The organism is Rhizobium sp. P2_G9, assembly GCF_056403475.1.
On record NZ_JBFUFK010000037.1, the window covers coordinates 110,944 to 154,920 of the forward strand.

The window sequence follows — 43,977 nt, forward strand, 5'->3', positions numbered from 1 at the left end:
CTCAGGCACGGCGATGCCGTGCAGCCGAATCGGGAACTCGGCGCGCTCGGCGCTGCCAACCTGGCGAGTGCGCTCGTCCAGGGCATGCCGGTCGGTGCGGGCTTTTCCGGAGGTGCGGCGAGCGAAGCGGCGGGGACCGAGAGCCGCTGGGCTGCGGTCGTGGCGGCCGTGGCACTGGCGCTTCTCGTGCTGTCGGCTGGCGGGCTGGTGGCGCGGCTGCCGGAACCGGTATTGGCTGCCGTCGTGATCGCGGCGCTGATGCACGCGCTCAATCCCGCACCGCTCTACCGGCTCTGGCGGCTCGGCCAGGACCAGTATGTCGCACTTGCCGCCACGGCGAGCGTTCTCCTCCTCGGAATCCTCGATGGACTGCTGATCGCCGTGCTTTTGTCTTTCGCGATCTTCATTCGCCGGCTTGCGGTAGCGCATGTTGCCCGGCTCGGGCAGCTCGCCTCGAGCCACGCCTTCGTTGACATCGAGCGGCATGACGATGCGCACGAAATTGCCGGCATCGCGATCTGGCGGCCCTCGCAGCCGCTTTTCTTCGGCAATGCCGAGGCAATGCTAGGCCGGATCGCTTCGATGGCACGCGCAGAGCCTGTCAATCATGCGATCGTGATCAGCCTGGAAGAGACGTTCGAGATCGATACGACGGCGCTCGATGCGATCGTCGAATTCGACACTGCGATCACGCGGACCGGCGTTCAGGTGGTCTACGCTCGCATGCACGACAGGGTTCGGGACCTGCTGTCGGCAGCCAAGGCCGATGCGATCGTCGCGCGCAGCCGCTACAGCGTCGACGATGCGGTTGCATCCATCTCAGGTGTGACGGCAAAGCCGGATATAGCTGCAAGCCAGCGATGATGGCCGGCGAAGCGCTTCGTCAAGGCGGTCGCGCAGCGATTTGTCCGGCGCAGCTCTGGCTGCAAATTGGCAGATCACACCGTCACATGCGCACCGAGTTCGACAACGCGATTGGCCGGCAGGCGGAAATAGTCCGAAGGATCGGTTGCTGCCGTCGCAAGCGCGATGAACAGGCGATCCTGCCAACCCGGCATGCCGGAATTGGCGTCCGGTATAAGCTTGCGCCGGCCGAGATAGAACGACGTCGACATGATGTCGAACTTCAGGCCGGTCTTCCTGAGATGGGCCAGCGCCTGCGACACGTTCTGCGTCTCCTGGAAGCCGAAATTCAGCTCCAGCAGTTGGAAATGCTCCGACAGGCGCTCGATCCGGCCACGGTCCTCGATCGGCACGCGCGGCCGGTTCTGCGTCCTGATCGTCAGGATGATGTTCTGGCTGTGGATGACATGGTTGTGCTTGAGGTTATGCAGCAGCGCCGCCGGCGTCGAACTAGGATCCGAGGTCAGGAAGATCGCGGTGCCCGGCACTTCGATCGGTCCATGCTCGCTCTTCTTCTCCAGTGACTTGATGAAGCTGGAGAGCGGGATATGCGTCCGCCGGCTCTTGTCGAACAGGATGCGCGTGCCGCGCCGCCAGGTCCACATGATGACGATAAAGCAGGAGGCGATCAGCACCGGCACGTAGCCGCCATGATGCAGCTTGCTGAGATTCGAACCAAGGAAAACCGACTCGATTGAGAACAGCGGCGCGATCACCAGCAGTGCCTGAGGCCGGCTCCATTTCCAGAAGATGCGGACGAAATTGTAAAGCAGGATGGTCGAGACCACCATGTCGCCGGTGACCGCAATGCCGTAGGCGACAGCCAGCGATTCAGACGAGCGGAACATCAGCACCAGCGCCATGACGCCGAACAGCAGGACCGTGTTGACCGCCGGCAGGTAGATCTGGCCGGTATTGGATTCGGAGGTATGATAGATTTCCATGCGCGGCAGGAAGCCGAGATGGATCGCCTGTCGCGTCAGCGAGAAGGCGCCGGTGATCACCGCCTGGCTGGCGATGACGGTGGCGACCGTTGCCAGGATCACCGCGGCCACCCGTGTCCACCCTGGGAACATCAGGAAGAACGGATCCGACAGCCCTTCCGGATGCTGCAGCACATAGGCGCCCTGCCCCAGATAGTTCAGGATCAGCGACGGAAAGATCAGACAGAACCAGGCAAGCCGGATCGGCGCGCGGCCGAAATGGCCAAGGTCGGCATAGAGCGCTTCGGCACCGGTGACGGCCAGGAACACCGAGCCCAGAACGATGAAGCCGAGCAAGCCGCTCTTGCCCAGGAACCAGACGGCGAAATAGGGATTGAACGCCTCCAGAATGCTCAGATCGTCGGAAATGTGATAGATGCCGACCGCGGCCATGCTGAGGAACCAAACCGCCATGATCGGTCCGAAGAAGATCGACACGGCGCCCGTCCCGCGCGATTGCACGGCAAACAGGATCACCAGGATAACGACCGAGATCGGCACGACATATTGCTGCAGGCCGGGTGCGACGATTTTCAAACCTTCCACCGCCGAGAGCACCGACAGCGCCGGCGTGATCATCGAATCACCGAGGAACAGCGAGGCGCCGAAAATGCCGATCACCAGCAGGATGCCAGCGCGTCGCTCGCTGACCGCCTTGATGACGAGGGACAAGAGCGCCAGGGTGCCGCCTTCGCCATCGTTGTCCGCTTTCAGCAGAAAAATGACATATTTGAGCGTGACGATGATGGTCAGCGCCCAGAAGAACAGTGAAATCAGCCCGATAATCTCGAAACGGTCGACGCCGTCAAAGGAGACCGGCCGGAGCGATTCACGAAAAGCATAGAGCGGGCTGGTGCCGATGTCGCCATAGACGACACCGACCGAACCGAGGGTCAGGGCGATCAGTTTTCGCGCCGACATGGGGCCGCTGTGGCTACCAGAGTGCAGTGCCTGTTCGGACATGGTGTCTTTCTGACTCAAAGCCAGCCTTTCCAACGAAAGAAAAAGAACGGAATGACGGCCGACACAATCATCAACAGAATTGATGACGGATAGCCGAACATCCATTCAAGTTCGGGCATGAACTTGAAGTTCATGCCATAGATGGAGGCCACGAGCGTGGGCGGCAGGAATACCACGGAAGCGATTGAGAATATCTTGATGATGGCGTTCTGCTCGACATTGATCAGCCCGAGCGATGCGTCCAGCAGGAATGTGATGTTGCCGGAGATGAAGGCCGCATGCTCCGACAGCGACTGAATGTCGCGGGAGGTCGAGCGACAGAGTTCCTTGGCTTCGGGGTCGGCCTGGATGACCGGCACGGTGTAGAGATAGGTGAGCACGCGCGACAGCGATGCCAGGCTGTCGCGGGCCTTGGAGATCAGCCGATGGTGCATGGCGATCTCGGTCAGCAGGTCTTCGAGGAATTTTGGCGGACGGCGCTTCTTTTCAGCCTCGTCAGTCGGAAAGATCTGTTTGAGCAGCTTGTCACCCTTGACCTCGGCATGTTCGAGCACTTCAGCGGTGCGGTCGGTGATCGTCTCGAGCAGCTTGGTGAGCACAGCATGTGCCGTGGACACACCACCGGGAACGCGGCACATCGCGGCGGAGAAAAGCTTGAATGCCTTGGGATCCTCGTAACGGACGGTGACAAGCACCGCATCCGTCAGAACGAAGGCGATGTCGCTTAGGACAGGTATGCCGGTGTCGGCGTGGGCAATAACGGAACCTGTGAGATAGGTCGCCTTGCCTTCCGTATAGAGGCGGCTCGACGGCTCGATATCCTTAAGATCCTGCCGCGTGGGCACCTCGATGCCGGTCAGTGCCTCGGCGTAATGATCCTCGTCGCGCGTCGGGCAGTTGAGATCGAGCCAAACGATATCCGGAGGCAGTGCCGCAAGCCGATGATCGAGCGAAAGCGGGACCGCTTCACCGTTGGAACGGTAAGCGATGATCATCAGGCCAATGCTCCACAGGAGATCATAATCAGCCTCTGCTGAGCCCGCGAGACAGCGATGGTGTGTCACGACGGGCATGTTTCGAATTGTCAGGCATGGCGGGTCATATCGCGCAAAACGCGTTAATAATCAAGAAAAGATTATGGCAGTGCAAAAAGCGCTCTGGTCTGCATGCCGCCGCAAAAGCCCCTGTCCATTATTCGAACACGATCGAGGGCGCGACACGCGGCGCCTTGCCGCTATCGAACAACTGTGTGGCAATCCCTGCGGCGATATCCTTGTAGACTTTGGCATGCGGCCCATCAGGCGCAGAGACGACGACCGGGGTGCCCGCATCGGATGTCTCGCGGATGGTCATGGCGAGCGGCACTTCGCCCAAAAATGGCACACCGATCTTTTCCGCCTCGTGCCGTGCACCGCCATGGCCGAAGATATCATGGCTGGTGCCGCAAACCGGACAGACGAAATGGCTCATATTCTCGACCAGGCCAAGAAGTGGGATTTCCACCTTCTTGAACATGGTGATCGCCTTGCGGGCATCAATCAGTGCCAGATCCTGTGGCGTCGATACGATCACGGCGCCCGAGAGCGGCACTTGCTGTGCCATGGTGAGCTGCGCATCGCCGGTGCCGGGGGGCATATCGACCACCAGCACGTCGAGATCGCCCCAGGCAACCTCGCGCAGCATCTGCAGCAGTGCGGACTGGATCATCGGCCCGCGCCAGATCATCGCCACGTCCTCGTCGACGAGGAAACCCATCGACATGGCCTTCAGGCCATAATTCTCCATCGGCTTGATCAGCTTGCCGTCGATCTGCTGCGGCCGGCCGGAAAGATGCATCAGTCGCGGTATCGACGGACCATAAATGTCGGCGTCGAGAATAGCGGCCTTGTGGCCGAGCGCGTTGAGCCCCAGCGCGATATTGATCGCCGTCGTCGACTTGCCGACGCCACCCTTGCCGGAGGCCACGGCAATGATGTGCTTGACGCCGGGAATGCCGGGCTTCGGCGGCTGTGCATTGCCGGGACCGCGGGCGGGATGGGGATGCGCATGCTGGGGACGCCCCTGCGGCGGCGCCGGCTGCGGCCGAGCCACCGGCTGGCCGGCAGTGCCCGCCTTTTTGTCAGCTGTCAGGGCCGCGAAGGCGCCACTCATGCCGGGCATTTCCTTGACCACCCGCTCTGCGGCGAGCCGCAGCGGCTCGAGTTCCTTGGCCCGATCGGCCGGCACGGTGATGGAGAAATAGGCCTTGCCGTCGGAGATGAACACGTCGGAGACGAGGCCCATATCGACAATGTTGCCTTCCATGTCCGGGCCGCGAATCGTCCGCAGCCGTTCCAGGACGTCGTTGCCGGTGATTTCTGCCATTTTTTCGACCTCATGCTTATCCGGACTAGATAAGCGATCATCGACCGGCAGCCAACGCCTGGAGCGAAAGAATCCGTCGCAAACAAAAGCCGCCGTCCACGCCACCCCTCGCTAGCGCGGGTAGACGACGTGAAAGGCGGCTTTGCCTTCGTACACCTTCTCATGAGGTGCTTTTCGATCCCCTCCGGATCTGAGAGGAGAAAAGCAGGAAGCATGCCATGTGCCATTGGGAAAAATATCTTTTGACTTCAATATCTTGCAAAGATGGGGCTCCGCCCCCTCATCTGGGCTCCAATCGGCTGCCAATTTTTTCATGACGCCGCTGCTTTTTTGGGCATGCAGGCGATCTTCTGTGTTGTCGAAAGCAGTCCTGGAGGAACGGAGCGGACAAACGACTGCGCTTGCCGACTTGCCCTCCCAGTCGACTTTCCTTAATCTGAACCCATGATGCTTGAGCAATCCGATTTCCGGAAGAGACGCGTGCGCCATAGGGGCGCACCGACCTCGTTCGGAGATCGAAATGCATTACAAGCGGAAAAGGCCGCGGATTGCAGTATGCGGGCTGTGCAAACCCCATAAGACGAATGGGATGTGTCCCAAGCATAAAAATATGCAGTTCGGCAATCGTCGCCGTTTCGAAACCGGTACAGACCAATTGCGCTGTGAAGGTTTGAAGGCCCCGCCCCAAGGCGGCAAGACTTGGAGCTGATCCAATTGCGAATGAAGACATGGCTGATCGCACTTGGCGTATTGATCGCAGCGCTCGCGGTCGGCCTTCTCGTCATGGGCCTGACCGGCTTTGCTGACGTGCCGTGCCAGGACGGCGTCTGGGACGCGAGCAAGCACACCTGCATACCGACACATGGTATGTAGCGTGCTGGCGAATTGTCAGAAGCGCCCAAGGAATCGGAAGGCCCGGAAAAGTGAACCCGCCCGGCAGGGCTGCGGGCGGGTTTTACCAGCAAGCGTCTTCGTCCGCAAAAGCGGAGGAAGTGGGGTCCGCCGTGCTAGAGTTTCAAGGACACTCTGACCGGTTATTTATCGAATAATCAGAACGCGGAAAAATGATATCCCCCAATTGGGGTATGCCGCTGAAAAATCGCGAAATTCGGATCACAAATGATGAACCGATTTGTTGAAGTGTTCCCATCAATCCCACAAAAAAACAAATGCCTTCCGAAATCAATCGGAAGACGCATTCTTGTCGCGGCGTGCTTAAGGCTTCTTATTTAGTCTATCAGAAAACAAAATTGCTGTCCGAAAGCCGCCCGCTGGATACGTGATCGAGTGTCAACTGGTCCCCAGCACCACCAAGGTCAATGATAGTACCACCAGCGCCGTCACTGCTGAAATGCGTTTTAAGATCGTTGAAATTAGAGATACCAGTGACGCCGCTCAGATCGATCTTCTCTGTAGTGAAATCGAAGTCGGTGATCTCGTCCTTGCCGTCACCCGTGTTGAATATGAAGGTGTCGACGCCGTTGCCGCCGGTCAACTTGTCAGCACCCTTACCGCCACCGAGGAAGTCGGCGCCATTGCTGCCGCCGAGTGTATCGCTGAAGTCGCTGCCGATCAGCTTTTCGAAGTTCCAGAACCGAATCTTGCCCGACGATGTCGCCTGTGCGCTGTCATCGCCTAGCGAAATGTTCACGCCGCCGGCTGCGACGTTCTTGAAGTTAATCGTGTCAATGCCGCTGCCGCCGTTGAAGGTCGAGTCGTTCTTCAAGTCCGTCATGTCGCCGAAAAAGATCGTGTCATTGCCGGTGCCCATAGAAGCATGGCCGATGCTGGCAGCGCCGGTATAGATGGCGTCGTTTCCGGTGCCCATCTGTGCCGTGCCGATTTCGCCTTTCCTCGCGTCGATGACATCATCATCATCGCCGGTCACAGCCTGGTTCAGGTTGCAGCCGTTTTGCAGAGTGATCGTGTCCGTGCCATCGGTGATCTGCAGGGCGTCGACATACTGGCCCCCGAAGACCAGGGTGTTGGTGCCGCCGCCGATGTCGATGGTGCCCACAGCGTCGTGGAAGATCAACGACTTGTTGCCGGGGCCGGCCATCAACTGCCCGACATGACCGTCAGCCTCGACAGTGCTGCTGCCGTCGGAGAGGCGAATGACGCCCGCGCCGCCGGCGCCGACATGGATCGTCTGGTCGCCAAGATAGGTGACGATGGCCGAAACGGTACCCTTGCCGGTGGTGATGACGTTGTCACCCTTCGCGAGGTTGATCACGGCAACCGAACCATCGCCGGTGGTGACATGATCGTCGCCGGTGTCGCCCATGATCGTGCCGACATTGCCCTTGCCGGTGATATTGACCACGTTGTCGCCATCGCCCAGATTCATCATCGAGACGCCGCCGTCGCCAACGGTGACCGTATCGTCACCCTTGCCGGTCAGGATCGACTGAATCACGCCCTTGCCCGTCGTGATCGTGTTTTTCCCGTCTCCGAGGTCGATCGAATCGACGGTGCCGCTGCCCGTCGTGACTTTGTCATTGCCATCGTAAGCAAGAATCGAATGGACCTTGCCCGACCCGATCTTGACGCTATTGTTGCCGCCAACAACGTTGAGCATGTCGACGCCGCCGTCGCCGATCGTGACGCGGTCAGCGGCATTGCTGCCCTCGTACATATCGACATGGGTGTTGGTGAGTGTGACATTGTTGCCGAGACCGCCCGAAAGCGTCATCGACCCGATCGTTGCTCCTGCGGATCCGGTTTTGTCGTTGATGACGGTCATCAGGTTCGGGCTGTTAATGCCCTCGATATGCCTGACCATCCAGCCGCTGTTGGCCAGGTTCAGCGTGACCGTAACATCCTGCTTGACCTCGCCGGAGTGGAAAGAGACATAATCGAGCTTGCTGCTCTTCCACGTATAATCGTCATCCAGGGTGAATTTCGATGAGCCATCGAGCGTGACCGACGTATTCTTCGTTACCACTACCGTTCTCCCGAGATTGAATATGTAGCGAATGGGCAGACACCGAACCACAGTAAGATGCCCACTGCAAAAGATGCTTACCAAACGCTACTCGCCCACCAAACGCTGCACCGTTTTGTAGTTTATGGTTTAGCGGGTGTGAATGTCAGCTGAATAAAATCTGCGTGACCCGCCAGCGTCCCGACGGCGGATTTCCCGATCACGGCGCGATGCGCCTCAGTTGATGATGCCCATCCTGAGCGCCTTCGCCACGGCCTGAGTCCGGTTGACCGTGTCGAGCTTCTTGGTCGCGCGGTTAAGATAGTGGTTCACCGTATGCTCGGACAGACTCAATATATCGGAAATTTCGACGCTGGTCTTACCCGCAGCCGTCCAGTTGAGGCAATCGATCTCGCGCTGGGTAAGATCGTCGCCCGTTTTCTGATCGCGGCCGCTGATCTGGTAGATCCGTTCGAACACATAGGTGCTGATCATATTGAGTTGCAGCACTTCATAACTCGAATAGGGCTCCCGGTCGCCGGAAAAACCGACAGCGCCGCGGTCGCCGCCAGGATCGCAAACCGGGAAGAAAATGCCGCGTGGCATATGATAACGTTCGAAGGCCTCGAACACCCTGGCGCGCTGCGTCTCCGGCAGCTTGTGCGTCAATTGCGAAACATCGGCCAGGAAAGGCAAGGACGACGTTCGGATGTGATGGATCGTCAGGCTGTGCTGCAGGAGACCTTCGGCGTCATATTTCGCCAATAGGTCAGACGGCCAATTGGTGATCACGGAGGCAGCCTGGAGCGCCTGAGTCGTCGCGCCCGGAATGCGCATCACGATGAAAGCGCGGGCCCGGAACAGTTCCGTCGTCTTCTTTAGAAATCGCAGCACGTCGAATTGCGTCGCTGCCGCCGAGATTTCCTTCAGCAACGCGTCATGATCCACGCCGTCGGCGTTGTCTTTTTCAGACATTTCGTTCCGTTTGCCGGCTCTCGTCGAAGCAGCAAATCCCGTTTCCGTTGAAAACAGCGTTCAGGCCCATTCAAATACAACTTTCATGCGGTGCTTTGGTTCAAGCTTGTGTGATGCGAACGCCTAGCGGGAAAACCGGCGAATAGATGCCGGGAAAACCATAGGTAACACAATGTCCGATGGATTGGCTCCGGGAAAACCATTTAAGAATAGCCTTATATTGACTTGATGCCAGAGCGGCCTTTGATTCGCCAGTATCGTGTACCTGTTTCTTCGGCAGACTTATCAATTCCCACATTTTCGTTAATGCCCGATTCAATTGTATGATTTTAGCCGACGGGGGTTTCCTGCCATTGGCTTCCGTCCTATAGAGATCGCCTCTGCAGTCGCATTTTCGCACGAAGGCGACGCTTTCAATCCTCGGAGGGAGACCGATCCGGCATGGGCATGCCATCCGCGACATTTGCTGATTTGAGCGGCGTCGGCGTGCTGGTCACCGGCGGTGCATCCGGCATAGGGGCGGCACTCGTCCGGGGTTTTGCGGCACAGGGATCGAAGGTTGCGATCGTTGACCGCGATCGAGAGGCGGCGCTCAGGACGGTGGATGACGTCTCGGTCGCGACCGGCTACCGCCCGCATTTCGAACATGCCGATCTCCGCGACGTCGCGGCCGCGCAGCGCGCTGTGCGAAATGCCGCCGAGGCGCTCGGCGGGTTGAAGGTGGTGGTCAACAATGCCGCCTGGGACGACCGTCACGACTTCGATACTGTCACCGAGGCCTATTGGAACGACAATATCGCCGTCAATCTCCGGCCGGCCTTCTTCGTCAGCCAGGCGGCAGCACCGTATCTACGCACTGGCGGCGGCGGCGCGATCATCAATTTCTCGTCGATCGCCTTCCTGCTCAACATGCCGGAAATTCCGGTCTATGAGACTGCCAAGGCCGGCATCATCGGCATGACCAAGGCGCTGGCCGGCAAGTTGGGCGACGGCAATATCCGGGTCAATGCCATCCTGCCGGGCATGGTGATCACCGAACGGCAGAAGGCGCTCTGGGTCAGCGATGCCTCCGCCGAGGCGCATCGCCTGCAGCAGGCGCTCAAATTCACCCTCATGCCCGAAGATCTGATCGGCCCGTGCCTGTTTTTGGCCTCCGATTGCTCCGCGGCGATAACCGCTCAATCCTTGATCGTTGATGGAGGCTATCTCTGATGCCAGAACCGCAATTCATAGCGGTGGACTGGGGCACGTCCAGCTTTCGCCTGTGGCTGATCGGCGAAGATGACGAGGTGCTTGCCGAAAGCCGCTCCGGCGAGGGGATGACCACTGCTCGCGAAACCGGTTTTGAGGCTGTGCTCGACAATCACCTCAAGACAGTGCAGGCGCCGGACGGGCTGCCTGTGATCGTCTGCGGCATGGCCGGCGCCAAGCAGGGCTGGAAGGAAGCGGGCTATATCGATGTGCCGGCAAAACTCTCCGACATCCCGGATCAGGCGGTCCGAATCGAGGGCCAGGCGCGCGACATCCGCATACTGCCCGGCTTGGCGCAGCGCGACCCGCACTCCGCCGACGTCATCCGCGGCGAGGAGACGCAATTGCTCGGCTCCTCACACCGGATGAGAAGCAGCGACTGCCTCGTCGCCATGCCCGGCACGCATTCGAAATGGGTGCGCGTCGTGCGCGACGAAGTGCTGGGCTTTGCCACCTTCATGACCGGTGAACTGTTCTCGGCGATTTCGAAACACACGATCCTGTCGATGGCGATGCAGGATTCGACCGGCTTCGACGGCGCCAACCCGGCTTTCACCGACGCGGTGTTCTCAGCCTACAAGGAACCGGAATTCACCTCCAGCCGGCTGTTCTCGTCCGTGCGCGCCCGCGGCCTGCTGTTCTCCGTGACGCCGGTCGAGGCCGAAGCCACTCTATCAGGCACGATGATCGGCCTCGAACTTGCCGGCGCGCTGAAATCGGCGCCGAAGGATACGCCCGTCGTGCTCGTCGTCTCCGGCAAGCTGCGGGGCCTCTACGAAGCGGCCTTCCATCGCGTCGGCCTGACATTTTCGACCATCGATGCCGACGACGCGGTCCGTCAGGGCCTGTCGCATGCGGCGCGTAGCATCTGGTCATTGTAAAGGACTGTTCATGGACCGCATCCCCTTCCCCGACATGCCCTATCCGCTGGTCGCGATCCTGCGCGGCCTGACGCCGGCCGAGACACCGGCGGCGCTCGACGCGCTGCTCGGCGCCGGCTTCCGGGCGATCGAAATCCCGCTCAATTCGCCGGAGCCGTTCAAGTCGATCGAGATCGCCGCGAAAATGGCGCCGGCCGATGCGCTGATCGGCGCCGGCACCGTGCTGACCGTCGCCGATGTCGACCGGCTGGAAAGTSCCGGCGGAAGACTGTTCGTCAGCCCGAATGTCGACCTGCCGGTACTGTCGCATGCCGTCGCCAGGAAAATGGTGACGCTGCCCGGCGTTTTCACGCCCAGCGAGGCACTTGCCGCTGCCGCCGCTGGTGCCACGGGCCTCAAATTCTTCCCCGCCAGCGCGCTCGGCCCGTCTGGCATCACCGCTATTCGCGCCGTGCTGCCACCGGATCTGCTGATTGCTGCCGTCGGCGGCGTCTCGGACGAGAATTTCGCCGACTATGCCAAAGCGGGCGTCAAGGCTTTCGGCCTCGGCTCCAGCATCTTCAAGCCGGGCATGGACGCGGCCGACATTTCCCGACGCGCCATCGCCACGATCAGCGCCTATCGCCACGTCTTCGGAGCCTGAAATGATCACCGCACAGCCCTTTGCCGGCACCGCCCTGAGCAATGTCCATGATCACCTTGGCGAAGGCCCGACCTATGATCCGGCGACCGATACCGCCTGGTGGCTCAACATTCTCGACAGTGAACTGGTCGAGCTTCACCTCGAAAGCGGCAAGCGCTCGGTGCACAAACTGCCTTGCATGGGCAGCGTCGTCGCGCGCGTCGACGGCGGCCGGCAAGTGCTTGCGACGGAAAATGGTCTCTACCTGCGCGACATGGCAACCGGCCAGTTCACGCTTGTCACGCCGATCGAAGACGATCGGCCGGACATGCGCTCCAATGACGGCCGGGTGCATCCTTCAGGCGCGCTGTGGTACGGCACGATGAAGAAAGGTCAGGAAGGCCGCAAGGGCGCGGGCTCGATCTACCATGTCGTCGGCGGCGTGGTGACAAAGCTCTTTCCCGAGATTTCGATTCCGAACGGCATCTGCTTTTCGCCCGACGGCACGGTCGGCTATTTCGTCGATACGATGGAAAACCGCTATATGCGCGTGCCGGTCGATCCATTGACCGGGCTGCCGACGGGCGAACCGCAGATCTTCGTCGACGAAGCCAGCGAGGACGGGGGCATTGACGGTTCGGTCTGCGATGCCGAAGGCTATGTCTGGAATGCGCATTGGAGCGTCGGCGAAGTGCATCGCTATTCGCCGAACGGCGAATTGACCGCCATCTATTCGGTGCCGTCAAAGCTCACCACCTGCCCGGCCTTCATCGGCAAGAAGGCCGACCGACTGCTGGTGACCTCCGCCCGCGAAGGTCTCGATGCCGACGCGATGAAAGCGGACCCACAGGCCGGCTTCACCTATGATCTCGGCATCAGCGTAAAGGGCATCGTCGAGCCGGCCTATCGGCTGTAGAACCTTTCAGAGTTGCATCAAAGCCGGCTCAGCAGGTCGGCTTTCTTCGCCTGGAATTCGTCGTCGGTCAGAATACCCTTGGCGTATAGTTCCGCCAGCCGTTCGATCTTGCCAAAAATGTCGTCATCGGTTGACGCACCGGCAGACGGAGGAGCCGTTGGTGATATCGCTGTCTGCTGAACGGTATTCTGTACAGGAGGCGGGGCCATCTCCGGCGCGCCTGGTGTCTCCGGCGCGGTAAATTCCGGCCGCGGCGGGGCGGAAGCGGCAACGTCGCGGACGCCGGCCGGCGGCACGATGTCCAGTGACGACAGATTGACCAAGCCATATTGCGAGGTGAACGTCAGCGACTGGTCGCCGCTCTGCTGCTGCGAAAAGCCGCCGATCTGGTGATCCCTGGTGTCATAGACGGTGACCCGGCCGCCGACATTGATCGCAAGACGATGCGTCGCCGGAAAGAACGCATAGCGCAGGTCGTTCTGGGCGCCCGTCGAAGCGGCGTAACCCAAATCCTCCGGCCACCAATTGCCGGAGGTGAATGCTCCCGGGACGAACAGGCTGACGCCGGCGCCGGCGCCCTGGGATTGCGATTGGGACTGCAGCGGTGCCGCTGGCCGGAAGATGTTGGCACTGCGCGCCAGTCCGGCAAGTTCGTTGCAAAGCCCGTCGACCCTGGCCTTGAGCCCGTTGTTGAACATGTCGCCGACCATGATCATGCCGCCCTGGGACCATTGTCCCATGCCGCCGAGATCCGGATGGTTGAACTGGGCCTGCGTCGTCTGGCCGGCAATGACGGCCATCAGCAGATGTTGCACCGCGTCGAAACTGACACCATAGCGCCCTGCGATCTCGCTGAGAATCCGGCGTCCCTCTTCGGTGAATTCTGCCACTGCGCCACTCCTGTTGCGGAGATCGCAGCCCGATGCGGCGAACTCGACCAACGGCTATCATTTATCCTCGATCGTTGACAGCAATTATGCCGTCCGCCACCGCGACTGCTTTCGCGGCTCAGTTTTTCAGCTGATCGAGCCCCCTGTAGAGCTCCAGCGCCTCCGGATTGGCGAGCGCCTCCTTGTTCTTCACCGGGCGGCCATGCACCACCTCACGGACTGCCAGTTCGACGATCTTGCCGGATTTGGTGCGCGGGATATCGGCGACCTGGATGATCTTGGCCGGCACGTGCCGCGGCGAGGCGCCGGTGCGGATCTTGGTCTTGATCTTCTTGTCGAGCTCGGCGTCGAGCGCCAAACCCGGTGCCAGCCGAACAAACAGGATGACGCGGACGTCATCTTCCCAATCCTGGCCGATGCAGATGGCTTCTGCCACTTCAGAGAGCTGTTCGACCTGATTGTAGATCTCGGCGGTGCCGATACGCACACCGCCGGGATTGAGCGTCGCATCCGAGCGGCCGTGGATGATCATGCCGCCGTGCTCGGTCCATTCGGCGAAATCGCCGTGGCACCAGATATTGTCGAAACGTTCGAAATAGGCGGCCCGATATTTTGCGCCATCCTTGTCATTCCAGAAGCCGACCGGCATGGAGGGGAAGGCCTTGGCGCAGACCAGTTCGCCCTTCTCGCCGACCACATGCTGACCCTCATCGTTCCAGACGTCGACAGCAAGGCCGAGGCCGGCCCCCTGGATCTCGCCGCGCCAGACCGGCAGGATCGGATTGCCAAGCACGAAGCAGGAGACGATGTCGGTGCCGCCCGAGATCGAGGCAAGCTGGATGTCGTGCTTGATGCCTTCGTAGACGAAGGAGAAGCCTTCAGGCGACAGCGGCGAACCGGTCGAGGTGATCAGGCGCAATTCCGAGAGGTCATGCGTCTTGATCGGCTCGATGCCGCCCTTGCGGACCGCATCGATATATTTGGCCGACGTGCCGAAAATGGCAAATTTCTCGTCGGCGGCATAGTTCCAGAGCACATTGCCATCCGGTGCGAAGGGCGAGCCGTCGAACAGGCAGAGCGTGGCGCCGGAGGCCAGCCCCGACACCAGCCAGTTCCACATCATCCAGCCGCAGGTGGTGAAATAGAAGAGCCGGTCCCCCGCTTTCAGATCGCAATGGAAGCGCTGTTCCTTGAGATGCTGCAGCAGCGTGCCGCCGGCGGAATGGACGATGCATTTCGGCACGCCGGTCGTGCCGGAGGAAAACAGGATATAAAGCGGATGCGAAAACGGCAGCGGCTCGAACTCGACCGGCTTTGCCTCATAGGGCGAGACGAAGGCATCGAGCGTGCGGCCATCGGCAAGCGAGCCGGCAAGCGCCTCGGCATCGCCGGCATAGTGCACAACCAGAACTGGCGTCTGCAGGCGCGGCTCGACGGCGCGCACCTTGTCGGAAACATCCTGCAGTTTGCCGTTATACCAATAGCCATCGCAGCAGATGAACAGTTTCGGTTCGATCTGGCCGAAACGGTCGAGCACGCCCTGCTCACCGAAGTCTGGCGAGCATGACGACCAGATGGCGCCGATCGAGCTTGTAGCGAGCATGCAGGCGATGGTTTCGGGCATATTCGGCATCATGGCCGAGACGCGGTCACCCTTGCCGATGCCCATGGCCCGGAAGGCCTGCTGCAGGCGCGAGACCATGGCATGCAGGCGGTCCCAGCTCCAGCGGCCCTCGACCCTGTCCTCACCACGGAAGATCATTGCGTCATCCGAGCCGGTCTTCGGCAGCAGGTTCTCGGCGAAGTTCAGCGACGCATCGGGGAAGAACCGGGCGTCGAGCATCACGTCGCCATGGATCAGGTCGCGGGCACCTTTTTCACCCTTCACTGCGCAAAAGTCCCAGACCGCTGACCAGAAGGCGCCGCGATCCTCGATCGACCATTGATGGAAGGCGGGGTGATCCGGGAGCGAAATCGCATTCCGAACCGCACAGAAATCGCGGAACTTCGTCATCGCGCTTTCGGCAATCCGCGCCGCGCTCGGCGACCAAAGCGGTGTATTCTCTCCCATCGAACCCTCCAAGATGTATTCAAATTCGAATATCAAGCCGTTCGCTGCAATGCAACAGAACCGTGGCCGCACCATAGGGCAAGCGGTGCGGCCGGGCTTGTCTTGAAAGTGACGTCGATGTCGTATTTTGCGGGCGCGCCGGCGAGCTATGCTTGTGCCATTGCCGCCCTCTCATCGCGCTGGCGCTGGATTTCCGCTCGCTTCGTCGTGATCGAGCCGATGATCACGCCGATGGTGACGATGGCAATCAGGATCGAGCAGGCGGCGTTGATTTCCGGCGTCACGCCGAGCCGCACCTGGCTGTAGATCTTGATCGGCAGCGTCGCTTGACCGGCGGGCAGCCGAGATCGAGTGCCGCCTCCTCCAGGCTACGGTCGAAGGTGATCAACCGCGACTGGATGACGACCGCTGCATAACACATGGTGAAGGTGGTGTGCGCGAAGACGATGGTCCAGAAGCCGCGGTCGACGTTGACGGCGACGAACAGCAGGAGCAGCGAGAGGCCGGTTATGACATCCGGCATGACCAGCGGCGCATAGATCATGCCGGAGAACAAGATGCGCCCGGGAAACCGGACGAAGCGCACCAGCGACAGCGCTGCCAGCGTACCCAGGATAGTACCCATCGAGGCGCTAAGGACGGCGACGCGGATCGTCACCCAAGCGGCATCCATCAGGCTCTGATTCGACCACATCTGCGAATACCAGCGTGTCGAGAAGCCGCCCCAGACGGTCACCAGCTTGGAGTCGTTGAACGAATAGATCACCAGGATCAGGATCGGGATATAGAGGAAAGCAAACCCGATGGTGAGGATGACGGGATCGATCTTTGCGGATTTCATGGTCGCCCCCCCTCAAACTTTCTGCTGCTGGTTCTGGTAGATCGCAATCGGAACCACCAGCAAGAGCAGAAGGATGACGGCGACGGCGGAGGCCAGCGGCCAATCACGATTGCCGAAGAATTCCGTCCACAGCGTCTTGCCGATCATCAGCGTGTCGGGACCGCCTAAGAGGTCGGGGATGACGAATTCACCGGTGATCGGGATGAAGCAGATCATCGCGCCGGCGACGACGCCCGGCAATGACAAGGGGAAAGTGATCCGCCAGAACGATTTCATCGGCGGGCAACCGAGGTCGCTCGCGGCTTCCAGCAAGGTGCCATCCATCTTTTCCAGCGCCGAATAGAGCGGCAGGATCATGAACGGCAGGTAGGAGTAGACAATGCCGATATACACGGCCGTTTGAGTATGGAAGATCTGCACCTGCTGGTCAGGGCCGAGGATGTGCAGCGTCTGCAGCAGCAACGTCAGCAGACCTTCCGGCTTTAGAATACCGATCCAGGCGTAAACGCGGATCAGGAACGAGGTCCAGAAGGGCAGGATCACCAGCATGAGCAGCGTCGGGCGGATCGTCGCAGGGGCGCGTGCCATGGCAAGCGCGATCGGATAGCCGACGAGCAAGAGCAGGATGGTCGAGACGGAGGCGATCAGCAACGAATTCAGGTAGGACATATAGTAGAGCTGATCCTCGGTCAGCGCCGTATAGTTCTCGAAATCGAGCTGCGAGAAGAAGTCGCCAAGCTTCGAAAAGCCTTGGAATACCGGCGTATAGGGCGGCATCGAAATGGCTGTCTCTGACATCGAGATCTTCAGGATGATGAAGAACGGGACGAAGAAGAACAGCAGCAGCCAGACATAGGGGACGATCACCACCAGCCAACGGGCGGGGCTCTGGTGTTGCGCGGCGGGGACATCTGCCATCGGCTCGTCTCCTATCGTGTCAGCACGAGACCGGCATCTGCCGGCCAGGTGAGCCAAACCGTGTCCTCGAAAGTGATCGGGCGGTCGACAAGGCGGGCGACATTGGCCTGCGCGGCACGCATGATGCGGCCATCGTCGAGTTTAACGATGAATACCGAGAAGTCGCCGAGATAGCCAATATCCAGCACCTCGCCATGGGCGACGTTCATTGATGTATCGGCCGGCTGGTCGAGCGAAATCCTGACCTTCTCCGGACGGACAGCGAAGGCAACATCATTGCCGGCGACTGCCGTGCATTCCTGTGCAACAGTGACCGAAAGCCCGGCGCAATTGATGCGGACCTGGCCGGCCTCGTTGGACACGACCTTGCCATCGAAAATGTTGATGTCGCCGATAAAGTCGGCAACGTAGCGCGAATTGGGAGCTTCGTAGATTTCCGCCGCCGTCGCGACCTGCACGATGACACCTTTGTCCATGACAGCGATGCGATCCGAAACGGTCATTGCCTCTTCCTGGTCATGGGTGACGATTAGGAAGGTGAGGCCTAGCGTGTGCTGGATGTCCATCAGTTCGAACTGGGTTTCCTCACGCAGCTTGCGGTCAAGCGCGCCGAGCGGTTCGTCGAGCAGCAGCACTTTCGGACGCTTGGCGAGCGAGCGGGCAAGGGCGACGCGCTGACGCTGGCCGCCGGAAAGCTGGCTCGGCTTGCGCGCGGCGAATTCCTTGAGCTTGACCAGCGCCAGCATCTCGTCGACGCGGGCATCGATCTCGTTCTTCGGCAGCTTGTCCTGTTCCAGGCCGAAGGCGATATTCTTCTTCACCGTCATATGCGGAAAGAGTGCATAGGACTGGAACATCATATTGGTGGGTCGCTTATAGGGCGGCACGCCGGAAATGTCCTTGCCTTGCAGAAGGATGCGGCCCTCGGTCGGTTCCTCGAAGCCAGCCAGCATGCGCATCAGCGTGGTCTTGCCGCAGCCCGACGGGCCGAGCAGCGAGAAGAATTCCTTCTCGTAGATATCGAGCGTGAGGTTCTTGACGGCAACGAAATCGCCAAAACGTTTGGTGACATTTTCGAAACGGATAAAGGGCTTCGCAGCCGGATCATCCCACGGGGTGAATTTGCGCTTTACCGGTCCGAGAGATTTCGCCATTCCCCTGTGCCACCTTTTTGATGATCATTGATATCTAAGATCGGCGCGCCCCTGTGCGCCTGAGAAAGAATGGGGCGGTCTAGCCGCCCCATCCGAAAGTCCGGTTATTTGCCAGTCTTGACCTGCGTCCAGAGCCGGTTGAGCACCCGCTGTTCCTTCGGCCCATAGGGCGAGATGGTGAACAGCTTCTTCATCATCTCGGCGTTCGGATAGACGTTGGGGTTGTTGAGGATGGCCGCATCGACGAATTTCTGCGAAGCGAGGTTGCCGTTGGCATATTGGACATAGTTCGACGACTTGGCGATGACATCCGGCCGCATCAGGTAATTGATGAAGGCGTGCGCCGCGTCGACATGCTTGGCGTCTGCCGGGATCGCCAGGTTGTCGAACCACATATAGGTGCCTTCCTTGGGGATCACATACTCGATCTTCACCCCGTTCTTGGCTTCCGTGGCGCGGTTCTTGGCCTGCAGCACGTCGCCCGACCAGCCGATGGTGATGCAGATGTCGCCATTCGCCAGGTCGTCAATATAGGCCGACGAGTTGAAGGTACGGGCATATTGGCGAATGTTCTGGTAGACCTGACCACCGGCCTCGAGGTCTTCCTTCTTCTTGCTGTCACCGCTCTTGCCGACATAGTTCATGGCAATGGCGATGGTTTCGTCGGACGCATCGAGAATGTTGATGCCGCATTTCTGTAGCTTGGCGGCATTTTCAGGCTTGAACAGCACGTCCCAGCTGTCGATCTTGACGTCGCCGAGTGCTGCCTTGACCTTGTCGACATTGTAGCCGATGCCGGTCGTGCCCCACATATAATTGACGGCATACTGATTGTCCGGGTCGTACTTGGCAAGGCGGCCCATGACATCCGGCCACATGTTCTTCAGGTTCGGCAGCTTGGACTTGTCGAGCTTCTGGAAGACGCCGGCCTGGATCTGGCGGGCGAGGAAGGGTGCGGTCGGCACCACGACGTCATAGCCCGAGCCGCCGGCCAGGAGTTTCGTTTCAAGAAGGTCGTTGGAATCGAAAACGTCGTAGACGACTTTGATGCCGGTTTCCTTGGTGAAATCGGTGAGAATGGAATTGTCGATGTAATCGGACCAGTTGTAGACGTTGACAACTTTGTCCTCAGCGCTGGCAGGGCTTGCCAGCAACAGCGCAGCCGTCATCGTGACAGCCAAGCCAAATAGCTGTTTCTTCATCATAATCTCCTGTTTGAACCAGCCCGCCATTCTACCGACGGGTCCGGCGTTCCACTCTCCAGGACAGCAGATTAGAAAGGATTTTTTCGGCCGACAACTAAAAAATTTGTATTTTGCTCGGAAGTGTTTCTATTGGAAATCGAAGACGCTGAGGCCGGCGACCATTTCGTCCAGGCCCAACGGACGGGTGACCGGCGGCTCGGCGCGCGCCAGGCAGCCGGGACGCTCGCAAAGTCGGCAGCCGGTACCAATCGCCAGGAGTGGGGATGTGGCGGCCAGTTGGCCGTAAACAGTGTGCCCCATATGGGCGGCTTCGCAGCCGATCAGCAAGGCAGTCCGCCGCACACGCTCGCCGAAGCCGGCGATCGGCCCCTCCAGCGTCCGAGCGATCAGCAGATAGCGCGCGCCGTCCATCAGCTCGACAGTTTCGGCAAGAATCTGCCCAGGTGCGGCGAAGGCGGCGTGGATGTTGAGTTTCGGACAGTGACCACCGAAGCGCGCCTGCGGAAAACCGTGGCTGCCGGCCGCACGGATACGATTTCCGGCGATATCAACCTCCATGACGAAGAACGGCACTCCCGCCGCACCCGATCGCTGCAGACTGGTGAGACGGCTTGCCGCCTGTTCGAAGGAGACGCGGAAACGAGCACAGAGCAGGCCGATATCGTATTGCGCCTTTTGCGCTGCCGACAGGAAGACGCCATAAGGCATCATCAGCGCCAGCGCCGCGTAACGCGCAAGCTCGAAGCGGGCGATGCGCCTCGCCTCGCCGGAGGAAAGATTGAGACCTTCCAGCGTCGCGGCGATTTCCTTCCTGAGCGCAATCTGACAGGCCTCCTGCGCCATCTCCCGCAACTGATCATGCGGATAAAGCCGCTCCGACAGAAACAGCCGCATCGAATGCCGGTCGTAGCGGCGGCGGAGGTTGGGCATGGCATGCACCGGCAGCGTCCGGACGACGATGCCGCAATCGGCCCGCAGCCAGTTGCGGATGGCGCCTGCCAGATCCTCGCCAGCGTCAAGCTGGGCATGGAAAGCCTCGGCGGCGGTGTCGATACCTTCATGAAAATTCGGCCGTGCGGCAAAATGCTCCCGCACCTCGTCCATCGGCATCTTCGCCGCCGAGACCGAGGTATCGTGGCCAGCCTGGGCCAGGAGTGCCGCGAGATCGCTGAGCCGCGCCGCCTGTTCTTTGTAGGCGCGATAGAGTTTTACCATGCCCTGCGCCGCATTGGGGGCCGCCTCGGCGACTTCAATCAGTTCATCGCCGCCGGGAATCTCGCCTGCAAGCAGCGGATCGGCGAAAGCCTCCTTCAACTGGCCGATCACGCCGCCGCTCTCGTCGCGCAGTTCCTCGACATCGACCTTGTAGACGGAGGCAAGCTTGAGGATCAATTGCACCGTGATCGGCCGCTGATTGCGCTCGATGAGGTTGAGGTAGGATGGCGAGATGCCAAGCCCCTCGGCCATCGCCATCTGGGTAACACCGAGCCGATTGCGGATACGGCGCACGCGCGGGCCGGCAAAAATTTTGGTTTCCGCCAATTGTCAATCCTTTTTACAGAATGTGCCCAGCGTCATCTTTGACAAAATTTACAAATTTACAGATCACCTTTGTCAAACTTAGCACATCATAACCTGATTAATAAGGCGATTTTTGCCAATTTTATAGCGAATTTTGCAACGCAATGTAAATTCCACCTCATCGAACCACGAGCGCAAATCTCTGGTCAACAGAGCAGATGGAGTGACCTATGACTGATTTTTACAATCTTGTCCCGAATGCGCCGCAAGGCCGTTTCGATGGCATTGAGCGCCCCTATACAGCCGAAGACGTCAGGCGGCTGCGTGGCTCGGTGGAAATCCGTCATTCACTGGCGGAAATGGGCGCCAATCGTCTCTGGAAGCTGATCCAAGGGGAAGATTTCGTCAACGCGCTTGGCGCGCTTTCCGGCAACCAGGCCATGCAGATGGTTCGCGCCGGGCTGAAGGCGATCTATCTCTCCGGCTGGCAGGTCGCTGCCGACGCCAATACCGCGTCGGCCATGTATCCCGACCAGTCGCTCTACCCGGCCAATGCCGCACCGGAGCTGGCGCGCCGCATCAACCGGACACTGCAGCGCGCCGACCAGATCGAAACGCAGGAGGGCAACGGGCTTTCGGTCGAGACTTGGTTTGCGCCGATCGTTGCCGATGCCGAAGCCGGTTTCGGCGGGCCGCTCAATGCCTTCGAGATCATGAAGGCCTTCATCGAGGCGGGTGCGGCCGGCGTCCATTACGAGGACCAGTTGGCGTCGGAAAAGAAGTGCGGCCATCTCGGCGGCAAGGTGTTGATCCCGACCGCTGCACATATCCGCAACCTGACGGCCGCGCGGCTCGCCGCCGACGTCATGGGTACGCCGACGCTGATCGTCGCGCGCACCGACGCCGAAGCCGCCAAGCTGCTGACCTCTGACATCGACGAGCGCGACCAGCCTTTCGTCGACTACGACGCCGGTCGAACCGTCGAAGGTTTCTACCAGGTGCGCAACGGCATCGATCCCTGCATCGCCCGCGCGATTGCTTATGCGCCCTATAGCGACCTGATCTGGATGGAGACCTCCAAGCCCGATCTCGGCCAGGCACGGAAATTCGCCGAGGCGGTGCACAAGGCGCATCCGGGCAAGAAGCTCGCTTATAACTGCTCGCCGTCGTTCAATTGGAAGAAGAATCTCGACGACGATACGATCGCCAAATACCAGCGCGAACTCGGCGCTATGGGCTACAAATTCCAGTTCATCACGCTGGCCGGCTTCCATCAGCTGAACTACGGCATGTTCGAACTGGCGCGTGGCTACAAGGACCGGCAAATGGCCGCCTATTCCGAACTCCAGCAGGCGGAATTCGCCGCCGAAGCCAACGGCTACACGGCGACCAAGCATCAGCGCGAGGTCGGCACCGGCTATTTCGACGCGGTGTCGCTGGCGATCTCGGGTGGCAAATCGTCGACCACGGCGATGAAAGAGTCCACCGAGCATGCCCAGTTCCGCCCCGCGGCGGAATAAGGAATTCCCCTCCCCTCAAGGGAGGGGCGAGACTTCCACCTTCAAGAACCCCGATAGAGGAGAAATGCCATGACTGTCCAGACCCGCGTCAAGGAACGCGCCGAGGAACAAGCTTCCACAATGACCGCCGAACAACAAGCTGCGATCCGCATGGTCGCCAACGACCTGCACCGGCTCAATCAGTCCGTCATGAAGGCGGTCGATGCCGGCGTGTCGGTTGAGCTGATCCGTTCGGCCAGGCACCACAATGAAGGCAATTGGGGCGATCTGCTGATCCCCGTCGTCGTGGCACAGGGCAACTGACCCCGCGCGCCGCCGGCCCGTACCGGCGATAACCCGGATCGCCTCCGCGGTCCGGGTCTTTCAGCTTGTCCGGCTTGGGCGCTTGCCGGCAAACACATCCACATGGCTCTTCAACAGCCTGACCAATCGGTCATAGATCAGCCGGATCTCCCGGCGATTGCGGTCGTCATTGTTGGTCACCAGCCATTGCTTGTGACGAAGTTCGCCGATCTCTTCACCGGCTCGTTCAAGCATCGGATCGAGGTCGCCGATAAAACAGGGCAGCACGACCAGTCCTGTGCCAGCGCGGGCAAGATCGACCAGCGATCGCGGCCGATTGACCGTAGTGACGATCTCGCCCGGCCGGTTTTGATGCGGCCAGCGGAGATAGTTGGAGATCGCTTCGCTCTCCTGCACTGCGATCCAGCGGTCGAAATGCGGGCCATTCTTCTGCCGGTAGGCGGCGTAGGCGACCTCGCTGATGAAGCGGGAAGCAAGGTTCGGCTCATCGGGCTCAAAGGCGCGCATGCCGATGTCGTTCTCGCGATGAGACAGCGGTGCACGCCGCTCCGCCATGGAAAGTTCGATACGGATATTGTCGCGCTCGGTACAGACGGCGCGGAAATTCTCCGACACCAGCAGGCCGACCCAGGTGCCCAGCGCGACGCGCACCCTAACCTGGCCGGCGCTTTCCTGCCGCCAGTTTTCGACGCGGCGCACGGCAGCTTCCATGTCGCGCAATTCATCGAACAGCACCTGGCCATCAGCAGTCAGCGCATAGCCGGCCTGGCTGCGACCGAACAGCGACCGGCCAACCGCTTCTTCGAGCTGCAGGATACGGCGGCCGACCGTGGCGGGACTGAGGCCGGTCGCTTGTGCTGCGCCAGTCAATCCGCCCTGTCGAGCGACGATGAGGAATATCTGATAGCCATCCCAGCCGATGTTTTTCATGATTGAAAAACATAGTTCTAATTAATACGTAGATAAAGAGATTTTTGTCGGATAAAAACAAGCTCTCCCACAAGGCCACCGCGCCCAAAACGAATTTTCTCGCGAGACCGACCACGCTCTGTCGATTGGGCGCGCTCGCGACCGACTATTCGTCGCAACTCACCAAGGAGACTTCAGATGACCGACATGCTCGCCGCGTTTCATTTCGTTCGCTATCTCGAACTGCGCCGCAAAGAGGAGGAGTTTTATCGTGATTATCCGCCGCAGCCGCGGTTTTCCGTGGCGCTCGGGATTTTCCGGAGATTGAGGGGAAAGTCGAGGGAGGCTTGAGCGTGCAGCTATTCTATCTGCCTGCCGGGCAACTTCCTTAACGATAACCGCCGTTCTTCCCCCGGTCGAGACCTCGACTGCAAATTGCAGCTGGCGTGGTCTTCCGTTATGATTTACGCTGCCTGTCTATGCTGATTTGCGCGCCGAGGGGGCCGATCCATGCGCAGGAAGGTCCTCCATAGGCGTGCATCTCCTACGGACAGAGGGAATATCGGCCTCATGGCCTTCGGGAAATCGGACCTGAGTCGCCTTCGCAGCCTTGAGCGTGAGAACGAGCGGCTGAGGCATGAACTCGAAGCGCTCAAGGCTGCCGTCATCGACACGGATGCGGCGACGGAGCCAATGGCTTTGCCAAGGAGCACTTGGCAGGACACCGTGACGGCATTGAAGGAGAGTGAAGAGCGGTTTCGCGCCTTCGTCACAGCCAGTTCGGATGTCGTGTATCGGATGAGCGCCGATTGGCTCGAAATGCGCCACCTCGAGGGCAAGGACTTCATTCCGACAACCGTGGAGCCGGACCAGACCTGGCTCACCAAATATATCCATCCCGATGATCAGCCGGAAGTGATGGCGACCATCGAAAAAGCCATCCGGACGAAGAGTATTTTTGAACTGGAGCACCGCGTCCTGCGTGTCGACGGCACACTGGGCTGGACCTTTTCCCGCGCCATTCCTCTTTTCGACGAAAGCGGTGAAATCCTTGAGTGGTTCGGCGCGGCCAGCGACGTCACACAGAGGAAGCGTCACGAACAGCATCAGCGAATGTTGCTGGACGAACTGAATCACCGGGTCAAAAACACGTTGACCACCGTACAGTCCATGGCCAAGCAGACGCTTCGCAACGCCTCGAATTTGAGCGAGAGCCGAGAGGCCTTCGATGCAAGGCTGATCGCCCTGTCAAAGGCACATAACGTCTTGACGCGGGAGCAATGGGAAGGCGCGGAATTGCGCGAGATCGTCCGCGACGCGCTCGCAGCCTATGTATCGGGCGCGCACGAGCATAGCATGCGCTTTGATGGACCGAGGATTCGCCTGCAGCCGAAGGCCGCCCTTGCATTGTCGATGGCCCTGCATGAACTCGCCACCAATGCGGTCAAATATGGAGCGCTTACCGTTCCAGGCGGAATGGTTGAGGTTAGCTGGCGGATCGATGAAGACTCTGGATATTTCTACCTTCGCTGGATCGAGCAAGGTGGACCGCCGGTGGCAATTCCGCTTAAACGCGGATTTGGTTCACGGCTCATCGAGCAGGGTCTTGCGCAGGACCTCTATGGCGACGTCAAGTTGGAATTCGCCCAGGATGGTGTGATTTGTTCGATTGAGGCGCCTTTGGAGGAGCTTCGTGTTCAGCACGAAGAGCCACAGCGGCCAGATTCGCTTAATTTGAATATTCGAGGCATCTAGTCATGGATATCGGGGCAACCCTGAACGGTCGAAGCGTGCTGATCGTCGAGGACGAGTCGATGGTCGCCATGTTTCTTCAGGATACGCTCGAGGACATCGGATGCACCGTGATCGGTTTGGCGCCAAGACTGAACGAAGCGCTCAAGAAAGCGGCATCACTGGTCTTCGATATCGCTATCCTCGATGTCAATCTCAACGGCAGCAGCAGCTTCCCTGTCGCCGAAGTTCTCAGGGCTCGCGGTCTGCCATTCATTTTCGCGACCGGATATAGCAGAACGAGCCTGCCTGAATTTTTGCAGCGGGTGCCGATCGTGCAGAAACCTTTTCAGCAGCGGGAACTGGAGACCGCGATTTGCACAGCTCTATCGCAGAAGGCTGAAGAATAGCAATTTCCGCGCACAAGGACGTATCGGCGGTTTGTCACCGCCAGAAACGATCCGAGATTGACACGCCGGGGCCACAAGTCTCCACTCCAAGCACTAAAGCCATGCCGTTAGTACGGATCGCGCGTCGTGCAGGGGCGAACGCCCGCGCAGCAAATACCGCCGAGCGCTCGCACACGAACTTCAGACATTCAGCAGCAGATATTCCCGCTCCCAGGGGCTGATAACCTGCATGAAGGTCTCGAACTCCCCGCGCTTGACTCCGGCATATATGCCGATGAATTCGTCGCCGAAGACCTCGCGCAGCGCCGGCTCGTTCTCCATCAGCGAAACGCCCTCGAGCAGGCCGCGCGGCAGTTCCACGGAACCCTCATTCGCCGTTCCGTCCGAAGGCGGGGTCGGCTGCAGGCCTTTCATGATCCCGAGCCAGCCGCAGGCGAGTGAAGCCGCCAAGGCCAGATAGGGATTGGCGTCCGAGCTCGGCAGGCGGTTTTCGACGCGGCGCGCGGCGGCGTCGGAGACCGGAACCCGGAAAGCCGTGGTGCGATTGTCGTTGCCCCAGGCATTGTTGACCGGGGCGGACATGCCCGGCGTCAGGCGGCGGTAGGAGTTCACATAGGGCGCCATCATTGGCAGCGACTTCGGCACATAGGCCTGCATGCCGCCGATAAAGTTGAAGAACTCCTTTGAGGGCGACCCGTCAGGGTTGGAGAAGACGTTCTTGCCGGTCTTGATGTCGACCACGGACTGGTGGATATGCATCGCCGAACCCGCCTGCCCCTGCATCGGCTTGGCCATGAACGTGGCGTAGATGCCATGCCCCATCGCTGCTTCGCGAATGGTGCGCTTGAACAGGAAGACCTGGTCAGCCAGCTCGATCGGATCGCCGTGGCGCAGGTTGATTTCGAGCTGAGCCGGCCCCTCCTCATGGATCAGCGTATCGATCTCCAGGCCTTGCGCCGCCGAGAAATGGTAGATGTCGTCGATCAGCTCGTCGAATTCGTTGATGCCGGCGATCGAATAGCCCTGTCCGCCCTGGATCGAGCGGCCGGAGCGCCCTTGCGGCGGCTTCAGCGGATAGTCGGGGTCATCGTTCTTGGCGACGAGATAGAATTCGATTTCCGGTGCCACGACCGGCTTCCAGCCACGGTCCTTGTAGAGCGCCAGCACATGCTTGAGCACATTGCGCGGCGTGTAGGAGACCGGCTTGCCGTCCGTGTCGATGATATCGCAAATCACCTGCGCCGTCGGGTCGGTCTCCCATGGCACGACCGAGAGCGTCGACAGATCCGGCACCAGCTTGATGTCGCTGTCGCGGGAATCGTAGCGAAACTCCTCCGTCTCCTCTGGATAGTCACCGGAAATCGTGTGGCGGTAGATCGCCGACGGCAGCGCCAGCGAGGTATTGGAGGTGAATTTCGACGACGGCATCATCTTGCCGCGCGGCACGCCTGCCAGGTCGGGTGTGATGCATTCGATGTCCTCGATACCGCGGACACGCAGCCATTCAGCCGCTTCTTTCCAGTTGGTGACACCGCGGGAACGCAACAGCATGGGCGAAGGCTTCGGAGGAAGTTCTGTTGTTGTCCTGACTTTCTTGCCGAGCGCTTTTCGTGCGACCATGATGCACCGTTTTGAGGTTGATAATCCGGTGATCATAGCGGTTTGCGGTCAATTGGCGAGAGGGGGAGAGCATTTTCGCCGCAAATTTCCCAAATTCCTGGACGAATTGGCGGCGGACATGAATTGACCGGAATCAATGTCTTTAACCGGCAGGACTGCTACACAGTTCTCGACTCACCGGCGACGCATCGACAATGCCGGCGCGGACCCGCTTCGCAACCGAAGGCAGATTCAGGCGTTATTAACGGAACGCGCCCATTCTGAGATAAACGAAAGGGGAAATTGGAATGCAGAACGACAGACGGAGGCAGGCCCGCGCAATTGCCATCGCCAAGACGGCTGACGACCGGTTTCGGAAGATGGAGGTTATTGCCTTCGCCGTGACGATGGCAGCAGCCTGCCTTTACGGGTTGATGACGTTCGTCCTTTGAAATCCGATCGGCCTCTCGATTCGCATGATGCGGATTGCCGAACTGCGGACCCGATCTTGAGAAGTGCCACGATCGGATCGCTCGGGCGACGCCAGCTGAAAATCGTCTGCAAATCGAAATGCTCAAGTAATTTTCAAACAACGGTCGTCCGCCGCTTCACCAACCCTATACGTAATTGATTAAATTCATCGATTTTTATTAGCGGTAATTTAATTTTAAGGGCCACCCGCGATAGTAGGCGAAACGACGATGATGTCGGCAAATGCCCTGACACGCGGGTGCGATGATTGCGCTCAGTGTTTCGAAGACACCGCACCCTGCCGGCACAAACAAGATGGGTCACGGACGCATTCGCAAAGGCATTTGCCCGCCAATTGAAGGAGGCAAATGAATGAACATCGACCGCATACTGTCCCGCTTTAAGATTCAGACCAAGGTCCTGATTTTCATTTTCCCGTTCGTGGTCAGCATTTCAGCCGTCGGTGTCACGGGCCTTTATGCCTCGGGCCTCCTCCAAGGGCGCATGGAAATTTCCAACAGCGTCCTGCAATCGCTTTCAGGCTTCAAAGATGTTTCGGCGGCGATGGGCCGCTTCCTCGAAAATGCGACACCGGAAAGCCGCGACGACGTTGCCCAGAAGCTGGCCAGCCAGCGCGACATGCTGCAAGGCATGCTGGGGCATCTCGGCAAGAACGCGGAAGGCCGCGCCGATCTCGAAGAGGCGACCAAGTCCATCGACAGCATCATCGACCATATGAGTGGCCTCTGGACGCTGCACGAGACGGAAACCAAGCTATCCGACAGCCTCCAGAACAGCCTGAACGTCGTCGTCGCCTCGCAGATGAAGATCACCGAGGCCACCACCCAGGTGCAGCGACAGATGAACAACGACCAGAACGCGGCGAAATCGCTGCTGCGCGAGGCGGACCGCATCCAGGTCAACGCTCAGGGACTGGTCGATATCGCCAACGGCTACATGAAGGCCAAGACGCCGCAGGACAAATTCAACCTGATCAAGAATAGCCTTGGCGATCTGAAGAAGCGCCAGCGTATCCTGGCTGCCGCGCTGCCCGCATCGAACAAGGCGATCGTCAAGTCGCTCACCGCCTCTATTTCCGATCTCTCTGCAGTGATCGACAGCAAAGACCCGTCCGACGAAAATGTTGCCAAGATGCAGACGAAGCTGAGCGGCTTCCGGCAGTTCAACGTCTATCTCGGCCTTGCGGCTGCACAGAAGATGAAGCAGGCGACTGACAATTTCGCCAAGCTCGATGCACCGCTGGTCAAGGCCGAGGGCCTGCTCAACGACAGCCGCAAGCTCGTCACTTCGGGTTATTCGATCCAGATCCTGCTCGCCAAGTTCATGCTCATCCCCAACGAGCAGAACCGCACCCGTCTTGCGGATGATTTCGAAATCGTCAAGAAGGATATGATCCCTCTCGCCGGCTCCGCCAAGGACCTGCCTTTCTATGCCGACCTGCAGAAGACGTTCATTCCGGCGCTGGACGAGATGGACAAGGACAGCAAGGCGCTTGTGAAGGTATCGGAGCAACGCCACACCGACTTTGCGGCAGCGGCCAGCGGTGTCGATACGATCTGGAAGCAGTTGACGACCTTCGCCGAACTGCAGAAGCAGAGCGCCGGCAAGGAACGCCAGGACGCCAATTCGATTTCGATCGGCGCCACGGTCCTGGGCATCATCATCGCCATCTTCGCCGGCATCGGCCTGGTCATGACGTTCAAGGGGCCGATCGGCCAGATCACCTCGTCGATGCGCAGGCTCGCCGAAGGCGTGCTCGACACCAAGATCAACGGCGAGGCCCGCGTCGACGAGATCGGCGAAATGGCCCGCGCGCTTGGCGTTTTCAAGCAGAACGCGCTTTCCAAGATCGAGATCGAGCGCCAGAGCGAGTCTGAACGCACCGCCGCTGAAGCCGAGCGCCAGCGCAACGACCAGGAAAAGCTCGACGTGGACCGGCAGATCGATTTCGCCGTCAACGCGCTCGCAACAGGTCTTGGACGTCTCGCGGCCGGCGATATTTCGCAGACGATCGAGACGCCGTTCTTCGGCCGGCTCGAACAGCTGCGCAACGACTTCAACGGCTCGCTGCTGCGCCTCCAGGACACGATGAGCCAGATCCGCAACAACACCTACATGATCCAGCGCAATGCCGGCGAGATGAGTTCATCCGCTGACGAACTCTCCAAACGCACCGAGCAGCAGGCCGCTTCACTCGAGCAAACGGCAGCTGCGGTCGAAGAAATCACCGTCACGGTCAAATCCTCCGCCGAGCGTGCCGAGGAAGCCAACTCGATCGTCGCCGAGACCAAGCGGGCAGCGGATGCCTCGTCGGCCGTCGTGCAGAACGCTATCGATGCGATGGGCAGGATCGAGGATGCCTCCAACCAGATCGTGCAGATCATCGATGTGATCGACGAGATCGCCTTCCAGACCAACCTCTTGGCGCTCAATGCCGGGATCGAGGCCGCGCGCGCCGGCGAGGCAGGCAAGGGCTTTGCGGTTGTGGCGATGGAAGTGCGCGAACTTGCCCAGCGTTCAGCGAGTGCGGCCCAGGAAATCAAGGGACTGATCGACAAGTCGAGCACGGAAGTCTCCGCCGGCGCGCGGCAGGTGCAGCAAACCGGCACCGTGCTGTCGGAGATTTCCGCCAAGATCGTCACCGTTTCAGAACGGGTCGAGATGATCGCCATGGCCAGCCGCGACCAATCCATCGGGCTGGCCGAGGTCAATTCCTCGGTCAACCAGATGGACCAGATGACCCAGCRCAATGCCGCCATGGTCGAAGAGACCAATGCCGCCACCCGGCAGCTCGCCCAGGAAGCCGACGCGCTGATGATGCTGGTCGAGCAGTTCAAGCTTTCGACACAGGAGCGGAACGGCGGCCATTTGAGCCGCGCCGCCTAACCAAGGAAACGACATCAATGGACATGGCACGGGTCGAAAAGCCCGTGCCATTCGTTTATTTCCAGGGCGTTACGGAAATAATATCAATTTGACTAATATGTTTTTAGCCGATCATTAAGAGCAAAGTGCGACCCTCGCCAATTGAAAATGCGCTCGCGCGCTCAGCCGGAGTCTTTGGGGAAAAAGGCACGGGCTGACCAGGGCAATGCGATGGTTTGGGGGAATGTGCTTTGATTGATAAATTTATGTCCCGCTTCAAGATTCAGACGAAGGTCATCGTCCTGGTTCTGCCGTTCGTGGTCAGCATTTCGGCCGTCGGCCTGACTGGGCTCTATGCTTCCGGCTTGCTTCAAGGCCGCATGGAGATTTCCAACAGCGTGCTGCAATCGCTCTCCGGCTTCAAGCAGGTGTTCGCCAGCATGAGCGATTTTCTCATGCAGCCGACGCAGGCAAACCACGACCGCGCCGCCAAAGACACGGAAAATCAGCTTACCCTGTTGAAGGAGACCACGGAGAGCCTGCGGAAGGATACCGATGTCTCGACGCTCGACACTGCGGTAGCCCAGTCGCAGACGATCTCCACCAATATCGAGAAAATCTGGGGACTGCAGAAGGATCAGGAGACGATCCTCGCAAACGTCGCCAAGGCCCAAGCCGCACTCCTCGACATGCAGGGCCAGGCGGGCAAGCGCTCCTTCAAGCTGATCGCGGCAGCCAAGAAAAAAGAGAAGACCGAAAAGAAGGGCCTGACATCGGGTATGGAGCTTGACGGCGTCTCCGTCCTGCTCGATGCCATGGTGGTCGATTACGGCAAGGTCCTGACACCCGAGGACAAATTCAAGGTCTTCACCAAATACGCGCCGGACCTTCAAGGCGCTGTCGGCAAAGTCCTGGCATCTCTGCCGAAACAAAAATTGCCCTATGGCAAGAAGTTCGAGAAACAGGCGAACCAGCTCCTGACGCAGATCAAGGCCAAGGATCTGAGCGATGCGGCGATGGGACAGGCCAATGGCATTCTCAACAATTTCCGCGGCACGGCCTCGATGTTCAAGCAATTCGGCGGCGACCTGATGCGCCAGTCGATCCTCAACCTGGCTGCTGCCGATGTGGAAATCTCCAGCGCCGACGGCGTCGCCAACAATCTGCGGGCTATCGTCAGCGACAACAACGAAATCCGTGTCGTGTTTGCCGAACTGCTCGCCAATCCGGACGAAGATGCGGTCAAGAAGGTTCAGCAATCGCTCTACATGTATGCCAACGAGGTAGGCAGCCTTTCCACGGCCGTGAAGGACGATCCGTTCTTCGCCGACCTGCCGAAGAAGATGCAGCAGATCCTGGACGGACTGGATAAGAATGCCGTCGATCTCTCCAAGAATGCGCAGCAAAAAAAGCAGGAATTTGCGGCTGCGTCCAAACAGATCGATAGCACATGGAATCTGCTGATCAATTTTGCAGAGAACCAGAAGGTCAATGCGGGTGTCGAGCGGCAACAGGCAAACACCATTTCGGTGGGTGCAGTTCTGGTCGGCATCCTCGTCGCCATGGCGGCCGGTGCGGCTCTGGTGATCACGCTCAAGGGGCCGATCGGTGCCATCACCTCGGCCATGCGCCGGCTTGCAGAAGGCAGGCTCGATACGTCGATCTCCGGCGAGAAGCGGCCGGATGAAATCGGCGACATGGCGCGCGCGCTCTCTATCTTCAAGGACAATGCGTTGGCGAAGATCACGATGGAGGAACAGGCCGAGCGCGCCCGCGAAACGGCCGAGGAGGAACGCGTCCGCAACGAGGCTGAAAAGCAGGAGACGGCACGGCAGATCCAGTTCGCCGTCGATGCATTGGCCCAAGGCCTCGGCAATCTCGCACGTGGCGAGCTGATGACGCTCGACAAACCGTTTGCCGGCAATCTCGAACAGTTGCGCAACGACTTCAACAGCTCGATTGCCGGCCTGCGCGACACGCTCAACGACATCCGCGCCGCGTCCGGCCTGATCCAGGACAATGGCCGGCAGATGGCCGATGCCGCCGACGAGCTCTCCAAACGCACCGAGCAGCAGGCTGCATCGCTCGAACAGACGGCGGCAGCGGTGGAAGAGATCACCGCCACGACCAAGACCGCGTCAGGCCGCGCCGCCGAAACCAAGAACATCGTCGCCACGGCCAAGCGCAATGCCGACAATTCCTCCGGCATCGTGCAGAACGCGATTTCGGCCATGGGCCGGATCAAGGATGCATCCGACAAGATCAGCCAGATCATCGACGTGATCGACTCGATCGCCTTCCAGACCAATCTGCTCGCGCTCAATGCAGGCGTCGAGGCGGCCCGCGCCGGCGATGCCGGCAAGGGTTTCGCAGTCGTCGCCCAGGAAGTGCGCGAACTGGCGCAGCGGTCCGCCAAGGCGGCGAAGGAAATCGGCGAACTGATCGGCAATTCGGCCGATGAAGTGTCGACCGGCTCGCGCTACGTCACGGAAACCGGCGAGGCGCTGATGGAGATTTCCCGCCAGATCGTCGAGATTTCCGGCCATGTCGAGCTGATTGCCACGTCGGCCAGCGAACAATCGGTATCGCTGATGGAGGTCAACTCGACGGTCAACCAGATGGACCAGATGACCCAGCGCAATGCCGCCATGGTCGAGGAAACCAATGCCGCGACGCGTCAGCTTTCGGAAGAGGCCGATCACCTGATGGAACTGGTCAACCGCTTCCATCTGGATGACGAAGGCTATTACGACGCAGGCCGCCGCGCCGCCTGATTTCCGCTTGGATCTCCCTACCCTGCCCCGCGCCCGGCCGATTGCTTGGCGCGGGGTATGATTTTATGCTACTCTTCCGGCAGGTCTCTAAGGAGGAAAAGCCATGCAGTCGGCAGAGAAGATCAGCATCACCGTCACTCCCGAAATGCTGCGGCTGATCCGCGAAAGCGTCGATGCTGGCGAATATGCCTCGACCAGCGAGGTGATCCGCGACGCGATGCGGCTCTGGCAACGCCGCCGCGAGGAGCATGCGGAGGCGATCAAGTCGATCAAGGCGCGTATCCGGCGGTCGCTGGACGATCCGCGGCCGGATGTGTCTAGCGAAGAGGTCCGGGCGCGAATGGAAGAGTACATGGCTCGAGCGGAAGCGGAAGACGTGAATGCGTCATCTTAAGGTTGGCTATCGAGACGAGGCAATTCTGGACCTCCAGAATATTTACGACATCGTCTTCGAAATGAGCCAAAACCGACCGACTGCGAAGCGCTTCGTCAGCCGAATTGAAGACCGCTGCGAACGCATCGGGTTCGTTCCTCATGGCGGTCGGCCACGCGATGATCTCGAAATGGGGCTGCGCACCGTGCCCTTCGAACATTCCGCCATCATTGCCTACAAGGTCGAACACGATCGGGTCCGCATAACGAATATCTTTTACGGCGGCCGGGACTACGAGACATTCTATCTCGGAGCGCTGCCCGACGACGGGGACTTCGAAGGCGAAACCTGACGCCTTCCACCATATCACATGCCTTGCTCCTTCTCGTCCGGATGGGCTATCAGAGAGGCGCCCGACCGACGGGTGCAAGCATCTGAGGTGTTGATAAATGGCATGGCAGAGCCCGATCTCTCCGGGTATATCCTGGTATGAATCCTCGATCGAGGAGCGTCCGGAATATCCTCCCCTCGACGGATCGACGAAAGCCAATGTCGCCATCATCGGTGGCGGCTTCACCGGGCTGCAGGCTGCTTACCATCTCGCCAAGGCCGGGACGGACGTCGTGCTGGTCGATGCCAACCGGTTCGGCGACGGGGCATCGGGCCGCAATGGCGGCCAACTGGGCACCGGGCAGCGTTGGTGGCCGGAGGACCGTGAAGAGGAATTCGGCATCGAAACCTCACGCGCTCTGTTTCACATGGCCGAAACCGCCAAGCGCAACCTGATCGATTTCGCGGCTTTGGAGAATTTCGAGATCGATTATGTCAAGGGCCACATGATCGTGGCCCACAAGGAGCGCTTCGAGAAGGAGTTTCGCGCCAATCCGGTGATCGCCGCCGAGCGTTACAACTATCCGCATCTCCGCTTCATGAACCGCGAGGAGACGGCCTTCGTCACCGGCTCCAGCCGGTTCCATTTTGGCATCTATGACAGTGAAACCGGCCATATCCATCCGATGAAATATCTGGTCGGCCTTGCCCGCGCAGCAAAACACGCCGGCGCCAGGATCCACGAAATGACGGCAGCCAAGTCGATCCGGTCGGACAACGGCAAGGTCGTGATCGAGACGACACGCGGCACGATCACGGCCGACAAGGCGCTCGTGGCCACCGACGCCCATACCGGCAGGCTTGAGCCGAATACGGCGGCGCATGTCATGCCGATCGGTTCCTTCATCGGCGCGACGCCGCCGCTCGACAAGTTTCCCGAGATCATTGCCGGCGGTGAATCGATCTGCGATTCCCGCTTCGTCGTGCGCTACTGGCGCAAGACCAAGGACAACCGGCTGCTGTTCGGCGGTCGCGAGGCCTATACGTCCAACGCACCCAGTGACATCACCGCTCACATCCGCCGCCAGGTGACGGAGATCTATCCGCAGCTCAGGGATATCGAATTCACCCATGGCTGGGGCGGCTCCGTGGGCATCACGCTGCCGCGCACGCCGTATGTCCGCCAGGTCATGCCCAACGTCACCTCGATCGGCGGCTATTCCGGCCACGGCATCATGCTCGCCAATTATTGCGGCCGTCTTTATGCCGAAAGCCTGCTCGGCAAGGCCAACGATCTCGATCTCTACCGGTCGCTGAAAGTGCCCCCCTTCCCGGGCGGGCAGAATTTCCGTGCCCCCTTGCTCTTCCTTGCGTTGACGTGGTTCTCGTTGATGGACAAGGTATAGGACAGGGAGCAGCCATTGCGTGACGCGAGAAAAAGTTCATATTTCCGTCGCGAAGCGCTGGTATTTTTAAATCGATTAGATTACACAACCCCCTGTCCGGAAAGATGAGAGAACGCCGATGAGCAGCCAGATCATTCCCGTAGAACCTTTCGATTATGTCGTCTTCGGCGGCACGGGCGATCTCGCGGAGCGCAAGCTGTTGCCCGCACTTTTCCATCGCATGGAGTCCGGTCAATTCACGGACCCTACTCGGGTCATCGGTGCCTCGCGTGCGGAGATGACCCACGAGGCTTACCGCAAGTTCGCGACCGACGCGCTCAAGGAATTTTTGAAGCCGGGCGAATTCACGGAAGAATCGCTGGCCCGCTTTACCTCGCATCTCTACTATGTGTCGGTCGACGCCGGTTCCGAACGCGGCTGGGACAACCTGCGCAAACTGCTCGATGAAGGCAAGGACCGGGTCCGGGCCTTCTACCTTGCGGTCGGGCCGCAGGTCTTCGGGCCGATCAGCGACCGCATCCGCGACCACAAGCTGATCACGAAAAATACCCGCATCGTCGTCGAGAAACCGATCGGCCGTGACCTCGCCTCGGCGCTGGAGCTCAACGACCAGATCGGCAGGGCCTTCAAGGAAGAACAGATCTTCCGCATCGACCACTATCTCGGCAAGGAGACAGTGCAGAACCTGATGGCGCTACGCTTTGCCAATGCGCTCTACGAGCCGCTGTGGAATTCGGCCCATATCGACCATGTGCAGATCACGGTGGCGGAGTCGGTCGGCCTCGAGGGCCGCGCCGGCTACTACGACAAGGCCGGCGCACTGCGCGACATGGTGCAGAACCATATCCTGCAGCTCGTCTGCTTGGTGGCCATGGAGGCTCCGGCCTCGATGGGCGCCGAAGCGGTGCGCGACGAGAAGCTGAAAGTGCTGCGGGCACTCAAGACGATCGACGCCTCCAACTCCGACAAGTTCACCGTCCGCGGCCAATACCGCGCCGGCGCGTCCGACAAGGGTGCGGTCAGGGGTTATCTCGAAGAACTCGAGGGTGGTGTTTCCAACACCGAAACCTATGTGGCGATCAAAGCCGAGATCGGCAACTGGCGCTGGGCCGGCGTACCCTTCTATATCCGCACCGGCAAGCGGCTCGCGACGCGCGTGTCTGAGATCGTCATCACCTTCAAGTCGATCCCGCATTCGATCTTCGACTCGTCGGCCGGCCGTATCAACCAGAACAAGCTGATCATCCGCCTGCAGCCGGACGAAGGCGTCAAGCAGTCGCTGATGATCAAGGACCCCGGCCCGGGCGGCATGCGGCTGCGGGAAGTGTCGCTTGACATGAGCTTCGCCCAGGCGTTCGAAGTGCGCAATCCGGATGCCTATGAGCGGCTGCTTTTGGATGTCATCCGTTCGCAGCAGACGCTGTTCATGCGCCGCGACGAAGTCGAGGCCGCATGGCGCTGGGTCGACCCGATCCTGAAGGCCTGGGAAGAGACCGCCCAGCCGGTGCAGGGATATACGGCCGGCACCTGGGGGCCGAGCCAGTCGATCGCGCTCATCGAGCGATAGCACAGAGCAATGACGACAGAGAGCTGAGGCAGCACTGATGGCATACCATTTCAATACGTTTCCGAATGGTGCCGCGCTCGCACAAGCCCTGGCCGACACAGTCTCGGAAGCGCTGAGCAGCGCGATCGCCATACGCGGCCGTGCGTCGATCGCCGTATCCGGCGGTTCGACGCCCAAAGCTTTCTTCCAGGCGCTGTCGGCCAAGCCGATAGCTTGGGACAAAGTAAAGATCACGCTGGTCGACGAGCGCTTCGTCTCCGAGACCAGCGACCGCTCGAACCATAAGCTGGTGGCGCAGAACCTGCTGCAGAACGAAGCGGCCAAAGCGAGATTCATCCCGCTTTATCATGCCGTCGCCGATGCCGAGGACGCCGCCCTGGTGGCGACCGGCGACATGCGTGACGTCGCATCACCTTTCGACGTCGTCATTCTCGGCATGGGCGGCGATGGGCACACGGCTTCGTTCTTCCCGGGTGGCAACAATCTGGAACGGGCGTTGAAACCGTCAACGCCGCGCAGTGTCATCACCATGGAGGCGCAGGATGCCGGCGAACCGCGCCTGACCTTCACCTTCTCTGCTCTCCAGGATGCGCGTTTGCTCGTGCTCCACATCGAGGGTGAGGCGAAAAAGCCGGTGATCGACCGTGCGCTCGCCGAAGGAGCGACAAGCACGCTGCCGATTGGCCGCGTTATCGCTACAGCAGCATCCGATACCGAAATCTACTGGGCGCCCTGAAGGGTGCCGACGATGCCGTGACCTCCCACACGGCATGACATAGAAAGGACAGACCATGGCAGCCGACAAGAGAATTGCGGCGATCACCGCTCGTATTGTTGAACGTTCGAAGCGCGCCCGCGAGACCTATCTGGGTCGCATACGGGATGCCGCGTCCAAGGGACCGCATCGGTCCGTGCTCGGCTGCGGTAATCTCGCTCACGGCTTCGCGGTCTGTTCCCCCGCCGAGAAGGAGATGCTGGCTGGAGACCGTGTTGCCAATCTCGGCATCATCACCGCTTATAACGACATGCTGTCGGCGCACCAGCCCTACGAGACCTATCCGGCACTGATCCGTGAGGCGGCGCGCGAGGCAGGCGGCGTGGCGCAGGTGGCGGGCGGCGTGCCGGCCATGTGCGACGGCGTGACCCAGGGCCAGCCGGGCATGGAACTGTCGCTGTTCTCGCGAGACCTGATCGCCATGGCGGCCGGCGTCGGTCTTAGCCACAACATGTTCGATGCCGCCGTCTATCTCGGCGTCTGCGACAAGATCGTGCCGGGCCTGGCGATCGCGGCGCTGACCTTCGGCCACCTACCGGCGGTCTTCATTCCGGCCGGACCGATGACCACGGGCTTGCCGAACGATGAAAAAACCAGGGTCCGGCAGTTGTTTGCCGAAGGCAAGGTCAGCCGCGCCGAATTGCTGGACGCCGAGTCCAAGTCCTATCACGGCCCCGGCACCTGCACTTTCTACGGCACGGCCAATTCCAACCAGATGCTGATGGAAATCATGGGCTTCCATATGCCCGGATCATCCTTCATCAATCCCGGCACGCCGTTGCGCGAGGCGCTGACCAAGGAGGCGGCGAAGCGCGCGCTTGCCATCACCGCGCTTGGCAACGAATTCACGCCCGCGGGTGAGATGATCGACGAGCGCTCGGTCGTCAATGGCGTCATCGGCCTGCATGCGACCGGCGGCTCGACCAATCACACAATGCATCTGGTGGCCATCGCCCGCGCCGCCGGTATCCACCTCACCTGGCAGGACATTTCGGACCTTTCGGATGCGATCCCGCTGCTGGCCCGCGTCTATCCGAACGGGCTCGCCGACGTGAACCATTTCAATGCCGCAGGCGGCATCGGCTTCCTGATCCGGGAATTGCTGAAGCAGGGGCTGCTGCATGACGATGTTCGCACCGTCTTCGGCCATGGCCTCGACGCCTATACGGTCGAGGCACGGCTGGGCGAGAACGGCGCGGTGACCCGTATGCCTGTGCCGGCCGAGAGCGGCGATCCGAAGGTGCTGTCGACGATCGACGCGCCGTTCCAGTCAACCGGCGGGCTCAAGATGCTCAAGGGCAATCTTGGCACTGCGGTCATCAAGACATCCGCGGTGAAGCCCGAGCGTCATGTTATCGAAGCGCCGGCGCGTGTCTTCCACGACCAGTCGGAACTCAATACCGCCTTCAAGAATGGCGAACTGACCGGCGATTTTATCGCCGTCGTCCGCTTCCAGGGTCCGAAAGCCAATGGCATGCCGGAACTGCACAGGCTGACCACCGTGCTCGGCGTGTTGCAGGATCGCGGCCAGCGTGTGGCGTTGCTGACGGATGGCCGTATGTCCGGCGCTTCGGGCAAAGTGCCGGCGGCAATCCATGTGACGCCGGAGGCCAAGGAGGATGGGCCGATCGCCAAGATCGAGGATGGCGACATCGTCAGGATCGACGCCATTCATGGCAAGATCGAAGTGCTTGTCGATGCCGAGGAGCTGGCCTTGCGCCAACCGGCAACGGCTGACCTGTCGCACAATGATTACGGCATGGGCCGCGAGCTGTTCTCGATCTTCCGCCAGATGGCCGGGCCGGCCGATCTTGGCGGCGGAGTGCTGAATTGATTCGTCGCGCCACGGCCGCCGATCTCCCGCGCATCATGGAGATCGAACGCATGCCGGGCTATGAACAACTTGTCGGCCGATCCTCGGCCGATTTTCACGCCCGCGTCATCGACGATCCGGACCATGCCTATCTTGCAGGCCTTGCCGAGGATGGCATGATCGGCGGCTTCTGCATATTGCGCGATCTTACCAACGCACAGGGCAATACATACCTCAAGCGCTTTGCCGTCGCGTCTCCCGGGCGGGGGTTTGGCAAAAGACTGCTTGCCGAGATCGTCGACTGGGTGTTCGACAGCACGCTGACGCATCGCTTCTGGCTCGACCACATCATCACCAACGATCGCGCCCGGCATGTCTACGAGGTCAACGGCTTCCAGCGCGAGGGCATTTCGCGGCAGGCCTATATTCTGCCGGACGGCAGTCGCACCGACCTCTCCGTCATGTCGGTCCTCAAGCCGGAATGGCAGGCTCTGCGGCATCGCTGACTTGCAAAGCGCCCCATGTGCTCCCTAAATCTTCGCTATGAGCGTATGGAGCCTGCAGACGATCCTCCGGCGCGCGACGGCGGCCGATATACCGGCGATCATGGCGATCGAACGGCAACCCGGCTATGACGCGCTTGTGGGACGCTGGGACGAAGCGCAGCATTTCCACAACATCAGCAAGCCCGGCGTGCTCTACTTCGTCCATGACGATGGGGAGGGCATCCCCATCGCCTTCGCCGCGCTCTCGGGCCTTGGCCATCGCGACGGCGTTGTACAGATCAATCGCATGATCGTGCGGACACCGAACATGGGCACCGGCAAGTTGTTTCTGTCGGAAGTCATGCGCGTGGCATTCGAGGGCGCGCCCACGCAGCGCCTGTCGCTGAGCGTGCTGCCCGACAATCATCGGGCGCTGCATCTCTATCACGGCATGGGTTTTCGCGAGGACAGGCTGATGCGCGGGGCCGGCACGCTGCCGGACGGCAGGCGTGTCGACCTGTTCTCGATGTCGATCCTCTACGAGGACTGGGCGGCGCGGGGCGTCGTCTGACAGTCAGACCGTGAGGACGATCTTGCCGAATGGGCCTCGGTCAAGATGATCAAGCGCCGCCGGCAGGTCGGCGAATTCGTAAGTCCTGTCGATGACCGGCTTCAAGCCATGTTCATCAACGATGCGGCCAAAGCGTTCCAGGGCATTGCGCGGAGCGACGTTAATGCCTTGAATCGAGACCTGCTTCAGCATCAGCGGTGCGGTCGGGCCGGCGAAGGCAAAACCTTCGATGACGCCGATTACTGACACACGACCCCCAATCGCGGAGACATCGACCGAGCGACCGACATTGTCGCCGCCAACGATTTCGAGCACATGATCAACTCCGTAGCCGCTGGTATGGGCTATGACGGCATCCGTCCAGTCGCCCGCATTGCGGTCTATCGCCAGATCGGCGCCCAGCGCCCGCGCGCGCTCCGCTTTCTCGGTCGAAGACGTCACGACGATCACACGCGCGCCAAGCGTCTTGGCGATCTGCAGGCCGAACAGCGAGACGCCGCCCGTACCGTGGGTCAACACCCAATCGTCCTGTCTGATCTTGGCGCGCTCGGCAAGCGCCATCCAGGCAGTCGAGCCGGCAACAGTCAATGTGCTTGCCGCAGCCATATCGAGCGTTGCGGGCTTCCGAACGAACCAGTCCTCCGGGAAGCAGACAAAGGATGAGAGCACGCCCGGATAGACGCCACCCAGTGAACGATAGGGCAAGTCGCGCGCGGCACCCTGCGGCAAGCCATCGACATAGCCGGGCATGAAGAGCGTCACGACTTCGTCGCCTAGGCGGAAGCGTGAAGCCCCCTCCCCGACTGCCGCGACTTCGCCGGCGAGATCCGATGCCGGCGTAAAGGGAAAGGCAAGCGGTGCGCCCATGCCGTTTCCGATCATCAGCTTGTCACGGTAATTGAGGGAAACCGCTGCCGTCTTGACCAGGATCTCACCAGGTTTCGGGGTCGGAATGGAAACCTCTTCGAGCCGGAGGTTTTCGCGCCCAAATTTATTCATGACCCAGCGTTTCATCGTCTCTGCCATCGTATTCTCCTGACGGGCTTGTTCGATGGCGGTTTATATCGCTTCACTGGTGGATACAGTTGCGATATAAATTCTCCTTATTGTATCCTGTATTTCTACAGAGGCGACATGGACGATCGGTTTGCGGATATTGGCGTCTTCGTGGAAGCGGTCGAGCGCGAAGGCTTTTCCGCGGCGGCGGCGAAACTCAATCTGTCGCGATCGGCGGTCGGCAAGACGATTGCACGGCTGGAGGAACGGCTCGGTGCGCGGCTCTTTCATCGGACAACTCGGCAATTGTTCCTGACCGAAGCCGGGCAGGTCTTTTACGAACATTGCCGCAAGGCGCTATCGGAGCTGCGTGCGGGTGCCGCCCTGATCGAGAGCGGCCAGCAGCAGGCGACCGGACTGTTGCGCGTGACATTGCCCGTGGTCTACGGCCAGACATGCGTCATGCCGGTGCTGCTCGATCTGGCGCGAGAACATCCCGGCCTGGAGCTCGATCTGCATTTCAGCGACCGGCGCGTCGATATCCTTCAGGACGGTTTCGACCTCGCAATCCGCAGCGGCGATCTTGACGACACGGTCGGTCTGATGACGCGCCGGTTGGCCCACCAGCGCATGACCCTCTGTGCCTCGCCGGACTACCTCGCCGAACATGGCCGCCCCGAGAGCATCGCCGATCTTGCTCGCTATGATGCAATCATTTATGGGCGCATAGAGGCGACGCGCAAATGGCTGTTCCCCCGACCCGATGGTTCATTGGAGGAAATCGTGCCAAAGTCGCGCATGCGTCTCGATGACCTGAAGTCAATCTTGATGGCTGTGGTGGATGGTTTTGGCATCGGCTGGCTACCGTGCTGGCTGGTGCGCGAGCACGTCCGGTCCGGCCGGCTGGTACAGCTTGTCGAACGCCATCTGCGCTTTGAAATCCCCTGCTACGCGCTTTGGCCGCGGAGTCCGCACCTGCCTTTGAAGGTGCGCGTGGCGATCGACGCGCTGGCAGAACGGCTGCCGGAAGTTTCCCGACTGCGGGATGATGATGCTATTTGCATTTCAACGGAGGCATAAGGTTCGATGAGGAAGAAGGCGCCGGCTGAAGTTTAATCTTGCAAATTTCGAATTGCATTCCATGCTTGTGAAGAACACAGACAGCGCGCGCGGAAATCCGATGACGAAAGTGGTGCTATCACTTCCCAACCCACTCAAGGAATGGGCAGAGAAACAGGCGGTGAACAATATCTCGGGAGCGTCGGAGACTGCGTCGAAAGCCCCTTGCAAGACGAGTGTGAGCGGCAGGAAGCTTTGGACGAACTCGATCACCTGATCCAGGAAGGCGAGGATAGCGGCATCAGTGATCGTACTGTCGCCGAGATCCTGGCCGAGGCCCGCCAACAGGCGGAAGCACTCTTTGACGCCAAGCTCGCCCGCTTCGAATAGCGGATAGCCTCAGAATTTCGGCGCCGGCTTGCCGGCCTTGCGATGGGCGGCGATCACCGTGTTGGCCATCAGCATGGCAATGGTCATCGGGCCGACGCCCTTCGGCACCGGCGTGATCGCGCCGGCCACGGGCTCGCAGGAGGCGAAGTCGCAATCGCCGACAAGCTTGGACTTGCCTTCGCCTTTTTCCGGCGCGGCGACGCGGTTGATGCCGACATCGATCACGGT

General features: G+C 60.2%; 38 protein-coding genes and 3 pseudogenes (1 of these 41 only partly in view). 25 read left to right on the forward strand and 16 right to left on the reverse strand.

Translation table 11 applies throughout. From position 1 onward, the window contains the following. Positions 1-864: the 3' portion of a SulP family inorganic anion transporter gene (locus AC1DYF_RS27275; RefSeq protein WP_477880304.1), read on the forward strand. Its footprint begins 765 nt before the window's first position; only the last 864 of its 1,629 coding nucleotides appear in the window; the start codon falls outside the window, past its left edge; its stop codon occupies positions 862-864. A gap of 74 nt (positions 865-938) precedes the next feature. Here AC1DYF_RS27275 and AC1DYF_RS27280 read toward each other — a convergent pair whose 3' ends face one another. The 3 genes from AC1DYF_RS27280 to apbC all read right to left on the reverse strand — a co-directional run bounded on the left by AC1DYF_RS27280 (position 939) and on the right by apbC (position 5,213). Beyond that, complete coding sequence (locus tag AC1DYF_RS27280) at positions 939-2,849, reverse strand: potassium transporter Kup (RefSeq protein ID WP_477880306.1); 1,911 nt, start codon at positions 2,847-2,849, stop codon at positions 939-941. 14 nt (positions 2,850-2,863) lie between these two features. Further along, positions 2,864-3,844 carry a magnesium transporter CorA family protein gene (locus tag AC1DYF_RS27285; protein WP_477880308.1) on the reverse strand — a complete coding sequence of 327 codons (981 nt, stop codon included), beginning with the start codon at positions 3,842-3,844 and terminating at the stop codon, positions 2,864-2,866. A gap of 196 nt (positions 3,845-4,040) precedes the next feature. After that, positions 4,041-5,213: an iron-sulfur cluster carrier protein ApbC gene (apbC, locus tag AC1DYF_RS27290; RefSeq protein ID WP_477880310.1), complete on the reverse strand. Its 1,173-nt coding sequence runs from the start codon at positions 5,211-5,213 to the stop codon at positions 4,041-4,043. A 714-nt stretch (positions 5,214-5,927) separates the two neighbouring features. On the opposite strand from apbC, the gene AC1DYF_RS27295 reads away from it, so the two are divergent. Beyond that, positions 5,928-6,086 carry a hypothetical protein gene (locus tag AC1DYF_RS27295; protein WP_477880376.1) on the forward strand — a complete coding sequence of 53 codons (159 nt, stop codon included), beginning with the start codon at positions 5,928-5,930 and terminating at the stop codon, positions 6,084-6,086. 364 nt (positions 6,087-6,450) lie between these two features. Here AC1DYF_RS27295 and AC1DYF_RS27300 read toward each other — a convergent pair whose 3' ends face one another. Then, the gene (locus tag AC1DYF_RS27300; protein WP_477880311.1) at positions 6,451-8,157 is read right to left on the reverse strand and encodes an autotransporter outer membrane beta-barrel domain-containing protein; all 1,707 of its coding nucleotides are present in this window, start codon (positions 8,155-8,157) and stop codon (positions 6,451-6,453) included. A 216-nt stretch (positions 8,158-8,373) separates the two neighbouring features. Then, complete coding sequence (locus AC1DYF_RS27305; protein WP_477880313.1) at positions 8,374-9,111, reverse strand: LuxR family transcriptional regulator; 738 nt, start codon at positions 9,109-9,111, stop codon at positions 8,374-8,376. Positions 9,112-9,552: 441 nt separating this feature from the next. Between AC1DYF_RS27305 and AC1DYF_RS27310 the strand changes: the two genes are divergently transcribed. From AC1DYF_RS27310 to AC1DYF_RS27325, 4 genes are read left to right on the forward strand one after another with little or no spacing between them, the layout of a single operon-like run. Next, positions 9,553-10,323 carry an SDR family NAD(P)-dependent oxidoreductase gene (locus AC1DYF_RS27310; protein WP_477880315.1) on the forward strand — a complete coding sequence of 257 codons (771 nt, stop codon included), beginning with the start codon at positions 9,553-9,555 and terminating at the stop codon, positions 10,321-10,323. Next, entirely contained in the window at positions 10,323-11,243 is a 921-nt protein-coding gene (locus AC1DYF_RS27315) for a 2-dehydro-3-deoxygalactonokinase (protein WP_477880317.1), read from the forward strand. The genes AC1DYF_RS27310 and AC1DYF_RS27315 overlap by 1 nt, the downstream gene beginning before the upstream one ends. Positions 11,244-11,253: 10 nt before the next feature. Next, the gene (locus AC1DYF_RS27320) at positions 11,254-11,886 is read left to right on the forward strand and encodes a 2-dehydro-3-deoxy-6-phosphogalactonate aldolase (protein WP_477880318.1); all 633 of its coding nucleotides are present in this window, start codon (positions 11,254-11,256) and stop codon (positions 11,884-11,886) included. Position 11,887: 1 nt separating this feature from the next. Continuing rightward, positions 11,888-12,781: an SMP-30/gluconolactonase/LRE family protein gene (locus AC1DYF_RS27325; RefSeq protein ID WP_477880320.1), complete on the forward strand. Its 894-nt coding sequence runs from the start codon at positions 11,888-11,890 to the stop codon at positions 12,779-12,781. A gap of 17 nt (positions 12,782-12,798) precedes the next feature. Here the strand turns inward: AC1DYF_RS27325 and AC1DYF_RS27330 are convergent, their stop codons facing one another. The 7 genes and pseudogenes from AC1DYF_RS27330 to AC1DYF_RS27360 form a co-directional block, all read right to left on the reverse strand. Further along, complete coding sequence (locus tag AC1DYF_RS27330; protein ID WP_477880322.1) at positions 12,799-13,671, reverse strand: SHOCT domain-containing protein; 873 nt, start codon at positions 13,669-13,671, stop codon at positions 12,799-12,801. Between the two features lie 118 nt (positions 13,672-13,789). After that, positions 13,790-15,742, reverse strand: a complete 1,953-nt coding sequence (locus AC1DYF_RS27335) for an acetoacetate--CoA ligase (RefSeq protein WP_477880324.1) — start codon at positions 15,740-15,742, stop codon at positions 13,790-13,792. A gap of 146 nt (positions 15,743-15,888) precedes the next feature. Beyond that, positions 15,889-16,583: pseudogene (locus AC1DYF_RS27340) on the reverse strand (ABC transporter permease). Between the two features lie 12 nt (positions 16,584-16,595). Next, a complete protein-coding gene (locus tag AC1DYF_RS27345; RefSeq protein ID WP_477880326.1) occupies positions 16,596-17,501 on the reverse strand; it encodes an ABC transporter permease subunit in 906 nt (301 codons plus the stop codon). Between the two features lie 11 nt (positions 17,502-17,512). Next, positions 17,513-18,655, reverse strand: a complete 1,143-nt coding sequence (locus AC1DYF_RS27350) for an ABC transporter ATP-binding protein (RefSeq protein WP_477880327.1) — start codon at positions 18,653-18,655, stop codon at positions 17,513-17,515. A 104-nt stretch (positions 18,656-18,759) separates the two neighbouring features. Continuing rightward, positions 18,760-19,857: a polyamine ABC transporter substrate-binding protein gene (locus AC1DYF_RS27355; RefSeq protein WP_477880329.1), complete on the reverse strand. Its 1,098-nt coding sequence runs from the start codon at positions 19,855-19,857 to the stop codon at positions 18,760-18,762. Positions 19,858-19,986: 129 nt separating this feature from the next. Beyond that, positions 19,987-21,402, reverse strand: coding sequence for a helix-turn-helix domain-containing protein (locus AC1DYF_RS27360; protein WP_477880331.1), 1,416 nt, complete (start codon positions 21,400-21,402; stop codon positions 19,987-19,989). A gap of 209 nt (positions 21,403-21,611) precedes the next feature. On the opposite strand from AC1DYF_RS27360, the gene aceA reads away from it, so the two are divergent. Both aceA and AC1DYF_RS27370 read left to right on the forward strand, forming a co-directional pair. Beyond that, positions 21,612-22,901 (forward strand): isocitrate lyase, encoded by a 1,290-nt coding sequence (gene aceA, locus AC1DYF_RS27365; RefSeq protein WP_477880332.1) that lies wholly within the window; start codon positions 21,612-21,614, stop codon positions 22,899-22,901. A gap of 69 nt (positions 22,902-22,970) precedes the next feature. Beyond that, complete coding sequence (locus AC1DYF_RS27370) at positions 22,971-23,204, forward strand: SMc00767 family acetate metabolism repressor (RefSeq protein ID WP_477880334.1); 234 nt, start codon at positions 22,971-22,973, stop codon at positions 23,202-23,204. A gap of 60 nt (positions 23,205-23,264) precedes the next feature. Here the strand turns inward: AC1DYF_RS27370 and AC1DYF_RS27375 are convergent, their stop codons facing one another. Continuing rightward, entirely contained in the window at positions 23,265-24,134 is an 870-nt protein-coding gene (locus AC1DYF_RS27375; protein WP_477880336.1) for a LysR family transcriptional regulator, read from the reverse strand. A gap of 177 nt (positions 24,135-24,311) precedes the next feature. Here AC1DYF_RS27375 and AC1DYF_RS27380 point away from each other — a divergent pair, with 177 nt between their 5' ends. The 3 genes from AC1DYF_RS27380 (at position 24,312) to AC1DYF_RS27390 (ending at position 26,254) form a co-directional block, all read left to right on the forward strand. Next, positions 24,312-24,464, forward strand: coding sequence for a hypothetical protein (locus AC1DYF_RS27380; protein WP_477880338.1), 153 nt, complete (start codon positions 24,312-24,314; stop codon positions 24,462-24,464). Positions 24,465-24,683: 219 nt separating this feature from the next. Continuing rightward, positions 24,684-25,868, forward strand: a complete 1,185-nt coding sequence (locus AC1DYF_RS27385; RefSeq protein ID WP_477880340.1) for a sensor histidine kinase — start codon at positions 24,684-24,686, stop codon at positions 25,866-25,868. A 35-nt stretch (positions 25,869-25,903) separates the two neighbouring features. Further along, the gene (locus AC1DYF_RS27390) at positions 25,904-26,254 is read left to right on the forward strand and encodes a response regulator (RefSeq protein ID WP_477880341.1); all 351 of its coding nucleotides are present in this window, start codon (positions 25,904-25,906) and stop codon (positions 26,252-26,254) included. 180 nt (positions 26,255-26,434) lie between these two features. On the opposite strand, the pseudogene AC1DYF_RS27395 reads toward AC1DYF_RS27390, so the two are convergent. Next, a pseudogene (locus AC1DYF_RS27395) lies at positions 26,435-27,790 on the reverse strand (glutamine synthetase family protein); the annotation flags it as partial. Between the two features lie 13 nt (positions 27,791-27,803). Here AC1DYF_RS27395 and AC1DYF_RS27400 point away from each other — a divergent pair. The 12 genes from AC1DYF_RS27400 to AC1DYF_RS27455 all read left to right on the forward strand — a co-directional run bounded on the left by AC1DYF_RS27400 (position 27,804) and on the right by AC1DYF_RS27455 (position 41,304). Next, positions 27,804-28,001, forward strand: a complete 198-nt coding sequence (locus tag AC1DYF_RS27400; protein ID WP_477880343.1) for a hypothetical protein — start codon at positions 27,804-27,806, stop codon at positions 27,999-28,001. Between the two features lie 160 nt (positions 28,002-28,161). Further along, complete coding sequence (locus AC1DYF_RS27405) at positions 28,162-28,305, forward strand: hypothetical protein (RefSeq protein WP_477880344.1); 144 nt, start codon at positions 28,162-28,164, stop codon at positions 28,303-28,305. 391 nt (positions 28,306-28,696) lie between these two features. Continuing rightward, positions 28,697-31,231 (forward strand): methyl-accepting chemotaxis protein, encoded by a 2,535-nt coding sequence (locus tag AC1DYF_RS27410; protein ID WP_477880345.1) that lies wholly within the window; start codon positions 28,697-28,699, stop codon positions 31,229-31,231. A 245-nt stretch (positions 31,232-31,476) separates the two neighbouring features. Beyond that, entirely contained in the window at positions 31,477-33,984 is a 2,508-nt protein-coding gene (locus AC1DYF_RS27415) for a methyl-accepting chemotaxis protein (RefSeq protein WP_477880346.1), read from the forward strand. Between the two features lie 103 nt (positions 33,985-34,087). After that, positions 34,088-34,378, forward strand: a complete 291-nt coding sequence (locus tag AC1DYF_RS27420) for a ribbon-helix-helix domain-containing protein (RefSeq protein WP_477880347.1) — start codon at positions 34,088-34,090, stop codon at positions 34,376-34,378. Continuing rightward, complete coding sequence (locus AC1DYF_RS27425) at positions 34,365-34,709, forward strand: type II toxin-antitoxin system RelE/ParE family toxin (protein ID WP_477880348.1); 345 nt, start codon at positions 34,365-34,367, stop codon at positions 34,707-34,709. The genes AC1DYF_RS27420 and AC1DYF_RS27425 overlap by 14 nt, the downstream gene beginning before the upstream one ends. Before the next feature lie 97 nt (positions 34,710-34,806). Then, positions 34,807-36,093 (forward strand): NAD(P)/FAD-dependent oxidoreductase, encoded by a 1,287-nt coding sequence (locus tag AC1DYF_RS27430; protein ID WP_477880350.1) that lies wholly within the window; start codon positions 34,807-34,809, stop codon positions 36,091-36,093. 118 nt (positions 36,094-36,211) lie between these two features. Next, positions 36,212-37,660: a glucose-6-phosphate dehydrogenase gene (zwf, locus tag AC1DYF_RS27435; protein WP_477880352.1), complete on the forward strand. Its 1,449-nt coding sequence runs from the start codon at positions 36,212-36,214 to the stop codon at positions 37,658-37,660. Between the two features lie 37 nt (positions 37,661-37,697). Continuing rightward, on the forward strand, positions 37,698-38,396 hold the full coding sequence (gene pgl, locus AC1DYF_RS27440; RefSeq protein WP_477880354.1) for a 6-phosphogluconolactonase: 699 nt from the start codon (positions 37,698-37,700) through the stop codon (positions 38,394-38,396). Between the two features lie 55 nt (positions 38,397-38,451). Beyond that, entirely contained in the window at positions 38,452-40,269 is a 1,818-nt protein-coding gene (gene edd / locus AC1DYF_RS27445; protein ID WP_477880355.1) for a phosphogluconate dehydratase, read from the forward strand. Then, positions 40,266-40,754, forward strand: a complete 489-nt coding sequence (locus tag AC1DYF_RS27450; RefSeq protein WP_477880356.1) for a GNAT family N-acetyltransferase — start codon at positions 40,266-40,268, stop codon at positions 40,752-40,754. Before edd ends, AC1DYF_RS27450 begins: the two co-directional genes overlap by 4 nt. Positions 40,755-40,791: 37 nt before the next feature. Then, positions 40,792-41,304 (forward strand): N-acetyltransferase family protein, encoded by a 513-nt coding sequence (locus AC1DYF_RS27455; protein WP_477880358.1) that lies wholly within the window; start codon positions 40,792-40,794, stop codon positions 41,302-41,304. 3 nt (positions 41,305-41,307) lie between these two features. On the opposite strand, the gene AC1DYF_RS27460 is transcribed toward AC1DYF_RS27455, so the two are convergent. Further along, on the reverse strand, positions 41,308-42,330 hold the full coding sequence (locus AC1DYF_RS27460; RefSeq protein ID WP_477880359.1) for a zinc-dependent alcohol dehydrogenase family protein: 1,023 nt from the start codon (positions 42,328-42,330) through the stop codon (positions 41,308-41,310). A 108-nt stretch (positions 42,331-42,438) separates the two neighbouring features. Here AC1DYF_RS27460 and AC1DYF_RS27465 point away from each other — a divergent pair, with 108 nt between their 5' ends. Beyond that, positions 42,439-43,380, forward strand: coding sequence for a LysR family transcriptional regulator (locus tag AC1DYF_RS27465; protein WP_477880361.1), 942 nt, complete (start codon positions 42,439-42,441; stop codon positions 43,378-43,380). Between the two features lie 204 nt (positions 43,381-43,584). Beyond that, positions 43,585-43,749 (forward strand): hypothetical protein, encoded by a 165-nt coding sequence (locus AC1DYF_RS27470; RefSeq protein WP_477880363.1) that lies wholly within the window; start codon positions 43,585-43,587, stop codon positions 43,747-43,749. 9 nt (positions 43,750-43,758) lie between these two features. Here the strand turns inward: AC1DYF_RS27470 and AC1DYF_RS27475 are convergent. Then, positions 43,759-43,977, reverse strand: a pseudogene (locus AC1DYF_RS27475) (bifunctional methylenetetrahydrofolate dehydrogenase/methenyltetrahydrofolate cyclohydrolase); the annotation flags it as partial.

Bases quoted from the DNA above. Each gene is read 5' to 3' on its own strand.
- AC1DYF_RS27460 (WP_477880359.1), bottom strand. From the start codon at position 42,330: ATGGCAGAGACGATGAAACGCTGGGTCATGAATAAATTTGGGCGCGAA.
- AC1DYF_RS27405 (WP_477880344.1), top strand. From the start codon at position 28,162: ATGCAGAACGACAGACGGAGGCAGGCCCGCGCAATTGCCATCGCCAAG.
- AC1DYF_RS27430 (WP_477880350.1), top strand. From the start codon at position 34,807: ATGGCATGGCAGAGCCCGATCTCTCCGGGTATATCCTGGTATGAATCC.
- AC1DYF_RS27325 (WP_477880320.1), top strand. From the start codon at position 11,888: ATGATCACCGCACAGCCCTTTGCCGGCACCGCCCTGAGCAATGTCCAT.
- AC1DYF_RS27345 (WP_477880326.1), bottom strand. From the start codon at position 17,501: ATGGCAGATGTCCCCGCCGCGCAACACCAGAGCCCCGCCCGTTGGCTG.
- apbC (WP_477880310.1), bottom strand. From the start codon at position 5,213: ATGGCAGAAATCACCGGCAACGACGTCCTGGAACGGCTGCGGACGATT.
- AC1DYF_RS27315 (WP_477880317.1), top strand. From the start codon at position 10,323: ATGCCAGAACCGCAATTCATAGCGGTGGACTGGGGCACGTCCAGCTTT.
- AC1DYF_RS27310 (WP_477880315.1), top strand. From the start codon at position 9,553: ATGGGCATGCCATCCGCGACATTTGCTGATTTGAGCGGCGTCGGCGTG.
- AC1DYF_RS27425 (WP_477880348.1), top strand. From the start codon at position 34,365: ATGCGTCATCTTAAGGTTGGCTATCGAGACGAGGCAATTCTGGACCTC.
- zwf (WP_477880352.1), top strand. From the start codon at position 36,212: ATGAGCAGCCAGATCATTCCCGTAGAACCTTTCGATTATGTCGTCTTC.
- AC1DYF_RS27385 (WP_477880340.1), top strand. From the start codon at position 24,684: ATGGCCTTCGGGAAATCGGACCTGAGTCGCCTTCGCAGCCTTGAGCGT.
- AC1DYF_RS27335 (WP_477880324.1), bottom strand. From the start codon at position 15,742: ATGGGAGAGAATACACCGCTTTGGTCGCCGAGCGCGGCGCGGATTGCC.
- AC1DYF_RS27370 (WP_477880334.1), top strand. From the start codon at position 22,971: ATGACTGTCCAGACCCGCGTCAAGGAACGCGCCGAGGAACAAGCTTCC.
- AC1DYF_RS27375 (WP_477880336.1), bottom strand. From the start codon at position 24,134: ATGAAAAACATCGGCTGGGATGGCTATCAGATATTCCTCATCGTCGCT.
- AC1DYF_RS27465 (WP_477880361.1), top strand. From the start codon at position 42,439: ATGGACGATCGGTTTGCGGATATTGGCGTCTTCGTGGAAGCGGTCGAG.
- AC1DYF_RS27455 (WP_477880358.1), top strand. From the start codon at position 40,792: ATGAGCGTATGGAGCCTGCAGACGATCCTCCGGCGCGCGACGGCGGCC.
- pgl (WP_477880354.1), top strand. From the start codon at position 37,698: ATGGCATACCATTTCAATACGTTTCCGAATGGTGCCGCGCTCGCACAA.
- AC1DYF_RS27420 (WP_477880347.1), top strand. From the start codon at position 34,088: ATGCAGTCGGCAGAGAAGATCAGCATCACCGTCACTCCCGAAATGCTG.
- AC1DYF_RS27285 (WP_477880308.1), bottom strand. From the start codon at position 3,844: ATGATCATCGCTTACCGTTCCAACGGTGAAGCGGTCCCGCTTTCGCTC.
- aceA (WP_477880332.1), top strand. From the start codon at position 21,612: ATGACTGATTTTTACAATCTTGTCCCGAATGCGCCGCAAGGCCGTTTC.
- AC1DYF_RS27415 (WP_477880346.1), top strand. From the start codon at position 31,477: ATGTCCCGCTTCAAGATTCAGACGAAGGTCATCGTCCTGGTTCTGCCG.
- AC1DYF_RS27355 (WP_477880329.1), bottom strand. From the start codon at position 19,857: ATGAAGAAACAGCTATTTGGCTTGGCTGTCACGATGACGGCTGCGCTG.
- AC1DYF_RS27305 (WP_477880313.1), bottom strand. From the start codon at position 9,111: ATGTCTGAAAAAGACAACGCCGACGGCGTGGATCATGACGCGTTGCTG.
- AC1DYF_RS27380 (WP_477880338.1), top strand. From the start codon at position 24,312: ATGACCGACATGCTCGCCGCGTTTCATTTCGTTCGCTATCTCGAACTG.
- edd (WP_477880355.1), top strand. From the start codon at position 38,452: ATGGCAGCCGACAAGAGAATTGCGGCGATCACCGCTCGTATTGTTGAA.
- AC1DYF_RS27350 (WP_477880327.1), bottom strand. From the start codon at position 18,655: ATGGCGAAATCTCTCGGACCGGTAAAGCGCAAATTCACCCCGTGGGAT.
- AC1DYF_RS27280 (WP_477880306.1), bottom strand. From the start codon at position 2,849: ATGTCCGAACAGGCACTGCACTCTGGTAGCCACAGCGGCCCCATGTCG.
- AC1DYF_RS27400 (WP_477880343.1), top strand. From the start codon at position 27,804: ATGGGCGAAGGCTTCGGAGGAAGTTCTGTTGTTGTCCTGACTTTCTTG.